The sequence below is a fragment of the Rhodococcus sp. IEGM 1366 genome, assembly GCF_033142425.1.
Taxonomy (GTDB): Bacteria; Actinomycetota; Actinomycetes; order Mycobacteriales; family Mycobacteriaceae; genus Rhodococcus_F; species Rhodococcus_F globerula.
Genome location: NZ_JAWLRZ010000006.1, coordinates 1 through 56830 on the forward strand (window position 1 = coordinate 1; position 56830 = coordinate 56830).

Annotated in this window: 53 protein-coding genes, 1 pseudogene and 2 riboswitches (1 of these 56 cut by a window edge); of the genes and pseudogenes, 23 read left to right on the plus strand and 31 right to left on the minus strand. The window is 62.0% G+C overall.

What is annotated here, in order from left to right:
* Positions 1–103: 103 nt before the first annotated feature.
* From metE to R4P64_RS18305, 7 genes are all read right to left on the minus strand, one after another.
* Positions 104–2368, minus strand: coding sequence for a 5-methyltetrahydropteroyltriglutamate--homocysteine S-methyltransferase (gene metE, locus R4P64_RS18275; RefSeq protein ID WP_317822100.1), 2265 nt, complete (start codon positions 2366–2368; stop codon positions 104–106).
* Between the two features lie 135 nt (positions 2369–2503).
* Positions 2504–2705, minus strand: a riboswitch (cobalamin riboswitch).
* Positions 2706–2821: 116 nt separating this feature from the next.
* Positions 2822–3253 carry a helix-turn-helix domain-containing protein gene (locus tag R4P64_RS18280; protein ID WP_045068905.1) on the minus strand — a complete coding sequence of 144 codons (432 nt, stop codon included), beginning with the start codon at positions 3251–3253 and terminating at the stop codon, positions 2822–2824.
* Positions 3254–3469: 216 nt separating this feature from the next.
* Entirely contained in the window at positions 3470–4078 is a 609-nt protein-coding gene (locus R4P64_RS18285) for a response regulator transcription factor (protein ID WP_033234027.1), read from the minus strand.
* A complete protein-coding gene (locus tag R4P64_RS18290; protein ID WP_317540703.1) occupies positions 4075–5163 on the minus strand; it encodes a histidine kinase in 1089 nt (362 codons plus the stop codon). Before R4P64_RS18290 ends, R4P64_RS18285 begins: the two co-directional genes overlap by 4 nt.
* Positions 5164–5199: 36 nt before the next feature.
* A complete protein-coding gene (locus R4P64_RS18295) occupies positions 5200–5973 on the minus strand; it encodes an ABC transporter permease (protein ID WP_092806503.1) in 774 nt (257 codons plus the stop codon).
* The gene (locus tag R4P64_RS18300) at positions 5973–6911 is read right to left on the minus strand and encodes an ABC transporter ATP-binding protein (RefSeq protein WP_317540704.1); all 939 of its coding nucleotides are present in this window, start codon (positions 6909–6911) and stop codon (positions 5973–5975) included. Before R4P64_RS18300 ends, R4P64_RS18295 begins: the two co-directional genes overlap by 1 nt.
* A gap of 45 nt (positions 6912–6956) precedes the next feature.
* Entirely contained in the window at positions 6957–7904 is a 948-nt protein-coding gene (locus tag R4P64_RS18305; protein WP_033234031.1) for an EamA family transporter, read from the minus strand.
* A gap of 68 nt (positions 7905–7972) precedes the next feature.
* Here R4P64_RS18305 and R4P64_RS18310 point away from each other — a divergent pair, with 68 nt between their 5' ends.
* On the plus strand, positions 7973–8518 hold the full coding sequence (locus R4P64_RS18310) for a CGNR zinc finger domain-containing protein (protein ID WP_317822104.1): 546 nt from the start codon (positions 7973–7975) through the stop codon (positions 8516–8518).
* 47 nt (positions 8519–8565) lie between these two features.
* The gene (locus tag R4P64_RS18315; RefSeq protein ID WP_317822106.1) at positions 8566–9654 is read left to right on the plus strand and encodes an FAD-dependent oxidoreductase; all 1089 of its coding nucleotides are present in this window, start codon (positions 8566–8568) and stop codon (positions 9652–9654) included.
* A gap of 190 nt (positions 9655–9844) precedes the next feature.
* Here R4P64_RS18315 and R4P64_RS18320 read toward each other — a convergent pair whose 3' ends face one another.
* Positions 9845–10462, minus strand: coding sequence for a helix-turn-helix domain-containing protein (locus R4P64_RS18320; protein WP_033234034.1), 618 nt, complete (start codon positions 10460–10462; stop codon positions 9845–9847).
* A gap of 105 nt (positions 10463–10567) precedes the next feature.
* Here R4P64_RS18320 and R4P64_RS18325 point away from each other — a divergent pair, with 105 nt between their 5' ends.
* The 5 genes from R4P64_RS18325 to R4P64_RS18345 all read left to right on the plus strand — a co-directional run bounded on the left by R4P64_RS18325 (position 10568) and on the right by R4P64_RS18345 (position 16278).
* Positions 10568–12010 (plus strand): purine-cytosine permease family protein, encoded by a 1443-nt coding sequence (locus R4P64_RS18325; protein ID WP_317822107.1) that lies wholly within the window; start codon positions 10568–10570, stop codon positions 12008–12010.
* Positions 12007–12969, plus strand: a complete 963-nt coding sequence (locus R4P64_RS18330; RefSeq protein ID WP_317822108.1) for an isopenicillin N synthase family dioxygenase — start codon at positions 12007–12009, stop codon at positions 12967–12969. The genes R4P64_RS18325 and R4P64_RS18330 overlap by 4 nt, the downstream gene beginning before the upstream one ends.
* A 41-nt stretch (positions 12970–13010) precedes the next feature.
* Positions 13011–14063, plus strand: a complete 1053-nt coding sequence (locus tag R4P64_RS18335) for an isopenicillin N synthase family dioxygenase (RefSeq protein WP_033234037.1) — start codon at positions 13011–13013, stop codon at positions 14061–14063.
* Positions 14060–15043: a hypothetical protein gene (locus tag R4P64_RS18340; protein ID WP_317822111.1), complete on the plus strand. Its 984-nt coding sequence runs from the start codon at positions 14060–14062 to the stop codon at positions 15041–15043. Before R4P64_RS18335 ends, R4P64_RS18340 begins: the two co-directional genes overlap by 4 nt.
* 119 nt (positions 15044–15162) lie before the next feature.
* On the plus strand, positions 15163–16278 hold the full coding sequence (locus R4P64_RS18345) for a DNA alkylation repair protein (protein ID WP_317822113.1): 1116 nt from the start codon (positions 15163–15165) through the stop codon (positions 16276–16278).
* On the opposite strand, the gene R4P64_RS18350 is transcribed toward R4P64_RS18345, so the two are convergent.
* Genes R4P64_RS18350 through R4P64_RS18360 form a run of 3 tightly spaced genes read right to left on the minus strand, consistent with a single transcriptional unit; the run spans position 16226 to position 19103 of the window.
* Complete coding sequence (locus tag R4P64_RS18350; RefSeq protein ID WP_317822115.1) at positions 16226–17023, minus strand: ABC transporter ATP-binding protein; 798 nt, start codon at positions 17021–17023, stop codon at positions 16226–16228. The two genes, R4P64_RS18345 and R4P64_RS18350, sit on opposite strands and share 53 nt — an antisense overlap.
* Entirely contained in the window at positions 17020–18060 is a 1041-nt protein-coding gene (locus R4P64_RS18355; RefSeq protein WP_317822117.1) for a FecCD family ABC transporter permease, read from the minus strand. The genes R4P64_RS18350 and R4P64_RS18355 overlap by 4 nt, the downstream gene beginning before the upstream one ends.
* The gene (locus R4P64_RS18360; RefSeq protein ID WP_411742688.1) at positions 18057–19103 is read right to left on the minus strand and encodes an ABC transporter substrate-binding protein; all 1047 of its coding nucleotides are present in this window, start codon (positions 19101–19103) and stop codon (positions 18057–18059) included. Before R4P64_RS18360 ends, R4P64_RS18355 begins: the two co-directional genes overlap by 4 nt.
* A 42-nt stretch (positions 19104–19145) precedes the next feature.
* A riboswitch (cobalamin riboswitch) is annotated at positions 19146–19282 on the minus strand.
* A gap of 230 nt (positions 19283–19512) precedes the next feature.
* On the opposite strand from R4P64_RS18360, the gene R4P64_RS18365 reads away from it, so the two are divergent.
* Complete coding sequence (locus R4P64_RS18365; RefSeq protein ID WP_033234043.1) at positions 19513–20601, plus strand: 3-deoxy-7-phosphoheptulonate synthase; 1089 nt, start codon at positions 19513–19515, stop codon at positions 20599–20601.
* A 54-nt stretch (positions 20602–20655) separates the two neighbouring features.
* Here the strand turns inward: R4P64_RS18365 and R4P64_RS18370 are convergent, their stop codons facing one another.
* The 8 genes from R4P64_RS18370 to R4P64_RS18405 form a co-directional block, all read right to left on the minus strand.
* A complete protein-coding gene (locus R4P64_RS18370; protein WP_317822120.1) occupies positions 20656–21459 on the minus strand; it encodes a sugar phosphate isomerase/epimerase family protein in 804 nt (267 codons plus the stop codon).
* Entirely contained in the window at positions 21456–23183 is a 1728-nt protein-coding gene (locus R4P64_RS18375) for an FAD-dependent oxidoreductase (RefSeq protein WP_317822122.1), read from the minus strand. The genes R4P64_RS18370 and R4P64_RS18375 overlap by 4 nt, the downstream gene beginning before the upstream one ends.
* Positions 23180–24274, minus strand: coding sequence for a Gfo/Idh/MocA family oxidoreductase (locus tag R4P64_RS18380; protein WP_317822124.1), 1095 nt, complete (start codon positions 24272–24274; stop codon positions 23180–23182). Before R4P64_RS18380 ends, R4P64_RS18375 begins: the two co-directional genes overlap by 4 nt.
* On the minus strand, positions 24274–25098 hold the full coding sequence (locus tag R4P64_RS18385) for an aldo/keto reductase (protein WP_020970532.1): 825 nt from the start codon (positions 25096–25098) through the stop codon (positions 24274–24276). Before R4P64_RS18385 ends, R4P64_RS18380 begins: the two co-directional genes overlap by 1 nt.
* Positions 25095–27047 (minus strand): FAD-dependent oxidoreductase, encoded by a 1953-nt coding sequence (locus tag R4P64_RS18390; protein WP_317822126.1) that lies wholly within the window; start codon positions 27045–27047, stop codon positions 25095–25097. The genes R4P64_RS18385 and R4P64_RS18390 overlap by 4 nt, the downstream gene beginning before the upstream one ends.
* Before the next feature lie 44 nt (positions 27048–27091).
* Positions 27092–27973 carry a shikimate dehydrogenase gene (locus tag R4P64_RS18395; RefSeq protein ID WP_317822128.1) on the minus strand — a complete coding sequence of 294 codons (882 nt, stop codon included), beginning with the start codon at positions 27971–27973 and terminating at the stop codon, positions 27092–27094.
* 67 nt (positions 27974–28040) lie between these two features.
* Positions 28041–29417 carry an MFS transporter gene (locus tag R4P64_RS18400; RefSeq protein ID WP_317822130.1) on the minus strand — a complete coding sequence of 459 codons (1377 nt, stop codon included), beginning with the start codon at positions 29415–29417 and terminating at the stop codon, positions 28041–28043.
* A 154-nt stretch (positions 29418–29571) separates the two neighbouring features.
* Positions 29572–30474 carry a LysR family transcriptional regulator gene (locus tag R4P64_RS18405; RefSeq protein ID WP_033234050.1) on the minus strand — a complete coding sequence of 301 codons (903 nt, stop codon included), beginning with the start codon at positions 30472–30474 and terminating at the stop codon, positions 29572–29574.
* A gap of 150 nt (positions 30475–30624) precedes the next feature.
* On the opposite strand from R4P64_RS18405, the gene R4P64_RS18410 reads away from it, so the two are divergent.
* The 4 genes from R4P64_RS18410 (at position 30625) to R4P64_RS18425 (ending at position 35011) form a co-directional block, all read left to right on the plus strand.
* Positions 30625–31317 carry an SDR family NAD(P)-dependent oxidoreductase gene (locus R4P64_RS18410; RefSeq protein ID WP_317822132.1) on the plus strand — a complete coding sequence of 231 codons (693 nt, stop codon included), beginning with the start codon at positions 30625–30627 and terminating at the stop codon, positions 31315–31317.
* Between the two features lie 44 nt (positions 31318–31361).
* Positions 31362–32213, plus strand: coding sequence for a hypothetical protein (locus R4P64_RS18415; protein ID WP_317822134.1), 852 nt, complete (start codon positions 31362–31364; stop codon positions 32211–32213).
* 388 nt (positions 32214–32601) lie between these two features.
* Positions 32602–33972: an HNH endonuclease signature motif containing protein gene (locus R4P64_RS18420; protein ID WP_317822135.1), complete on the plus strand. Its 1371-nt coding sequence runs from the start codon at positions 32602–32604 to the stop codon at positions 33970–33972.
* 214 nt (positions 33973–34186) lie between these two features.
* Positions 34187–35011: a crotonase/enoyl-CoA hydratase family protein gene (locus tag R4P64_RS18425; RefSeq protein ID WP_317822136.1), complete on the plus strand. Its 825-nt coding sequence runs from the start codon at positions 34187–34189 to the stop codon at positions 35009–35011.
* 14 nt (positions 35012–35025) lie between these two features.
* Here the strand turns inward: R4P64_RS18425 and R4P64_RS18430 are convergent, their stop codons facing one another.
* From R4P64_RS18430 to pcaH, 6 genes are read right to left on the minus strand one after another with little or no spacing between them, the layout of a single operon-like run.
* Complete coding sequence (locus R4P64_RS18430) at positions 35026–36237, minus strand: acetyl-CoA C-acetyltransferase (protein WP_095888349.1); 1212 nt, start codon at positions 36235–36237, stop codon at positions 35026–35028.
* A 25-nt stretch (positions 36238–36262) separates the two neighbouring features.
* Complete coding sequence (locus tag R4P64_RS18435; RefSeq protein WP_092806533.1) at positions 36263–37087, minus strand: IclR family transcriptional regulator C-terminal domain-containing protein; 825 nt, start codon at positions 37085–37087, stop codon at positions 36263–36265.
* Positions 37084–38265, minus strand: coding sequence for a 3-oxoadipate enol-lactonase (gene pcaD / locus R4P64_RS18440; RefSeq protein WP_317822139.1), 1182 nt, complete (start codon positions 38263–38265; stop codon positions 37084–37086). The genes R4P64_RS18435 and pcaD overlap by 4 nt, the downstream gene beginning before the upstream one ends.
* On the minus strand, positions 38262–39590 hold the full coding sequence (gene pcaB / locus R4P64_RS18445) for a 3-carboxy-cis,cis-muconate cycloisomerase (RefSeq protein ID WP_317822140.1): 1329 nt from the start codon (positions 39588–39590) through the stop codon (positions 38262–38264). Before pcaB ends, pcaD begins: the two co-directional genes overlap by 4 nt.
* Before the next feature lie 12 nt (positions 39591–39602).
* Positions 39603–40301, minus strand: coding sequence for a protocatechuate 3,4-dioxygenase subunit alpha (gene pcaG / locus R4P64_RS18450; RefSeq protein ID WP_317822141.1), 699 nt, complete (start codon positions 40299–40301; stop codon positions 39603–39605).
* On the minus strand, positions 40294–41013 hold the full coding sequence (pcaH, locus tag R4P64_RS18455) for a protocatechuate 3,4-dioxygenase subunit beta (RefSeq protein WP_317822142.1): 720 nt from the start codon (positions 41011–41013) through the stop codon (positions 40294–40296). Before pcaH ends, pcaG begins: the two co-directional genes overlap by 8 nt.
* 165 nt (positions 41014–41178) lie before the next feature.
* Between pcaH and R4P64_RS18460 the strand changes: the two genes are divergently transcribed.
* Together R4P64_RS18460 and R4P64_RS18465 are read left to right on the plus strand one after the other, a co-directional pair.
* Positions 41179–41925, plus strand: coding sequence for a CoA transferase subunit A (locus tag R4P64_RS18460; protein ID WP_033234061.1), 747 nt, complete (start codon positions 41179–41181; stop codon positions 41923–41925).
* Positions 41922–42584 carry a CoA transferase subunit B gene (locus tag R4P64_RS18465; RefSeq protein ID WP_317822143.1) on the plus strand — a complete coding sequence of 221 codons (663 nt, stop codon included), beginning with the start codon at positions 41922–41924 and terminating at the stop codon, positions 42582–42584. Before R4P64_RS18460 ends, R4P64_RS18465 begins: the two co-directional genes overlap by 4 nt.
* A gap of 4 nt (positions 42585–42588) precedes the next feature.
* On the opposite strand, the gene R4P64_RS18470 is transcribed toward R4P64_RS18465, so the two are convergent.
* From R4P64_RS18470 to R4P64_RS18485, 4 genes are all read right to left on the minus strand, one after another.
* Complete coding sequence (locus R4P64_RS18470) at positions 42589–43221, minus strand: alpha-ketoglutarate-dependent dioxygenase AlkB (RefSeq protein WP_317822144.1); 633 nt, start codon at positions 43219–43221, stop codon at positions 42589–42591.
* A 187-nt stretch (positions 43222–43408) separates the two neighbouring features.
* Positions 43409–44485, minus strand: coding sequence for a HoxN/HupN/NixA family nickel/cobalt transporter (locus R4P64_RS18475; protein WP_411742691.1), 1077 nt, complete (start codon positions 44483–44485; stop codon positions 43409–43411).
* A 207-nt stretch (positions 44486–44692) separates the two neighbouring features.
* Positions 44693–45022 (minus strand): branched-chain amino acid transporter permease, encoded by a 330-nt coding sequence (locus R4P64_RS18480; RefSeq protein WP_045068960.1) that lies wholly within the window; start codon positions 45020–45022, stop codon positions 44693–44695.
* Complete coding sequence (locus R4P64_RS18485; protein ID WP_245005969.1) at positions 45015–45752, minus strand: AzlC family ABC transporter permease; 738 nt, start codon at positions 45750–45752, stop codon at positions 45015–45017. Before R4P64_RS18485 ends, R4P64_RS18480 begins: the two co-directional genes overlap by 8 nt.
* Before the next feature lie 79 nt (positions 45753–45831).
* Here R4P64_RS18485 and R4P64_RS18490 point away from each other — a divergent pair, with 79 nt between their 5' ends.
* A complete protein-coding gene (locus R4P64_RS18490; protein ID WP_317822149.1) occupies positions 45832–46272 on the plus strand; it encodes an Lrp/AsnC family transcriptional regulator in 441 nt (146 codons plus the stop codon).
* Between the two features lie 34 nt (positions 46273–46306).
* Positions 46307–46732: a VOC family protein gene (locus R4P64_RS18495; protein ID WP_033234067.1), complete on the plus strand. Its 426-nt coding sequence runs from the start codon at positions 46307–46309 to the stop codon at positions 46730–46732.
* On the opposite strand, the gene R4P64_RS18500 is transcribed toward R4P64_RS18495, so the two are convergent.
* Together R4P64_RS18500 and R4P64_RS18505 are read right to left on the minus strand one after the other, a co-directional pair.
* A complete protein-coding gene (locus R4P64_RS18500) occupies positions 46729–47739 on the minus strand; it encodes an AraC family transcriptional regulator (RefSeq protein ID WP_045068965.1) in 1011 nt (336 codons plus the stop codon). The two genes, R4P64_RS18495 and R4P64_RS18500, sit on opposite strands and share 4 nt — an antisense overlap.
* On the minus strand, positions 47736–48926 hold the full coding sequence (locus tag R4P64_RS18505) for a pyridoxal phosphate-dependent aminotransferase (protein ID WP_317822154.1): 1191 nt from the start codon (positions 48924–48926) through the stop codon (positions 47736–47738). Before R4P64_RS18505 ends, R4P64_RS18500 begins: the two co-directional genes overlap by 4 nt.
* A 304-nt stretch (positions 48927–49230) precedes the next feature.
* Between R4P64_RS18505 and R4P64_RS18510 the strand changes: the two genes are divergently transcribed.
* The 7 genes and pseudogenes from R4P64_RS18510 to R4P64_RS18540 all read left to right on the plus strand — a co-directional run.
* Positions 49231–50106: an SDR family NAD(P)-dependent oxidoreductase gene (locus R4P64_RS18510; protein ID WP_317540726.1), complete on the plus strand. Its 876-nt coding sequence runs from the start codon at positions 49231–49233 to the stop codon at positions 50104–50106.
* A 59-nt stretch (positions 50107–50165) separates the two neighbouring features.
* Complete coding sequence (locus R4P64_RS18515; RefSeq protein ID WP_172935751.1) at positions 50166–50381, plus strand: ferredoxin; 216 nt, start codon at positions 50166–50168, stop codon at positions 50379–50381.
* Between the two features lie 78 nt (positions 50382–50459).
* Positions 50460–51692 (plus strand): cytochrome P450, encoded by a 1233-nt coding sequence (locus R4P64_RS18520; RefSeq protein ID WP_172935750.1) that lies wholly within the window; start codon positions 50460–50462, stop codon positions 51690–51692.
* A gap of 1 nt (position 51693) precedes the next feature.
* The gene (locus R4P64_RS18525; protein ID WP_317822156.1) at positions 51694–53211 is read left to right on the plus strand and encodes a class I adenylate-forming enzyme family protein; all 1518 of its coding nucleotides are present in this window, start codon (positions 51694–51696) and stop codon (positions 53209–53211) included.
* A 171-nt stretch (positions 53212–53382) separates the two neighbouring features.
* A complete protein-coding gene (locus R4P64_RS18530; protein ID WP_172935748.1) occupies positions 53383–54021 on the plus strand; it encodes a TetR/AcrR family transcriptional regulator in 639 nt (212 codons plus the stop codon).
* A gap of 252 nt (positions 54022–54273) precedes the next feature.
* A complete protein-coding gene (locus tag R4P64_RS18535) occupies positions 54274–55950 on the plus strand; it encodes an FAD-dependent oxidoreductase (RefSeq protein ID WP_317822157.1) in 1677 nt (558 codons plus the stop codon).
* A gap of 325 nt (positions 55951–56275) precedes the next feature.
* Positions 56276–56830, plus strand: a pseudogene (locus R4P64_RS18540) (ABC transporter ATP-binding protein) (it continues 515 nt past the right edge of the window).

The window sequence follows — 56830 nt, forward strand, 5'->3', positions numbered from 1 at the left end:
CCCCCCCCCCCCCCCCCCCCCCCCCCCCCCCCCCCCCCCCCCCCCCCCCCCCCCCCCCCCCCCCCCCCCCCCCCCCGGGGGGGGGGGGGGGGGGCGGAGCCCCCTACAATTCCGCTCGCACCAGCTTTGCCGCCTCGACGAGGTTACGCAGCGACGCTTCTACCTCGACCGGACCTCGTGTCTTCAAGCCGCAGTCAGGATTGACCCACAACCGTTCCACCGGGACAGCCTCGAGTGCTTCACGCAGCGAGCCGGCAATCTCGTCGACGCTCGGCACCCGCGGAGAGTGAATGTCGTACACGCCGGGGCCGACGCCAAGGTCGAACCCGACGGCGCTGAGGTCGTCCAAAACCTCCATGTGTGAGCGGGCCGCCTCGATCGAGGTGACATCGGCATCCAGTCCCGCGATCGCGCCGATCACGGCACCGAACTCCGAGTAGCAGAGATGGGTGTGGATCGCCGTGGAATCCGCGACGCCCGACGTTGCCAGTCGGAACGACCCGACCGACCAGTCCAGGTATGCCGACTGATCGGCGGCTCGCAACGGGAGCAGCTCACGAAGTGCGGGCTCGTCTACCTGGATGATGCCGATGCCGGCAGCCTGCAGGTCGACGGTTTCGTCCCGAATCGCCAGTGCAACCTGATTGGCGGAGTCGGCAAGTGGCTGATCGTCACGCACGAACGACCACGCCAGAATCGTGACCGGTCCCGTGAGCATCCCCTTGACCGGCTTGTCGGTCAGTGACTGCGCGTAGGTGATCCAGTCGACTGTCATCGGCTTCGGCCGGGAGACATCGCCGTAAAGGATCGGCGGACGTACACAGCGCGTTCCGTACGACTGCACCCAACCGTTCGCGGTCGCGAAGAATCCCTCGAGCTGTTCGGCGAAGTACTGGACCATGTCGTTGCGTTCGGGTTCTCCGTGCACGAGCACGTCCAGGTCCAACTTCTCTTGGAGCGCAACCACATCCGCGATCTCGGCGCGCATGCGCGAGATGTATTCGCCTCCGTCGATCTCGCCCTTGCGCAATGCCGCACGAGCCACCCGAATCTTGGATGTCTGCGGGTACGAACCGATAGTGGTGGTCGGAAGGGGAGGAAGCGACAGCAATTCGGCCTGAGCTTTACGGCGCTCTGCTGCCGGTGCGCGGCTGGTCGCCGAATTCAGCACGGATTCAAGACGCCCACGCACGCGTGCGTCGTTGAGTCGCTTGTCGTCCCTGCGAGTCGACGCGGCGGCGCGAGCGAGGCCGAATTCGTCCTCGACGGATTCGCGACCCTGGGTCAGTGCGGTGGCAAGTGTTGCCACTTCCCGCACCTTTTCGGCGCCGAATGCAAGCCAGGAGCGAAGGGCTTTGTCGAGATCAGGTTCCTGCGAGAGCGAGTACGGAACGTGCAGGAGTGAGCACGACGTGGAGACGGCAAGCCTCTCGACGCTGCCGAGCAGCCCGCCAAGCGTGGACAGCGCCGAATCCAGGTCCGTTCGCCAGATGTTGCGACCGTCGACAACTCCGGCGACTACCAATTTTCGGGCGAGGTCTGTGACGGAACCTATCGAATCATTTCCTGCGACAAGGTCGACCGCAAAACCGTCGACTGCGGTGGACGCCAGGGCGGGCAGTGCATCGCCCAACGAGCCGAAGTATGACGCCAGCAAAATTGCCGGTCGGTTCGACAACAACGAAAGCTGTTCGTAGAGCGACCGCGCGGCCTCGATCTCCTCGTCGGTGCGGTCGCCGACGAGCGCCGGTTCGTCGATCTGTACCCACGTGGCCCCGGCTTCGGCGAGCTTGCCGAGAAGGTCCGCGTACAGCGGAACCAGTTCATCGATCCGCGTCAGAAGAGGTTCTTCTGTTCCGACAGCCTTCGAGAGGAGAAGGAACGTGACGGGTCCGATAACAACCGGGCGAGCGGGAATTCCGTCGGCGAGTGCTTCCGCCAGTTCGCCGAGCACCTTGGAGGCGTCGAGCGCGAAAGTCGTCGACGGTGAAATCTCGGGGACCAGATAGTGGTAATTGGTATCGAACCACTTCGTCATCTCGAGCGGGGCAATGGTGTCGGTGCCGCGTGCGGCCGCAAAATAGCGGTCCAACGGATCGGCGACGGAGGCGACCCGCTCGGGCAACGCCCCGAGAAGCACTGCCGTGTCGAGCATCTGGTCGTAGAAGGAAAAAGTGTTGACCGGGATGGAGTCGAGACCCTGGTCACGAAGGTCGGCCAAGCCCTGCCGACGGAGGTCACGAGCTACTCGCGCCAAGGCGTCGGCGTCGATACGCCCCGCCCAGTAGCTTTCGATGGCCCGCTTGAGTTCGCGATGAGGACCGATGCGCGGAGAGCCCAGCACGGTCGCGGTGAATGTTGTTGTCACGGAGTTTCTCCAGATTGCCATTGCACTGATGGCCACTGCCGGCAGACGGGTACACCTCATGAGGCCGCGATCAAACATGCGACCACTTCTCGAGATCTACGCGCCCATTCCACGAGGCGGTGGACCGTCGGGCACGGCGTGCCCGACACAGTCGGCAGGTCTTCGGACTCGCGGGCTCTCGATCGTGGTGATCGAACCTACTGGCCGTCGCTTCCCAGGCAAGATGCCCAGTGCATGTAGACGGCGGTCGTTCCTGCTTACCGCTGCGGGACAGTCCCGGATTTTCACCGGGTTCCCTCTCACTCCGTCAGCCTGGGCTGACGGAGCTTCGACGCCAGGAACGGTCTTCGGGGCTCCTCATGACCGCGCCGGGCGAACCAGCTGCGTTGCCCAGCATAGGGCCACGAGCGTCGGAGCAGGAAAAGGAGTGCCTGTATGCCTTCTGTCGACGGGCTAGGCGCGCCACGAGTACGAGTTGGAGTCGGGAGGGACGCGGGGAAGATTTTCCGATGATCGGAGATTTTCTGCCATTTCGACAAGCAGGGCCTGTGATGCCGGAGAAAGGTCGACGACCCGGGACGTGAGATTGCGTAGGCGATCATTGTGAAGCTGTGCGAGCAGAATATGGTCGGAATCGCCGCTTGCAAGAAATGGCACTTCTTGGTCGGGGTTGAAAAAATAGTCCGGAGTCACTTCGAAGAATCGGGCGAGGGCGGAGACAACTTCGGGTGAGGGATTGGTTCGGACACCCGTGCGGAGTTGCGACAAGTAGGGAGTCGAGATGCGACAACCGTCTTCGGTCATGCTGCGCACAACCATGGCGTTGGTGACGTGATTGGGGGCGGACTCGAACAGCGCATTCAATCGTTGGCTGAATCTCGCCATGAGCCTTCCCCCTGTGTTGTCCGCTCAACCATCTGATAACTGGTAGGTAACCAAAGGTGGGTCGGTACTCCGCTACTTGGTTCCGCAACGTGTTGCTGTGGAACCAGGTAACAGGATACGTGAAGATTTGGGTCAGAACTGCAGGCGGGAGAGGGATTGGCATTAATTGCGACGGAATTGCCGGATACGGGACTCTATGTGGGGACCCTGCTCTTCTTATAACCAACCGTTGGATTCGGCGATTCGGGCAGATTCTCCGCGCGTTGCACCACCGGTCTTCCCCATCGCGGACGACAGGTGATTGCGAACGGTGCCGGCTGACAGGAATAGCTCGGCGGCGATAGCTGCAACGGGTGCGCCGGCCTTCGCGGCGCGCAGTACTTCGGTTTCGCGGTCGGTCAGCGGAGATTCGCCGCTGACAAGGCTGTCTGCCGCCAACGTGGGATCTACGACGCGCAACCCCGCATGGACACGTCGCACCGCGTCGGCGAGTTGCCGCGCCGGGGTGTCCTTGACGACAAAACCGGTGGCCCCGGCGTGCATCGCCTTGCGAAGAAATCCTGGCCGCCCGAAGGTTGTCACGATCAGCACGCGTGTCTGTGGGAGCGCTTCCAGCAACGCCGACGTGGCAGCGATCCCGTCCATCCCCGGCATCTCCACGTCCAGTAGCGCAACGTCGGGGCGGTGTTCCATAGCTGCCGCAACAACCTCGTCGCCTCGACCAACTTCCGCGACCACGGTCAGATCGGTTTCGAGATCGAGGAGCGCCGCCAGGGCGCCGCGAACCAATGCCTGGTCGTCGGCAAGTAGTAGCCGAATGCTCACGTGTTCTCCTGTTCATGGACCTGCAGTGAAAAGCCCTGGTGCGCGGCGCTGTTGATGGTCAGACGGGCTCCCGCCGCTGCGGCGCGTTCACGCAGTCCGGTCAACCCGTTGCCGATCGTCGTATTCTCGCCGGAGATCCCGTCGTCGACAATTTCGACGCTCTTCTCGTCGATGGTTATAGTGCATTGTGTTGCGGCGCTGTGACGTACGACGTTGGTGACGCCTTCCCGAACGGTCCAGGCAAACAACTCCCGCAAGTGGCGTGGGACCATTTCGGTACTGTTCGGGGAATGGTCTTCGATGCCGGCGGCACGGAGAGCCTCCCGGGCACGGGCGATCTCGACGGGAAGTGAGATGGTTCGAAAGCCGTCCACGGCCGAGCGCACATCAGCCAAAGCGTCTCGGGAAAGCCGTTCGAGATCGTCGAGTTCACTGCGAGCTCGCTCGACGTCGACGTCCAACAATCGGTTGGCCAGTTCGGCTTTGACGGTGATGACGGTGAGCGAATGTCCGAGGATGTCATGGAGATCGCGCGCCATTCGAGCGCGTTCTTCCATGACGGCACGCAGTTCCTGTTCTTCTCGTTCGTGGACCATCGCAATATTGCGTCTGATGAGGGACATGACGCCCCACGTGGCAAACGCGGCGGCGCACACTCCGAGTGACAGGCCCGAATAGTTTCCCCATCCGGCGCTGACGCTGACGATTTCCACCGAAGCGGCAATGGCCAAGGTGAGAATGCCGCCGGCCACGGTCGGAAGCATTGTGACGGCCGTGACCGCGAGGTAGGGCGCAGTTGCGAGACCGGTCGGCCCGACACTGACGATGATCACAGCAGCGAGTGCAGTCAGACCGGCCAACGTGAGTACCGCGCGGCGAACTGTCGGTTCCCCGCTGAGGGTGAGACGGCGCTGCTGTACCCGGGCAAAGGTGTAGAGGTAGAGAGCGCTGAAGGTAAGCGTCGCAAGAATCCCTGCCCAGCCGCGTAATTCGTCGCGAAGGTTCCATCCCTCGATGAGGGGACCACCGAGAAAAATCATCCACACGGCGGCAAACAGAATGCCGAAACGATTCCGTCGCGGCATCGCGGCGGAATCGATTGGGCGAGTGGTCTCCGACAACTACACACGCTCCGTATCTTGTTGGAACCGCCAGATCGCTCCGGCAGCGAAGACGGCGAACCACACCAGAATATTGACGATCCACGTCCAGTGGACGCTATTGCCGGTCAGCGGCGCGTGCGCCAGCGCGTTGATGCCGAACATCGGAGTGAATTGAGCGATGGTCGCCCACACCGAACCATCCTGGAGCGGAACAAACAGGCCGCCGCCGAATGCCAGCAGTGCGAGGCCGGGACCGAGCAGTTGCATGACGTTCTCACTCGGCAGCAGGTATCCCATGAACAGGCCGAAGGCCGCGAAGATCGACGATCCGAGCCAAGCGATCAATGCCGTTGTGAACCACAATGATCCGTCCATCTGAGCAGAGGTGAACGAGCCGACAACATAGACAACGAGGATCGACGCGAGACCGAGCAGCATGGCCATGATCAATTTGACGGCGATGTAGGCGACCGGAGTCAACGGTGTCAGCCGAAGTTGTCTGCTCCACCCGGATGCTCGCTCGATCGACACCATCGCGCCGCCGCTGGTGGTTGCGAGCATCGCGCCGTACAACGCCATGCTGATCATGATGTACGCCGCGACGTTGCCGTGCCCGATGTCATGAGCGTCGTCGCTTTGCCCCAACCCGAAGACCAGGTAGAAGACCACCGGCATGACAAGTGTGAAGAGCATCGTGCGCCGATTACGGGTCAGGCGACGCAGTTCCAAACGCAGCAAGGTCGTGTTGAACCCGCCCAGTGGTACGACGGTTCGTTCTGTTGCAGTGGTCATCACTTCTGTCCTTCGGAGTTGTTCGACGTGAGTGCGATGAAGGCGTCTTCGAGTCCGCGCGAGACGATTTCGAGATCGCGGGCCGCTGTGTTGTTCAGGAGGAACCGCGCGACAGCATCGGTGTTGCCTGAGTGCACCGTCAGTGCCTCGCCGCGCAGTTCGACGGCATCCGAGTGCGGTATAGCGCGTAGAAGTTCGTCGGTCAGGCCAGGAACCCTTGCGTGCAGGGTTCGTCCGGACGCCATGGCCTTGACCTCGGCGGTGGTTCCGTCGGCCACGATTGTTCCTTGCCGGACCAGAATGATGCGGTCGGCGTAGACGTCGGCTTCTTCGAGGTAGTGCGTCGCAAACAGAACGGTGCGCCCTTGATCCGCGTCGGCTCGGATGGCCGACCAGAAGTCCCGGCGCCCTTCGACATCCATGCCGGTGGTCGGTTCGTCGAGGATGAGAAGTCTCGGGTCCGACAGGAGGGCCATCGCAAATCTCAGGCGCTGCTGTTGCCCGCCGGAGCACTTGCTGACGAGTCGGCCGGCGATGTCGAGGATTCCGGCGCGGCGCAGGACTTCGTAGACGGGGCGAGGGTGCGCGTACAGACTCGCCGTCAGTTGCACCGTCTCGGCAACTGTCAGTTCTTTGAGTAGTCCGCCGCTCTGCATGACCGCGGAGACCAGTCCGCGGGCTATCGCTGCGCGCGGCGCCATCCCGAAGACGCTCACGTCACCGGATGTCGGCTTCGACAGGCCGAGAATCAAGTCGATGGTGGTGGTTTTTCCGGCGCCGTTCGGGCCGAGAAACGCCACTATTTCACCGGGGCGAATACTCAGGTCGATGCCGTTGACTGCGCCCACATCGCCGAAGCGCTTGTGAAGTCCGGTCAATCGAATGGCGTCGTGTGCTCGTCCGTCAACGGGTGGATGCAGTGCCTGTGCTGAGGTCATACCTCGAATCTGCCGGTTTTCGGCAGGGGAGCCCTCGTCGATCCGTCATTCTTCGGCCATGACATTTGTCATTGGTTTGGCAGTCGCGGGTTTCGGTGGCTGCTGGCCGAGGCGGGCGAGTACCAGGCCGACGATAATCGCTGCGCCGCCGATGCCTTGGATGACGGTGATGGATTCGCCGACAAGTATCCAGGCTGCGATCACTGCGCACAGGACCTCGGTGAGGGCTACGAGCGACCCGATTGTGGGTCCCAACAACGTGATCGCGGCGATGCCGGTGAGATAGGCGATGACGGTACTGACGACGACCAGAATCACTATCGGCAGCCACACTCCCACAGAATGGCCTGCCACGACGGTGTTCGACGACGAGAATGCAAGGGGGAGTGCGCCGATCACTCCGAGTAGTCCGATGAGCACTGCGCTGACAGTCAGCCCGGACGCTGCGAGCACAACAGGGTGCAGATCGCCGTCGGCCCGTTCGGAAATTACGAAATACACTGCGAGACAGGCAGCTGCTGCCAGTCCCCAAGCGACGCCGACGGCACTGATCTCTGCCGAGCCGAAGACATCGATGACCACGGCCGCGCCTACCAGGGCGATCGCTGCTCCCAGAAGCGTCTGCACGCTCGGTCGTGCGCCCTTGGTGATCCACACCCATCCAATGACGATGATGGGGGCCAGGTATTCGAGAAGGAGCGCCACGCCGACCGAAAGATGTTGCACCGCATTGAAGAAACACAACTGCACTCCGGATATTGCGAACACTCCGTACAGTAGTACCGTTCGCGTGTGGGCCGTCACTTGCCGCATACGACGCCACTGGGTTCCCAGTGCAATCACCATCATCACGAGTGCGCCGCCGGCAACGCGCGCGAACACCGCGCCTCCCGGCGACCAACCGGATTCGATGAGAGATTTGGCGAAGGGGCCGGAGACGCCGAATGTCGCAGCGGACAGTAGAGCGAAGATCAAGCCGTTGCGAGAGTTCACGTCGTCACCCGTCAGGAGTAAAAGCGATTACGATGATGACACTAGGTTGACAATGCTCAGGAGTCAAAGTGAATTTTGCTGATGACACGGAATCGGCGCTCGTCTTCGCTGCGTCGTTGGTGAACACTGCTCGAGGAGGCGGCGAACTTCTGCCTGATCAGGAAGAACTGACTCGATTTCTCGATGCGGACAAGTGGACCGGGCGACGCGACGGCACGCAGAGCGAACTCGATGCGGTGCGGACGCTACGTCCACGTCTGCGACAGTTCTGGGAAGTGACCGAAGTGGACGACGCCGTCGCGGTGGTGAACACGCTGCTGGCCGAATCGGGAGCGCAGCCGAGACTCGCCCGGCACGACGATCTCGGGTGGCATCTGCACGTCACGGCGGACGATGCGCCCCTCGTCGATCGGATGGCCGCCGAAGCGGCGATGGGTGTGCTCGATCTGATCCGCACTGGGGAGTTCTCGCGTCTGCAGTGGTGTACCGCTCCTGATTGTGACGCAGTATTCGTGGATCTGTCGCGTAACCGATCAAAGCGGTACTGCGACACCGGAAACTGTGGGAACCGGGCTAATGTCGCGGCATATCGTGCGCGAAAATCCTTTGGCTGACAGGTGTATCCGGAGAACCGTGCTAATCGAATCTGAAGGGATCGACGATGCATACAGCGGGAATTATCGGAGGCGGTATCGGGGGCCTGGCAACGGCGCTGGCGCTTGCGAATGCAGGCTGGTCGGTCACGGTGTTCGAGCAAGCGCCGGTTCTTACCGAGGTGGGCGCCGGAATCACGTTGTGGCCGAACGCACTTGCCGCACTCGATCACCTTGGAGTGGGCGATGAGATCCGGAGCAGAGCCGCCCCAGGTTGGGTGGGCGGAATACGCAATCGCCAGGGTCGGTGGTTGATGCGGACGAGTGAGGAGAGATTCCGTGCGCTGCACGGCAATTTTGTCGCCATGCACCGCGGCGATCTGGTCGATGTTCTCCACACAGCGCTTCCCGAATCGGTGACCTTACGGCTCGGCGGTGCAGTCACAGGGATCGATGTGGGTGGCGCGATTCGTTGTGGTGATCGCTTCGAAGAGTTCGATCTGATCGTCGGCGCCGACGGAATCGACAGCCTGACGCGGCGAACGATGTTCCCTGAGTATCCGGTGCCGCAGTCGCTGGGGGTTCGCGCGTGGAGGTGGATCGTTGATGACTGCGGCAGTGTTGACGTGGGTGGGATCCTCGGCGCAGGAGGAGAATTCGGCATCGTTCCGCTGGGGAACGGGCGGTTGTACGTTTTTGCTGCAGCACGGCTGTCCAAGGGCGCCCCGGACCCGTCGTTGGATGATTTTCTTCACTGGCCGTCACCTGTCCCTGAGCTCATCTCTGCAGTTGTGCCGGAGCGGATTCTTCGCCACGACATCAGAGATCTTCCAGCGCTACCGTCCTTTGTTCGAGACAGCGTTGTGCTCGTGGGTGATGCCGCGCACGCGATGGGGCCGCATCTCGGTCAGGGTGCATGCCAGGCTCTCGAGGATGCTGTCGCGCTCAGCGCTCATGCTCATGACTTGGCGACCTACGACTATCTGCGCACCAAGAGAACGCATCGCCTTCAAAAGCGTTCGCGTCAATCCGCCCGAACAATCCTCACTCGCGGCGTCGGCGCTACGCGCGCTCGCGACCTGGTACTGCGAGCTCTTCCCACCGAGGTGTTTCTTCGAGGTCTGGGATCGAACTTCAGCACTCGACACATGATGTAAAACACCATTGTCGGACCCCAGCTGTGCCCTTTGCTCATGCCGCCACTGATGAACTGCCCGGATCCTGCGTGGTCGCAGACGGGGCTTTGTGCGGTGACGGATCGTCCCCGTAGGTGTACTCCGTGTTGGTTTGGCCGTTCGCCTTCTGGATGGTCAGTGGCTTGGCGAATTCTCGTGTCCGGACCGGCAATTAACCACCAAAGCGTTGTTGAGTGCCCGGCGCAACGGCGTGGTTGAGGATGAGAAGTGCATGTGCGGGCTTTTTGTCGACGAGTAACCAGCGATGCCGAAGGTCGGCGTCATGCCGTATGAAGTCGCCCGCCTCGAGCTGCCACGAACCTTCGCCTTCGACCTCCACTTCAAGGCTTCCGCTGATCAGGTAGACCGCCGCGAGCCCGCTCGACTGGAACCATTCAGAGATGTGAACCTCGGGTTCGAGTCTGTACTCGGTAACTTCCAAACTCGTGTTGCGGTCGAACAACAACGCGTGGCCGATGGCCGCATCGGGCCTGCTCGACACCGGCACGGGGCTACCGCTTCCGGCGCGGACGATCGCTACTCGGCTCGGTGAGCCCAAGGGGCTGGGCATGAGCTCTCCGGGGGCGACGTTAAGGACTGTGGCAAGACGGTAGATCGTGACCATCGAGGGCATGCTCAACCCGCGCTCCACATGGCTCAGGAACGGTTGGCTGATGCCGGCGCTAGAGGCCAGTGCCCTCATCGAGAGCCCTGCGGCCTCTCGCCGAGTCCGCACCGCGGCACCGATCGCCACAGCCAACTCGGTCTCATCGTCGGTGGTCTGCGTCATTAACAACTCCGTAACACCCAGTATAGCTGCAGGAAATACTCATGGCCCATTTTGATAGTTGTCAGCTATCGCTTCGTCACTTCCACTTCAGTATGGAGTCTAAAGATGTCCGTTCACTCCACCGATCAACCCGTTAGTAGTGAGTCTCCATCGGAAGCCGGATCTTCGCGATTCACGATCGAGCAACGAGGCATCGACCATGTGCCGGCGAGTGAACGCCATGGCTCGGTGCGATCGGTGGCGCTGATGTGGAGCGGCGCGATGATGAACGTCACCGGCATCGTCTTCGGCGCCCTCCTCGTATTACTCGGTCTGAACCTCTGGCAAGCAGTCGCAGCGATTCTGATCGGTAACGCGACATGGATCATCACCGGTTTGTGTTCGCTGCCCGGGCCGGCTGCCGGCACCACCACGTTCGCCGCGAGCCGCGCTCCCTTCGGGCGCAACGGAAATCGACCGATCGCATTCTGCAACTGGATAATGCAGATCGGTTACGAGTCACTCGATCTGGTGTTGATGTTTCTGGCTACGTCGGTTGTCCTCGGTCAGGCCGGGATCGATTTGGGCACTCCGCTCGAGGTCGTCGTCATCTTGGGCCTGGCGGTTACGCAGAGCATTCTGCCTATCTTCGGCCTGTCGGTGATCATGAAGGCGATTCGAATCCTGTTGATCCCGTTCACTGTGCTGTTCGCGGTGCTGGTTGTGCTCGTGTTCGACTCCGTGGATGTCCAGACGGGCACGGCCTCCGGTGGCACAGCCTTGTTCTTCGCCGGTGTCGCGGTGGCGGCGTCAGGAAGCGGTCTGGGATGGACACCGAACGCCGCCGACTATGCCCGATATCTGCCCGAGTCAACCAGTCGCGTTCGCCTGGTGGTGGGCACCGCGATCGGAGGCGCTCTGCCGCAAACCCTGCTGATGCTGCTGGGTGCGGCCGTCGCCACTGCAGTCCCAGACGCCGTCGATCCCATCAGCGGACTACCGTCGGCTCTGCCGTCGTGGTTCCTGACTCCCTATCTTCTTGTGGTCCTGCTACAGCTCACCGCGCTCAATGCGATCAACCTCTATTCCTCGGGAATGACACTGCAGGCGATGGGTATTCGAATCAGTCGTTGGCAAGCCGTCGTCGTCGATGCCGTTGTCTGCGCGATCGTCGCGATCGTCGTGACGTTCTCCGGCGACTTCAACACATTGCTTGGGAACTTCCTGCTCTTCATGATCGTCTGGTTCGCACCGTGGGCGGCGATCATGGTCGTCGACTATTTCCTGCGCTCGGGCCGGTACGACATAGCGTCACTATCCGATGACGGCGGCCGGTATCGCCGGGTTCTCGGCTTCAATCCGGCCGGCGTCACTGCCCAGGTCGCCGGCATGATCGCGGCATTGCTCTGCATCAACACCACGGTCTTCACCGGCCCCATCTCCAAGGCATTCGACGGCGCCGACCTCAGTGTGCCAGCCGGCCTGGTGGTCGGGGCGCTGACCTACTGGGCGCTGGCACGCACATCAACCCGTAACGAGAGCACAGTCACCGAAAGGCTCAGCGCATGAACACCATTCCCCTCGTCGATCTCGAACAGTGGCGCACCGGATCCTCCTTGCAGCGTGCGAAGCTGAGCGAACGTGTCGACCAGGCCCTGCAAGGGTCCGGATTCCTGTTGATCTCGGGCCATGGAATCGATCCTGAACTCCGCGCGCAGATTCGGGCCGCCGGATCGGCGTTCTTCACCAGCGGCCCGGCGACCAAACATCGATACCGGACCCACGTCGGTGGGCGGGGGTGGATCCCCTCGGGTGCCGAAGCCAACGCTTTCGTCGAAGAGACTCCGGGTCCAGCCGACCTCAAGGAGACCTACACGAACGGCTGGGACGACTACTCCACCGGTGACCCCGTGGTCGATAACGAATGGTTCGCGCCCAATGTCTGGCCGACCGAAGTGCCGGAGTTCGAGCGGCTGTGTGCGACGTACACCGAGCAGATGCGTTCCCTGGCAGCAGAATTGCTGACCGTCTTCGCTTCGGCACTGAATCTCGATCCCGACTGGTTCACCTCTTGGACCGACCGCGCACCACATTCGTTCAACCTCAATCGATACCCGGCGATGGCCGAGACCGGGATTGCAATCGACGGCCAATACCGGATCGCGCCGCATACCGATTTCGGGGTCATCACCATACTCGACCGTCAAGCAGGCTACGGCGGGCTCCAGGTCGATACCGGTGACGGCAGCTGGGTGAATGCACCGTTCGTCGATGATGCCTTCACCATCAACATCGGTGATCTGATGGCTCGTTGGACGGGCGATCGGTGGCGCTCGACCAGGCACCGGGTATTGCCTCCGTCCGCGCACGACCCCAACGAGGAGTTGATCTCGTTGATCTTCTTCTTCGAAGCCAATCACGATGCGGTGATCGAGTCTTTCGGTCCGCCGATCGGACGAGCGCACGCCTACCAGCCCGTCACGACTGCGGACTACCTTCGCGCCCGGTATTCCGCGATCACCATCTGACGAACGCCCAGACCACCCAACACGCGAGGACGACATCCATCATGGCATTTGCCCGCAACGCCGGAACCGACTTCCAGGTCCCGATCATCGATATCTCGACGTTCACAGGCGGGGCCGATATCGATCGGCAATCAATCGCCCGCCAGGTCGATCTGGCTGCATCCACCGTCGGATTCATGCAGGTGGTCGGGCATGGCATCCAACCGAAAGTGCTCGATCGGTTCACCGCGGCCACCGACGAATTCTTCGCGTTGCCGGAGTCCACCAAACGCAAATACTCCACACCGCCGCACATCAACCGCGGGTACACCCCACCGAGAGCCGAGGCGTTGGCAAACTCTCTCGGGATCATCACCGCCGCAGATCTTTTCGAGGCGTTCAACATCGGCGTCGACCCTGCCGACCACGCCTCTCCGGACCTCGATCCCGTCGACTACGCGCCCACCATCTTCCCCAGCGAGACAACCGACTTCGAATCTGCCGTTACCGCTTGGTTCGGCGAGGCCCGACGCGTGGCGCACACCATGGCCGACATCTTCGCCCTGGCTCTGCATCTACCGATCGACTACTTTCGGCAGTTCACCACGCACTCTCTGGATGTACTGCGTATCAACAACTATCAACTGCCCCACCCCGACGTCACCTTGGAATCCGAGCAGATGGGCATGGGAGCGCACACCGACTACGGTATCGTGACGGTCTTGTGGGCAGATCAGGTGCCAGGACTGGAAATACTTGACAGTCAGCGGGTTTGGCACCCCGTACAGCCCGCCGACGGGGCACTGTTGGTCAACCTGGGCGATGCGCTGGCCCGCTGGACCAACGATCGCTGGATCTCCACCATGCACCGGGTAGCGCCGCCACGCGTCGACGGCCGGCTCGTGCCGCGACGCTCGGCGGCCTTCTTCCACGACGGCAACCCCGAGACGGTCATCGCGTGCCTGCCGGGTTGCACCGGTCCCGGCAATCCACCGCGATATGAGCCGGTGACGGTCAAAGAGCACATAACCGCCAAGCTCCGCGGGTCCCGGGGGCGGGAACCGAATCCCCATGCGATCCGGGAGGCCGCTCGCCTCACTGGCAGTACATCATGAGTAGCACATTCACCGTTGCCACCCTTCCGAAGATCGAATTGCACTGTCACCTCGAAGCCGCCCTGCCGATCAGCCTCGTTTACCTTCTTGCGCAGCGGAACTCACTGAACCACTTGCTTGCGCCGGCGCTGGGTGCCTACCAGAGCGTCGCCGACATCGACGACTACCTGAAGGGCTACGACGCCACCGCCCATCTCCTGCGCACAGCAGGCGACTTTGCCGAAGCCGTCGACACGTACTTGCATTCGGTGGCTCAGCAGGCCGTCCGATACGTCGAAATCTTCTGGAGCCCCATGGTCCATCTCGACGACGCGGTGCCCTACCGCACCCAACTCGCCGGCATCATCGACGGCATCGAACACTCCACCTCCGGCGTCAACTGTCGCCTGATCCCGGCCATCGACCGCTCCCGCTCACCCGCCGAAGCCGCCCAAGTGGTCGATTACATCGTTGAGTGCAACAACGACCTCGTGGTCGGAGTCGGCCTGGACTACGATGAAACCCTGGGCCCCGCAGATACTTTCATCGAGCCATTCGCTCGCATACGACGCGCAGGACTACGCGCCACAAGTCATGCCGGCGAAACCGCCGGGTCCGACAGCATCCTGGACAGCATCGACCTGCTTGGCTGCAGCCGCATCGACCACGGATACGCAATACTGAGCAACGACGACGACCTACAGCGATGCCTCGACGCCGGTGTCACTTTCACCGTCAGCACCCGCGCGGCCGAACTCTTGAAGACCTGGGGTCTCGAGGTCGCGGGCGCTCCAGCAGACATGTGGCGCCGTGGACTCCGCATCTCACCGGCCACCGATGCGCCCGCACACTTCGGAACAACACTCACCTCCGAGCACTCCATGCTCGAGGCCGCCGGATTGACGGTCGCCGACCTTCACGACATCCAGTTGGCATCGGTCGCCGGTACCTTCCTTGACGAGACCGACCGCCGTACCCTGACTGCCGAACTCAGGACCTGATCCGAGCACGTCGACACGGGACCGTCTGTAACTGGACTGGCAATGGCGCCGGCACTACGCACGTTCGAGACCTCGTACAGCGAGCGCTTCCTGTCGGACCCCGGTTGTACCCTTCGCGCATGCCCACCGCTGATGAACTGCTCGGAGCCTCCGTAGTCGCCGATCTTGCCCTGTGCCTTGAACAAGCGTCGGGACGCACGCGATTGGCCGCTGTTCGCGAGAGCTCATCCGGCTTTGACGGACTCAGTCTCGGTGAGCGCACACGTGTGGTGCGAGACGCGATGATGTCCGACCTACCCGAGGAGTTTCCGCGCTTTGCCGAGGTAATCCGGCTGGCGTTGCGCGACGAGGCCTTTGCGGGCTGGATGATCTGGCCGGTCACGGAAGCTGTTGCAGTGATCGCCACGCGCAGGGGCCGAAATGCAGATTTCGACGACGGTATGGCGCTACTCGCCGAACTGACCTCGCGTCTGACGAGCGAATTTGCGATCCGGACCTTTCTCGACGCGAATCCCGCGCGAGCGCTGGAGATCGCTCTCGGATGGACCGATCACCAGGACGAGCATGTTCGACGCCTCGCCAGTGAGGGCACCCGGATGCGCCTGCCATGGGGTAGGCGGGTGAAGGCGTTGACGGAGCACCCGGAGTCCACGGTCTCGATTCTCGACGCGCTGTACCGCGACGACTCGGAATACGTGCGGAGATCTGTCGCCAATCATCTCAACGACCTCAGTCGCGCGGACGCTGCATTGGCGGTATCGATCGCCAAGCGTTGGCTCGGTGATCCCGACGCGGCTACGCCCAAAGTGGTTCGCCATGCACTGCGCAGCCTGGTGAAAGCCGGCGACGTCGATGCGTTGGCTCTGCTGGGCTTTGCAGCACCCACGGATATCGTGATCTCGGACTTTGTGATCGATCGCGACGCTGTCGATCTGGGCGGAGACATCGCATTCGGTTTTGCGGTGAGTAACAACGGCGGTGAGTCCGTGACTGTGGCAATCGACTACATAGTCCATCACGTCAAGGCCAACGGACTCACCAGTCCGAAGGTGTTCAAGCTGACCACGCGCGCACTCGCGCCCGGGGCCAGTGCGAAGGTAGCCAAGCGGCATTCCTTCAAGCCGATCAGCACGCGGCGGTATTACGCGGGCACGCATTCCGTCGAGTTACAGATCAACGGGGTTACACAGGGCCTGAGATCTTTTCAGCTCGAAGTCGCTGCGGACGATAACTGACCGAGGGATAGCCGTCGTCGGGGTCGATCGTGACTTTTGCCCGGACTCGGTAGACCTGTTCGACCAGTTCCTCGGTCAGCACTTCGACCGGTGTGCCAGACGCAACCACCCGTCCGCGTTCGAGCACCACAAGACGGTCGCAGAACATCGCTGCCACGTTGAGGTCGTGCAGCGCAATGTAACTGGTCACCGGAAGCGTCGACACCAGTGACAGGATGTCGAGTTGGTGTGAGATGTCGAGGTGGTTGGTCGGCTCGTCGAGCAGCAGCACGTCCGGTTGCTGAGCCAGCGCGCGGGCGATCTGCGCGCGTTGGCGTTCCCCGCCGGACAGCGTGTGCCACAAGCGTCGTCGCATCGACGTCATGCCGGTATCGGCGAGTGCCTGGTCTATTGCGTCGTCGTCGGCTTCCTCGCCGGAACCGAACAACGTGCGGTGTGGGATGCGGCCGAGCCTCACGACGTCGAGCACACTGATGTCGACCTCGGTGTGGGCGTGCTGATCGACCACCGCGATCTTCCGAGCGACGGTGCGTCGGCGAATGCTGCTGATGCTTGTGTCGCCCAGTGTGACGTCGCCCGAATCAGGAGCTGTGACTCCAGCCAGGATGCTGATGAGCGAGGACTTCCCGGACCCGTTGGGGCCGAGGATCCCGATGGAGTCACCAGGTTGCGCAGCGACGCTCACCCGATCGAGGATCAGGTTCTTTCCGCGATGCCACACGATGTCGTGTGCTGCGAGGCTCATGCGCTTCTCCTCATGCGGAACAGGATGACCGCAAATGCGGGGACGCCGATCAAGGCCGTCACAACACCGACCGGAATCTCCTGGGGCGCAAACGCAGTACGTGCGATGGCATCGACCCACACCATGAAAATCGCACCGATCAGCGCCGTGGCAGGGAGTAAACGGCTGTGTCTCGAACCGACCAGAAACCGGGCTGCATGCGGAAGCACCAGTCCCACAAAACCTATCGCCCCGGCAGCGCTGACCAGTGCGGCCGTGATCAGCGCGGTGATGGTGAGAAGGAGTAGCCGAACGCGCTGCACCGGGATTCCGAGCGTCGCGGCGGCGTTGTTGCCGAAAGTGAAGGCGTCCAACGCCGGTGCCTGGGCGAGACACACAAGGATTCCGGCGGCTACCACTGCGCCACACAGAACTACGTCCGTCCAGCCGGCACCGGCCAACGAACCGAGAAGCCAGAACAAGACGCCTCGAGTCTGCTCGGCGTCGGCGGAGGAAATGACGATGAACGACGTGAGTGCCGAGAACAGTTGTGTGCCTGCAACACCTGCCAAGACCACGCGGGACGTGCCACCGCCTGCGCCCGCCGCAAGCAGCATCACCAGGCCGAACGAGACGACGGCCCCGGCAAATGCACCGGCGGACAGCGAGATAACGCCGCCGCCGATGCCGAGTACCGCGATCATCACCGCACCGGTTGAAGCCCCGGACGAAATTCCGAGAACAAAAGGATCGGCCAGTGGATTACGGAGCAGCGACTGCATGATGACGCCGCACAATGCGAGCCCAGCACCGCACACTGCAGCCAAGAGTGTTCGGGGAAGCCGCAATTCCCAGACTATGCCGTCCTTGATGCGGCTGACGCCGGACGATCCGACACCCCAATGCTCGAGCACTACGGCGTAGACGTCGCGAACCGACAGATTAGCCGGGCCGATCGTGATCGCCAGCGCGATCGAGAATCCGAGAACCACCAAACCGATCAGGAACAGCACTCCCAGAGTTGACCGGGATTCGAGACGCGCAGTGCGCGTGCTCAATTGGCCAAGCCCCAGTCACGCAGCGCGGTAGCGGTCTTCTCGACACCGTCGATCGTGCGGATCGAGGGGTTGAGATCGGCGCCGTTCACAACGATGTACTTCTTGTCCTGCACAGCTTGCAGACGCGAGGTGACAGGGTTGGATTCGAGGAAGGCGATCTTGCTGGCCAGAGCGTCACCGTCGATACTGCGCCGGCTCAGGTCCGCGAGCACCAAGGCCGTTGGGTTGCGATCGAGGATGGTTTCCCAACTGACCTGGGGCCATTCGTCCGTCGTATCGGCGAAGATGTTCTCCGCGCCAACAGATTCCGTGATAATTCCGGACGAGCCACAGCAACCAGCCATGTACGGAGTCATGGTGTCGGCAAACCAGAATGCGAGTGAGAGCCCGGACGCGTCGACGGAATCGGACGCTTTCGCGAATCGATCCTGTAGTTCGGCGACAAACTGCTCGCCTCGATCACGCACGTCGAAAATTGCTGCCAGGTCCCGGATTTCCTGGTAGACAGTCTCGATCTTCAACGGTTCGGTGCGAGCGCCGTCCGCATTCGACGCCGAGGACACCTTGCCGTCGCAGCCGTTGTCGGTGGGCGAGAGGTACGTCGGCACGCCGAGCGCGGCGAACTGATCTCGGCTCGCGACGCCACCCTCGGCAATCGTGGAGGCAAACGAGGCCGACACGAAATCGGGCTCCGTGTCGAGGACAACCTCGAACGACGGTTTGTTGTCGGCAAGGCGCGGGACTCGATTGTTGTCGGCTACGAGGTTTTCGCGAACGGGATCGGTCCACGTCGCGGTGCCGACCATGCGGTCTGCGAGACCGAGGGACAGCAGAATCTCGGTGGAGCCTTGGTTGAGGGAGACCGCACGTGTCGGTGGTGCGTCGATCGTGACTTGTCGACCACAATTGTCGATGGTCAGGGGGTAGTTGGACGAGCTGGCGTCACTCGCGGTGACGGAGTCGTCGGAGGCGCCGCAGCCGGCCAGACCAAACGCGAGAGCCGAGGTGGCAACAACTGCTGATGTGAAGCGCATAAAACGCATGAAGAGGGAACTCCTTGCTCAGGGCTCGATCGCGGAGCCGAGAATTCGCCGTGCTCGATCAGCGAGTATCCGGACTTCGATCCCTCGAGAAGGTTCGTCACCGTTGCGCGTCAGCCCTGGACTTGCACCAGGTTCCCTCGCCGATCGTGGCCGCACGAACGGCCACGTCAACCATAACGAGGTGCTGGTTTCTCCTCGCAAACACAGGGGTGGAATTGACCTCGTCAGCACTCGAGGTATCGTGGCCGACATGCAGCGCGTCTATTTCTGGTTTAGCAGGCCGGCCCCGGGTGGGCCTGCCGGCGTAACCACGCGCTGACAACCTCCACCCAAGAGCCGGATTACAGACCGGCTCGCTGGAGTTCACTTCATCTCTGGGGTCGGCCTGAGAACAGGAGACCGAAACCCCATGACTGTCACCATCGACACCACAGCCACATCGGACAGCCTCGACGATCAGCGCACTGTCAGTATCAGTCCGCTGGTTTCGCCGGCGACCGTCCGAGCTCAGCACGCACCCGACGAGGTCGCGGCCGCAACCGTGCGGACCGGCCGTGCGGACACGATCAACATCCTCAACGGTGACGACGACCGTTTGATCGTTGTTGTCGGACCGTGCTCGGTACACGATCCGGAAGCTGCGATGGACTACGCCCGCCGGTTGGCTGCCAAGGCCGAAGAACTGCGGGACGACCTGCACATCGTCATGCGGGTCTACTTCGAAAAGCCGCGCACCACGCTGGGTTGGAAGGGCCTGCTCAACGATCCCCACCTCGACGGCACCTACGACGTGAACACCGGTCTTGGTATCGGCCGCAAGTTGCTGCTCGACGTGTCGAGCCTCGGTCTGCCCGTCGGCTGTGAATTCCTCGACCCGATCATGCCGCAGTACATCGCGGACCTGGTCAGCTACGGCGCGATCGGTGCCCGGACCGCTGCGAGCCAGGTGCATCGCCAGCTGTGCAGCGCACTGTCCATGCCCGTCGGAATCAAGAACTCCACCGAAGGCGACGTGCAGGTAGCCGTCGACGGTACCCGCGCTGCGGCAGCGAGCCACGTGTTCCCCGGAACCGACCTCGACGGTCAGGCTGCCTTGATCCGTACGGCAGGTAACCCCGACTGCCACGTCATCCTGCGTGGTGGCAGCGATGGACCGAACTACGACGCCGAGACGGTCGCGGATACCCTTGCCCGCCTGCGCAAGTCGAACCTGCCCGAGCGTGTGGTCATCGACGCGAGCCACGGCAACAGCAGCAAGGATCACGAGCGTCAGGTCATCGTCCTCGACGACATCGCAGCTCGTCTCGCCGGCGGTGAGCAGGGAATCGCGGGTGTCATGTTGGAGAGCTTCATCGAGGCCGGTCGTCAGGACCTGACCTTGGGCAAGGCGGACGAACTCACCTACGGTCAGTCCATCACCGACGCGTGCATCGACTGGTCCACCACGGCAGCGCAGTTGGACCGTCTGGCGCAGGCCGTTGCCAGCCGTAGGGGCTGACGCCCCCGTGCGCCTTTCTGGTAGCGCCAACTACCAAAAAGGCGCACAGGGCCGCTAGGTCAAAACTTCTCGCGTGGCCGTGACCAGGCGTTCCAGCCAAGCGTCCGTGCCGACGGCCTGACGTAGCGGTTCGTTGGGCAATTCGATGCTGACCGGCAGTCCGGCAGGCAATGTCGACCAGATGTCGGCCAGTGCTATGCCGCCGGCGCCGGGCACCAGACGCTCTTCGCGGGCGTGACGGATCAGTTCTGCGTCATCGGTGGGAGCGGGGGTCGAACCGTCGCACATCTGGGCGTAGTGCAGCCACTCGCGCGGGATGGACGCAAGATCTTCCAGCGTTGTCGCCGAGCGATCGGTGTGCAATGCGTCGACGAGAACGCTCCGAGCCGGACCGTCTGCTGCCGAGACGATCTCGATGGCAGCACGCGCATCGGGCACCGCAGTCCACGGCATGAATTCGAGCGAGGCGACGATGCCGTAGTTCGCGCACAGTTCCGCGAGGCGGGCATAGGAGTCCGTGAGCCGAGCGCGGTCGCGGTCGTCGCCGCCCACCAGAACGGCCTTGGCTCCGAGCTGTGCGCCCGCTTCGAGAAGCGGAACATAGTCGGCGGGGTCGAAGTCGGCTGCAAGGCGGATGATTTCGAGGTCGAATACCTCTACGGGTGAATCATCCAGTCGACGCACCAGTTCGTCCAACGACTGCTTGTCCTCGTGCAGAGGGTAGGCCGTCGTACCTGGTGCCGCGGGCATCAGACGGATACCGATGGTGTCGAAGCCGTGTTTTTCCGCCAAGTCGACGTGCTGCATCGGTGCGGTATCGAGCACTGTGAGGGCTGCAAGCCCGAGTGAGAGTGTCATGCGTGCGCTCCAACTGTCTTGGCTCCGGCCAGTTCCCGACCTGCCAGGTAACCGAACGTCATAGCCGGGCCGAGGTTGATGCCGCCGGACGGGTAGTGCCCGCCCATCACGCTGGCCTGATCGACGCCGACGGCGAGCAATCCCTCGATGGGGCGGTCGTTGTCATCGAGAACCTGCGACGACGAGTCGGTGACAAGCCCGGCGAAGGTACCGAAACTGCCCGGCACCACCTTCACCGCGTAGTACGGACCCTTCTGTAAGGGCGCGAGCGACGGGTTCGGCCAGGGGTTGGCGGTATCGCCGGATCCCCGGTTGAACGGTGTTGTGCCGCGACCGAACTCGGGGTCTTCACCGGCCACGGCCCCGACATTGAATGCCTCGATTGTCTTTTCCAACTGCGTCGGATCAACGCCGATTTTCTCCGCCAGTTCGCGAACAGTGCGACCACGTGTCAGGTATCCCGAGCGCAGGTACGGCTGGATCGGGATCGGCAGGGGCTTGGCCATGCCCAGCGGGAGGTAGCGCACATACTGCTGATCGGCAATCAACCACGAGCACACTTCTTTGCTCTCGGGAACCTGCTCGACCATCGCGAGGGTGTAGTCGTGGTAGCCGAGTGCTTCGTTGACAAAACGCTTGCCGTTCGCGAGAACTCCGATGACACCGGGCTTTCCGCGGTCGAGGATGTGCGGGAACACACCTTCCTTGCCGTTGCGGTAACGAACGATGGAGACGGGGCAGTACGCGACGGGGGAGGCAAGAGTGCGGTCGAGGCGACCACCCACGGATTCGCCGAGGGTGATGCCGTCGCCGGTGGTTGTCTTCGGAGTGAGTGACCAGTGCTCGTTTCCGGTGGGGGTACGGGGGAACAGTTCACGTCGGCGGTCGATGTCCTGGGCGAAGCCGCCGGTGGCCAGTACGACGCCGCGCGTGGCAGTTACCGAGTACGCACCATCCGGACCTTCGAGGCGGACACCGACAACGCGACCGTCATCGTCAGTCTGCAGCGATGTTGCCGACGTTTTCACCCGAATCTCGACGCCGAGATCGAGCGCTGAGCGAATCATCATGCCGACAAGCGCAGTGCCGTTGACGAGTTGCTGGCCACGACGCTTGGTGGCGAGATCGAACATGTGCTTTGTCACGCGAACACCACAGTGCACAAAGGCTTTTGGCGATCGAGTCGAATGCAGGAATGCCTGCAGGTCGGGGCCGGCCATGATGCCCATGCCGAGGAATGACGTCTCGTACAACTGTCGACGTAGCAGCGCCGCGACGTCGGGTCCGAGCTTTCGCAAGCTCACCGGTTTCGGTCCGACGGAACGATGACCCGTGCCGGCTCCCGGTGTGTCGCCGTGAATGTCGGCGATCTTGGCTCCGGGAACAAACTTCAGCGCAGTCTTGCGTTCGAAGAACTCGACCATCTCCGGTGCGCCGTCGAGGAGTGCATCCACTTTGGCGGCGTCGAAGTTGTCGCCGAGTCGGTTCTCCAAATATGTTCGCGGTGCCGAACGATCCTCGACAACCCCGTCGGCGATGGCAAACATGTTGCGCGGGGTCCACATCCACCCGCCTGACCAGGCCGTTGCGCCGCCGCAGGTGTCGGCCTTCTCGACAACGAGTACCGACGCGCCGCCATGTGCTGCGGCAATTGCTGTGGAAAGCCCGCCTGCGCCGGAGCCCACGACAACCACGTCGTAGGTGAGGGGGGTACTGCTACTCATTTCTGCTCCTTGGCAGTTGTTGCGAGGGTCGGTGTCGATGTCAGATCGACAACCTTCCCAGTTCGTGACGATTCGTAGATTGCGGTGATGATGGCAAGCGACGCACGGGCGTCTCGTCCGGTGACGGCGGGTTCGCGCCCGGTCAGGACGGCGTCGGCGAAGTCCTGAACCTGCAGGGTGTGGAAGTCGGTGAGTGCCGCATTGACCGCTCCCACATCGAGGTTGGCGTCGATATCGGCGGAGTACCGCGACTGGAACTCCGCTTCGCCCGGCACGGTCCAGATTTCGTTGACACCCTCGTGTCCTTCGGGAAATTCGAGGACGCTGGCGACGGCACCGGTGCGTCCGATCACTGTGACGCGGTTGCCCAGGTTGTGATTGGCACCCGTTGTCGCAGTGACAGTCGCGGTGCCGCCCGAGGCAAAGGAAATCACAGCCGACGCGCTGTCCTCGGTCTCGATGTGCTCACCGTGGGTGTGGGTGCGGATAAAGCCGCTGACCGAGACGGCCTCGCCCATGAACCAGGCCAGCATGTCGATCTGGTGCACCGCCTGCGTCATGAGCACGCCACCGCCGTCGGTGTCCCAGCGTCCGCGCCACGCGTCGGCCGAGTAGTAACTCGACGGGCGGTGCAGGATCACCGACGCCTCGCCGAGCGTGGGCAGTCCGATCCGGCCGTCGTCGATGGCGTCCCGGATCCGGCGCGCTGCCGGCCAGAAGCGGCGTTGGAAGAGGACGCCGAAGGTGATACCGGCGCGGTCGGCGGCCTCGATCATCCGGTCGGCGGCAGCAACATCGACTGCGATGGGCTTCTCGCACAACACATGTACACCCGCTTCGGCAGCGGCCACGACTACCTCTTCATGTACCGGGTGCGGCGTGCAGACGGTGCAGGCGTCGAGTCCGAGGGCGAGAAGTTGCTCCACTGAACTCACGGCTGCGGGAATGCCATACGTTGCCGCGAACTCCCGGGCGCGTCCGAGATCGGGATCGCAGCAGCCGATTACCTCGACGCCGGGGACTTGTTGCAGGGCTCGGGCATGGTTGCCGGCGATCTTGCCGCAGCCGACGATTCCGACTTTCAACGTCATCAGAAATGTTCCTCTGCTTCGACGTCCCGCGCCGCAGACTCGCCGCGGTCGAGACTGTTCAGTGCTTCGATGTCCTCGCCGGAGAGGGGCACGTCGAGTGCTGCCAGGTTCTCGGCCTGACGCGTCGGGTTCGCTGATCGCGCGACCGGAACCACACCCTGCGCGACGTGCCAAGCGAGGACCACTTGAGCTGGTGTGCAACCGATTCGACCGGCGATCTCCCCGACCACGGCGTTGTCGAGCACATCGCCGCGGCCGAGCGGGCTCCACGACTGCGTGAAGATTCCGAGTTCGTCGTTGGCGCGGCGCACCGGAATTCGCGCGAGCGACGGGTCCATCTGAATCTGGTTGACTGCCGGTGCCTCACCGGTTTCGGCGACGACGCGGCGCAGGTGGTGCTCCAGGAAGTTCGACACACCCACGTACCGAACCAGTCCGGCGTCGCGGCAGGCCAGCATCGCCTCGAACGACGCAACGTAACGATCGATTCGCGGGAGCGGCCAGTGGATCAGGAACAGATCGAGTTGATCCAGTCCCAGTCGTTCCAGGCTCTGCTCGAGCGCTCCGCGGATGTCACCGGAAACCTGGTCGTTTCCACGAAGTTTGGTGGTGACAAACAGTTCTTCTCGCGGTAGAGCAGACTCCGCCAACGCTACGCCGACGGCGTCCTCGTTGCCGTAGATCGCGGCGGTGTCGATGAGGCGGTACCCGGCCTCGATTCCGGAGAGTACCGACTTCGTGGCGTCGGCACCGACCAGTGGCCAGGTTCCGAGTCCGATGGGTGGCAACGCAGTTGCCACCGGTGCGGCTGTGTGTGCGCTCATGCGTGAACCTCCTGACGGGCCGCAGCGGCGGCGGTGATGGCGACGGCAACGTCGGCTGCGGTCACGAGTGCGGCATGGATGGATCCGCCGTCACCGCTCGCGTCGCCGACGGTATGGACCCCGAGTCGTGGTGCCAGTGAACGTAGTTCGGCCAGAAGCTCCGAGCGCGGCTCGACGCCCTGTGAGATCAGCAGCTCGCCGGGGGCGTCGACTTCGCTCAGTACACCGTCTGTCGAGATCGTGACCCGATCGGCGTCGACTTTGGTGACGATCGAGCTCAGGTAGGTCGAGAGGTTCTCACTTGCGGCCAGGCGCGGCAGCAGTACGATCTTGCCGCGTCGGCCGACGTCGTGCGCGATGGTTTCCTGCGGCCCGATCATGACGACCTGGGTGCCCTTCTGGAGCAGATCGTCTGCGACGGCAGCAGCCTCGCGGTCGGCGCCGAAAATGGTGATTGCCTCGGGGACCGGATCTCCGGAAACCAGGAACTCGCGAACGTCACGGACGGTTCGGGTCTGCGCGCCGGGGAGGTCAGTCACGGGACCGTGCCCACCGGCAGCAAGGACGATCGCGTCGAAGTCACTGTCGACGAGCAATGCTGCATCAGCTCTGGTCGAAGTGTGGCACTGCACTCCGAGTTCGGCCAGTTCCGCGAGGTACCAGTCTACGATCCGCCCGTATTCGGGATACTCGTGCAGCTTCGATGCCAGAGCGAAGTCGCCACCGAGACTGGGGCGTTCGTCGTACAGGTCGACGCGATGACCGGCAAGTGCGAGGTCGCGGGCAGCGGCCATTCCGGACGGACCGGCACCGATGACGGCGACCCGCACGGTGGCATCAGCCGGCTTTGTGGGCTGATCCAGTTCACGTCCGACCCACGGGTTGACGGAGCAGGGAATGGGGCCGCCGGCAAGGCTGTCGATGCAGTAGTTGCAGGCGATGCACGGCCGGTAGCGGCCACCGTCGATAGCGCGATTCGGAAAGTCCGGATCGGCGTGCAACGTACGGGCCATGCTGACGAAGTTCGCCTGCCCGGAATCGATGATCTGCGCGGCGATCTCCGGCGACGTGATGCGTCCGGCCACACCCACCGGGATGTCGAAGTCGCGTTGGTACTGCTCGGAGTACGGCGCGAGGAGTCCACGGGACCATTCACCGGGCTGGATGATCCACTGTCCCGCTTCGTAGTTGCCGGCCGAGACGTCGAGGAAATCGAGTCGGTCGGTGTCGATGGCGTCGATGCGCGCGCGGGTTGTCTCGGCGTCGAGTCCGCCGTCAATGCCTTCGAAGGCTGAGAATCGAAGTCCCAGAGTGATTCCCGGAGCATGCTCGTGGACGGAGGCGATGACCTTGTTGACGAACAAGGTGGGGTCGGCCCACTCGTCGTCGCGGTGATTGTAAGCAGGGGAGAGGAACTGGTGGATCAGATACCCGTGGCCACCGTGCAGGGAGATGACGTCGACGCCGGCCTGCTGGCAGCGCGCTGCGGCTTCACCGAAACATTCGATGATGTGCTCGATGTCGTCGCCGTCGAGTTGTTCTGGCATCTCGCCGCCGACAACCAAACACGGAATCGGTGTCGGGGCAACGGGAACAAACCCGCTGACAGAACCTTGCGCCGTACGTCCACCGTGGTTGAGTTCGACTCCGACGAGGGCGCCGTGAGCGTGGATCGCGTCGGCCATCTTCTTGATACCGGGAATCCGTTCGTCGACGTCGACGCCCATCTGCCGGATGCGGCCTTTGCCGTCGGCGCGCACGTAGCTCGCCTCGGTGAAGATCAGTGCCGCACCACCTTCGGCGCGGCGAGCGAGATATGCGATGTACTCGTCCGTCATGGTGCCGTCGACTTCGCAGTAATTGCGTTCCATCGGAGCAGATACGAATCGGTTCCGAAGGCGGACGCTGCCCATGTCGAGGGGTTCGGCGAACGGTTGGGTTGCGTTCATCAGTGCTCCTGGAGCAGTTTGCGAGAGTGAGTGTTCGACTGTGCTCATGCGCTGGCCATCTCGGAGAGCATGTCGCTCAGGTGGGTGCGCATCCGATCCGTGTCAGCTTCGACACCGGTCAGGAGGGTGAAAGTGTCGGCGGCTTGAGCCACCAGCATCTGGCCGCCGTCGAGCACCTGGCACCCGAGAGCGAGTGCAGCGTCGAGTAATTCGGTGCGCATCGGCCGATAGACGATGTCCGCGACCCACAAGCCGGAGTGGAGCGCAGCGGGGTCGAACGGAGTTCCGGGATGGCCGACCATACCGATCGGAGACGCATTGACGACGCCGTCGCTTGTCGCCAGGTTATCGGCGATCTCACCAATCGCCAAAGCCGTTGTGCGCGTGTCAGGGAAAGCCGAGGCAACGCGTGAACACACATCGGCAGCGCGTTCTGAGTCGACGTCGGCGATGCGGAGATCCGTCGTACCGGCTGCCGCCAGCGCGTAGGCAACTGCCGAACCTGCCCCGCCGGCGCCGGTGAGGACAACTCGGTCCAAGGTGGCGTCAGGTAGCCCGCGCTGAAGTGCGGTGAGGAATCCACTGTGATCGGTGTTGTGGCCGATCAGACGGCCGTTGTCGACCACAACCGTGTTGACGGCGCCGAGCAGTCGGGCGTTGTCGGACAGTTCGTCGAGGGCGTCCACGACAACTTGCTTGCACGGGTGCGTGATGTTCAGCCCGGTGAAACCACCGGTGACGGCGGCGCGAACCAACTCGCCGGTCTTCTCGACCGAGACGTTCCTTGCCTCGAGGTCGATCAGTTCGTAGCTGTAGGCGGCGAGACCGAGTGCTGCCGCTTCGTGGGAGTGCAGCGCCGGCGAGAGTGAGGTGGTGATTCCCGCGCCGACAAGGCCGATCCGGTGACGGGTGGATTCGGTAGGCATGACATTTCTCCTGCATAAGTGGGGACGGCCCCTCGCGGCGCGAAGTCAGCGCGAGGGGCCGGTCCGGTCAAGCGTTGTTGCTGGTGAGCTCTGGGTCTTGCTTCGTGAGCGTGACTGATTTCGGTTCGCCGAGTTCTGCGGTCGGCGTCCGATAGGTTTCCGGACCGCACAGCGCGGCGATGGCGGAGACGACCGCAAAGCCGAGGCACATCCACGCGACCGGTGTCCAGTTGCTTTTGTCGCCTGCGGAAATCGCCTGGGCGATTGCCGGTGTGAAGCCGGCGACGAGAAGTCCGAGCATGAGGCTCACAGCCATACCGGTGTAGCGAACCTTGGCGGGGAACTGCTCCGGGAAGTACGCCGGGTAGGTGCCATTGGGCATCGCGTAGAAGATGCCGATCATGACGATTCCCGAAGCGAAAACCATGGGAACGCTTTGGGTTCCGATCGAGTGGAAGAAAACGAAGACCATCAGGCCGGCGCCGATTGCGCCGATGACGAAGATGGGCTTGCGGCCGTAGCGATCGGACAGAATGCCGAACAGCGGCTGAGTAAGTACGGCAACGAAGTTGGCCGTGGCAATTGCCCAGAGCATCGTCGAGCGTTCGAAGCCGGATTCGACGGCGTAAGCCAGGGCAAAGACGTTGACGATGGTGTTGATCATCGCGAAGGTCGAACTCATGCTGATGCGAATCACGGTGCGCCAGTGCGAGCGGAACATCTCGACGACGGGAATTCCTGCCGTGTTGTCCTGTTCCTTGAGCTCTTCGAATACCTCAGGCTCGTCGAGTGCGCGTCGCAGCCAGAGTGCAACGACGGTCACGATGATGCTGAGCCAGAAGGGAACTCGCCAGCCCCAGGAGTAAAGGTCTTCGTCGGGCAGGCTTGCTACCGGGATGAATACCAGGCTCGAGATGACGATGCCGAACATGATGCCGCTCATGGTGAACGACGTGAAGAACGAACGGCGGTGATCCGGTGAGTGTTCGAGTGTCAGTGCCGAGGAGCCGGGTGATTCTCCACCCGCAGACAGGCCTTGGAGGAGGCGAAGTAAGACGAGGATGATCGGCGCTGCAATGCCGATCTGCTCGTACGTCGGCAGGCAGCCGACGACGACGGTCGCGACTCCCATGAGCAGAAGGCACGCGAGGAGTGCGTTCTTGCGACCGTAGCGGTCACCGAGGTGTCCCCACAGCACTGCGCCGAGCGGGCGGGCGACGTAGGCCACGCCCAGGGTGCTGATGGAGAGCAGCGTGGCGGTGGAGCCTCCGCCGGGAAAGAAGATCGTGGGAAACACCAGTGCGGCGGCGGAGCCGTAGATGAAGAAGTCGTAGTACTCGAGGGTGCTTCCGAGGAAGCCCGACACTGCGGCACGCCGAGCGTTGGAGTTCGGCTTTTCGTCGGTCCCGGTCGTGGAAACTGCGGGGGTAGGCGGAGGCGCCATGGGTAGTCCTTTCGTCCCGATTGGCCGACGGTGGTGGCACGTGTCGTGATGCGTCACGCTGCGGTGACGTCCCTCACCTTTCGGCGGCTGAGACGACCTTGCCATGAAGGACTATGGCGCGTCCAACACTAAATGAGTCTCAGATAATGTCGAATTACGTCTCAATCTCGGGAGTGGGGAGGATTTCCTCCGAGGTGGCGAGGGCAACTGCGAGCGCGTCGGTCATGTGACGCGGTGACCAGGCGATTCCGTGGTTCATGTACGTCGGTTCGCCGGTGAGGGGAACGAAGACGCTGCCGGGAGGGGTAATGCCGGCCATGCCAGACGGCATCAAGGCGACGCCGACTCCCGCCGCAACGAGCATCAGGATCATGTAGGGGTCGGTGATTTCCTGGACCACGCGCGGGCGGAAGTTCGCATTCATGCAGGCCCGCATTGCCGTCTCCTGCAGGGCGGAACCGGCCGACATGGGTGTGGTGACAAATCCGTCGTCGGCCAATTCGCGTAGGTCGATTTCGCTCTCGGCGGCCAACCGGTGATCGATCGGCAGTACGACGCCAAAGGCTTCGCGGCGAATCAGGCGGGTGGACAACGGCGCCGCCGCCACCGGCAACCCGACAAACGCCAGGTCCAATGCGCCGCTCTCGAGTTGTGTCACGGCGTCTCGGGTCATGATGCGGCCCAGGAGGGTCAATTCGACCTCGGGGTACCGCTGGCGCAATGCGCGCGTCAACGGCGGCAACGCCTGGTGGTTGAGCACGCCGGTGAATCCGATCGCGACACGGCCGTACACGCCGCCGGTGGACGCGCGGGTGGCTTGACGGGCGGTTTCCATGTTTTCGAGAACGCGATAGGCGTGTGGCAGGAAAGCGTGCCCACCGGAGGTGAGCGCGACGGTGCGAGTACTGCGCTCGAACAGTTGCACGCCGATGTTCTTCTCGAGCTTGCGAATCATCTGGCTCAGGGGCGACTGAGCCATTTGCAGCCGTGACGCCGCGCGGCCGAAATGTAGCTCTTCCGCGACCGCGACAAACGCGTGCAACCAGCGAATTTCCATCGATGTGTCCTTCGTTGATGTCGACTGTTGATTTTGACGACTCTGCCCGACGCCATATATTCGAAAATCGTACACAGTGTGACGCAGATTATATCTATTTGTAGCTTAAATTGAGCGCTGAGCGCACATGATCTCCGGGAGACGAGACTGATGCAGAGCTATCCAGAAGGTGCAGTTGCGCTGATTACCGGCGGTGCCAGCGGAATTGGTGCCTCATGTTCGAAACTATTGTCCGACAACGGTGTTCGAACAATTACCGCTGACATCGCGGAGGGAGCCGACGAACGTCTCGACGTGACCGATCCGGCTGCAGTTGGCGAGTTGCGTGCGCGCATCGGCAAGGTCGACATCTTGATCAACAGTGCCGGCATCGTGGGTCCGTCGGCGCCGCTGGTCGATGTCTCGCTCGCCGACTGGCAGCGCACATTCCGAATCAACGTGGAAGGAACCTTCCTCATGTGCCGCGCCTTTGTACCCGGCATGGCCGCATCAGGTTGGGGGCGCATTGTGAATCTGGCGAGCATTGCCGCAAAAGACGGTAATCCCAACCAGAGTGCGTACTCCGCGTCGAAAGCTGCCGTCATTGCTCTGACAAAGTCACTGGGCAAGGAGATCGCGACAACCGGAGTCCTGGTCAACGCCGTGGCTCCGGCCGCCGTCGAAAGTCCGATGAACGCGGGCACCGACCCCGCAATTCTCGCTCGGTCGCAGAGTCTGACGCCGATGTCGCGGATGGGGAAGTCGGACGAAATTGCCGAGCTGATCGGCTGGTTGTCCTCGACGGCGGTGAGTTACTCGACCGGTGCGGTGTACGACGCCAGCGGAGGTCGTGCAACGTACTAGTGTCCAGGTGGAGATGACCGGGCACCAAGGCGAGGGGGACGTCGATGGCGGGTGAACGTCTGTGGCCTGTTGCAGATCGCGCGACGCGTGTGTTCTGGCGTGTAGTCGGCCGCAAAATCGACCTGTCCGAAGATACGTGGTTGCAAGCGCCGACGGCGGTGCGTGGTCCGGTGGAAGACAGTTGGATTCACGCCGAAGCGTTGCGTATCGGTGGCACGGTTGGTGTGGGGGCAGCGGTCGAGGGTCTCCTACCGCGCATGGATGCATTGGCGGGGCCGGATTTTGATCCGTCCCGGTTGACGCCGTCCATCCGTGATTTCTACGAGCGAACCTCGACGTGGCGAATGCAGGCGTGGACACAATGGGCGCCGGGATTTGCGCCGTGGGGGTCGCTGGTCGAGCGGTTCTACGGTCGCCGCGTGCAGCAACTTGCGCTGCCCGTAAACCCGATGTCAGTTGCGTATGGTGTCGACAGTTCGATTACACGCGTAGCGGATGCCGACGGCAGGCATGCGGGTTCGGCCTGGCTGCGGACACTGCGAAAGTCAGGTGACTATCTCTTCAGTGGGTACTACCGAATCGCGTTGCTGCCGAACAGTTCTCAACCCTGTGTCCATGTCTCGTTCCCGCTGGAGTCTGGGAATGTTCAGGTGTTCCTGCACCCCGAAGTCTGCGACGACGGTTCCCTGCTACTCACCTCGGGGCAAGGGGAATTCGGGAACATAGGGGCATACGTCACTGTCATGGAGAATGGAAAGGTCTATGCGGCAAGGGTTCCGATCCATGAGCGATTCCACGTGTTCGAAGACTCGGAAGGTGTTCTGCGAACCGATCACGAATTGCGTCTGTGGCGCGCCCGGGCCATGGCGTTGCATTATCGGATGGATCCTCGATAGGCGGTGGGGGAGTAGGGTGCCATCTCTCGTTTGATCAATACTACTGGCTGCAAGCAATATTCGGCCGAATGTGTCCGAAATGCCCCTTGAATCGAATGGATGTAGCCCTCACGGTATTTCTGTGGGCGGTTTCTTTGGGCGCCACATCTGCGCCTTCGGGGGCACGATCCTCTGGCTCGCCCAACCGGCCGGGATTGCACCCCCAGTGGCGATATTGACGCGATGCGACTGGGGAGCGCCACTGCGGTCAATGTCTTTGACTAAAAACATCATTCAGTAGAGGCGCGACAACGATGACCCGCTAAACTTCGGCCGAAATGTGCCCGAAATGCCCCTTGAATCGAATGAATGTTCGAGTATAGTTGGGGTTACGGGTGGGGAGGCCTTGATGACTACGGTTTGTGATTCAACTTTGGTGGGGGATGTTGTTGCCGGTTCGGCTGCGGGTGTGCGTGGCATGTTGTGGCGGTTGCGTCCGTCCGAGGTTCGAGACGTTGCAGTCTGTGCGTCTGCGGAAATTCTTCGGTTGGAAGCGATTCGGGTTGCCGCAGTGGATGAGTTGGCGCTTAGTCCTGATGAGCAGGTGCTGTGTTATCGAGGTGTGGGGCGGTGGTTGGCGGCGAATACGATGTTGCAGAATGCGGCCGGTAACAAAATCGCTGCTCTCGGTGCCGCACTGCGGGTATTCCCGGATATAACTGCCCAATTCGAGGCCGGCGATCTCTCGCTCGATCATGCGGCAATAATCGTCGCGTTCTGTGAATCCCCACCAAAAGGAATGCCGGACAGGGCGTTACCGTCCTGTATGAAGACTCTTCTCGCTGCGGCATCCGGCGTGGAGGCGACCACCATCAAACTCCGCTATGCGATTGCAGTTCTGGAGCGGATATTCGAATCCGACGATGTCCCACCCGGTGAGGACGACGATCTCAACGTCTTGCGGATTTCGCCGACGCTCAACGGTCGGGTCGCGATCAAGGGCGATTTCGACGCGTTGACCGGTGAAATGTTGTTATCGGCTCTCTCGGGTTTGTCGATGCCGAAACCGGCTGCCGACGGAACCCCGGATCAGCGATCGGCAGCCAAACGCACCGCGGATGCCTTCACGGAACTGATCCGCCGGTACCTCGACAACGCTGTCACCGGTGTTGATGGTGGTCAGCGTCCGCATGTGAATGTGCATATCACCGCGAAAGATCTTGCCGAGCATCGCGAATGCGCGACCATGCGCAGCGAAACCGCATCGGATGATGGCGAGTTCTACGGCAGTGCATTCGATGACGACGAGCCTGATGTCGAGGATCTTGATGTCGGGTACATGCCGTGGATGGGACCGCTCAGTGTGAGCCTGACCCGGATGCTCGCCTGCGACTGCATGCTCTCCACCGTCCTGATGGACGGCAACGGTGCACCGCTCGATGCAACGCCGCACAAACGCCTCGTCACACCGGAACAACGCACGGCGCTGATCGCCCGGGACAAAGGCTGCGCCTTCCCTAACTGTGATGCCGTACCTGCTTGGTGCGACGCGCACCATATAAAACCCTGGTCAGTGGGCGGTCCGACGGTGATGGACAACCTCACCCTCCTCTGCCGTAACCACCACCGGTTGATCCACAGCACCAGCGGATTCCGCGGCATCTGGGAAATCAAGATGGGCAATGATCACAAACCGTGGTTCATCCCACCAGCTGCGATCGACCCCAAACAACGACGCCGACGCTCCACCACCCGCCAGGGACCAGTCCACCGAGACTGAATCCGTTTCCACCGGAAGTGAATACCGTGTGAGAGCTTCGCATCACCAGCTAGCCGGTGCGAAGCCCACACGCATGCGCGGGTTCGGGTATCTGTTTCTTGGTTCTCGGGTTCTTGATCGCGCGAACGGCTGACGATTCATTTTCCTGCGTGGCAGTGTGGACAGTGGCAGTGTGGACGAAGGAATACTGTCCGCCGATAGTGAGGAAAGCACAGTGACCGACTCGGATCGCCCACACGGCGATGTTTATGTAGCGCGCGAGGGTGGCGTCACTACCATCGTCCTGAATCGTCCCGACCGAAAGAATGCCGTCGACGGGCCGATGGCCGCGCAACTGCGTGATGCATTTCTGGACTTCGAGGCCGATGATACTGCGCACGTTGCAATACTCTGGGGAGCCGGTGGAACATTCTGTGCCGGAGCAGATCTGACAGCCGTGAATGATCCGTCCCGCTTGCATGAACTCGACCCGGAGGGCGGCGGTACGGGGCCGATGGGTCCGAGTCGGCTGGCGCTGTCGAAACCGCTGATCGCCGCAGTGAGTGGGTATGCGGTAGCCGGTGGCCTGGAATTGTCCTTGCTGGCCGATCTGCGAATCTGTGAGGAAAACTCGGTCTTCGGTGTTTTCTGTCGGCGCTGGGGAGTGCCCTTGATCGACGGCGGAACCGTGCGATTGCCACGCATAGTGGGACAAGGCCGCGCACTCGACATGATCCTGACGGGGCGGCCCGTCGACGCCCAGGAAGCACTCTCGTTCGGTCTCGTTAATCGTGTTGTGCCGGTGGGTGACTCCTTGGCAGCAGCGCAAGAACTGGCGCAGCAGCTCACTGCGTTTCCGCAGCTGTGCATGCTGGCGGACCGGGAGTCGGCGTACCGGTCATTCGACCTTCCGCTCGCGGAAGCGCTGCGAGCGGAAGGTGCTGCTGGTAGTCCGATTGTCGCTGCAGAAGGTGCGCGCGGAGCGGCGGCCTTTGCTGCCGGGGCGGGACGGCACGGACGGTTCGAGAACGACACTCAGCAAAACGACACTCAGCAATAAGTGCCGCGCGATTCTCAGCTGAGGCGTTCGAACACGGCAGCCAGTCCCTGGCCGCCGCCGATGCACATGGTTTCGAGGCCGTAGCGGGCTTCCCGTCGATCCATTTCGCGCAGCAGGGTGGCGAGGATTCGTCCGCCGGTCGCGCCCACGGGGTGACCGAGTGAGATGCCGGAGCCGTTGGGGTTGATACGGGGGTCGTCGGCTTCGAGTTTCCAGGTGCGCAGAACTGCAAGTGCCTGTGCGGCAAAGGCTTCGTTGAGTTCGATGACGTCCATGTCTGCCAAGGTGAGGCCGAGGCGGCCAAGTGCCTTCTCGGACGCCGGAACGGGGCCGATCCCCATGGTGCGTGGTGGAACACCGGCAACACTCCAACTGGCAAGGCGGGCAAGGGGACGCAGACCGAGTGAGCGTGCCTTCTCGGCGGTGGTGACGATGGCGAGTGCCGCGCCGTCGTTCTGGCCGCTCGCGTTGCCGGCGGTGACGGTGGAGTCGGGATCGATCTTGCCGCGCATGGGGCGAAGGCGGGCAAGGGATTCCATCGAGGTGTCGGCGCGCGGATGCTCGTCGGTGTCGACGAGGAGCGCGTCGCCCTTGCGCTGGGGTACGGAGACCGGAACGATTTCCTGGGCGAAGATGCCATTCTTCTGGGCGGCGACTGCGCGCTGATGAGACTGCACGGCTAATGCGTCCTGATCCTCGCGGCTGATGGAGAACTCTGCCCGCAAGTTCTCTGCGGTTTCGATCATGCCTCCGGGAACCGGGAAATCGCGGCCGCCGGCAGTGACGCGGGCGCGGGCCAGGCGATCACTGAGTGCGACGGCTTCACCCTTGACACCCCAACGCATTCCGGTGGCGTAGAACTCGGCCGCACTCATGGACTCGGCGCCGCCGGCGAGAACCAGATCGCTGCCGCCGGACTGAACCTGCATGACTGCCGCGATGATCGCCTGCAATCCGGATCCGCAGCGCCGATCCACCTGCATGCCGGGGACATCGATGCCGAGTCCGGCATTGAGTGCGGCAATGCGGCCGATGGCCGGGGCCTCACCGCTCGGGGATGCCTGCCCCAAGATCACGTCGTCCACATCGGAACCGGAAATTCCGGTGCGCGAGACGAGTTCGGTGATGAGGGTGGAAGCGAGGTCTTCCGGTGCGATGTCGCGGAAGACACCGCCGAAGCGGCCTACCGGTGTGCGGAGCGGTTCGCAGATGACGACGTCAGGCATAAGTTCTTCCTTGGAGTGGGCTCGATCAGCGCGTAGCAGCCGAGTGATTGTTCGAGGATTGAGTACGGCCGAGATCGGCGGAAATCGCGTCGGCGGTGGCTATCGCAGCCGGAACAAGTTCAGCGAGAACCGCTTCGGTGCTGTAGCGGGCAGCCTGGGTGGAAATATTCACCGCGGCAACCACGGCGCCGTTGGCATCGCGAATCGGTGCTGCGAGCGATCGCAACCCCTCTTCGAGCTCCTGATCGACCACTGAGTAACCGTCGGCGCGAATCTTGTCGAGTTCGGCCCGCAGTTCTTCGGGAGTCGAGATGGTCTTGCCCGTGAGACGTGTGAACGAGACTCGGGACAGGTACTGCTCGAGTGCGTCGTCTGGCAGACCGGCGAGCAGCACTCGCCCCATGGACGTTGCGTACGCCGGAAAGCGAGTGCCGATGGTGATGGAAACCGTCATGATGCGGCTGACCGGTACGCGGGCGACGTACACGACGTCGTCGCCGTCGAGGATGGAGACCGAGGTGGATTCCCGGACTTTGGCGGACAGCGCCTCCAGATGCGGTCCCGCGAGCTCGGGCAGCGACAGGCTGGACAGGTAGCTGTACCCGAGTTCGAGAACGCGTGGAGTCAGCCAGAACACCGAACCATCCGTACGTACGTATTGGAGCTCCACCAGAGTGAGCAGAAACCGACGCGCTGTGGCACGCGTGAGATCGGTGGTCCGGGCGACTTCACTGAGCGTGCGCCGGGGGTGCTCGCCATCAAACGCCTTGATGACGGACAGTCCGCGGGCCAGCGACTGCACGTAGTCGGGTGACGGCCCCGGCGACTGGTCGCTGTTGGTTTCGCTCATGGTGTCGTGTTCTCCTCGGGCTTCGGCGTGAGGTCCGCGAGTGCCTGCTTACCCAGCGCAAAAGCCTGATTGCTGTTCGGCACACCCGCATAGACCGCGGTATGGAGAAATACTTCCACGAGTTGATCCGGATCCATTCCGCTGCGCAGTGCGGCGCGGATATGCATGTCGAGTTCGTGCTCGTTGCCGACTGCGGTGAGTATCGCGAGAGTCAGCAGCCTGCGTGTGTGGTGATCGAGTCCGGGACGCGACCAAATGTCGCCCCAGGCGGTGCGAGTGATGAAATCCTGGAACGGCGCGGTGAACTCGGTGGTGCCGGCGATGGACCGATCGACGTGGGCGTCACCGAGAACCTGGCGCCGGACGGTCATCCCGGCCGCGACCGCGGCGCTGCGTTGAGCAACCGCCGGTGTATGCGAGGAAATATGCGCCGCAAGGAGTTTGGTGACGCGTCCGGCCTGCTCGACATTGGCGAGGTGCGCTCCGGGATCGACGACGTGCATCACGGAGTCGGCAATACCGTCGGCAATCGCTGCCAGGGTGGCCGGGGGAGTCGACGGGTCCTGCTCGCCCGCGATGAGGAGGGTCGGAGCCACGATTCGGGCGAGGTCGGCGCGGCCGTCCCAGACGGAGAGTGCTTCGCAGCAGGCAGCGTATCCCTCGTCAGGTGTTGCCTCGACCATCGCCACATGCCGCGCGACAAGTTCAGGATCGCTTTCGGCAAGTCCGGGTGTGAACCAGCGTCCGACAACAGCTGCGGCAATGGACGCGATACCGTCGGTGCGGACGGTCTGCGCTCGATCGATCCACGGCTGGGCCGGTGCAAACTGCGAGGACGTGCACAGCAAGGTCAGGGTGTCTACGCGAGTGGGATGGTGCGCGGCGATCCACTGACTGACTGCACCGCCGAGGGAGAGTCCGACCAGGTGAACCGACTCGAGTTCGAGCGAATCGATCAGTGCGATGACGTCTCCGGCAAGGTCCGCGACGGTGTACGGGCCGGCGGGTACCGGGGACTTACCGTGACCACGATGATCGACGGCGACGACGCGGTAGCGGTTCGACAGCGCATGGATCTGCGGCGCCCACATGGAGAGATCGGATCCGAGCGAGCCGAGGAACACGACTGCGGGAGCATCGGGATTGCCGGTCTGGTGAAAGTTGAGCGCGACGCTCATCGGGGTCCTCCTGTGGGGCGTGCGGCGAGGGCTCGGTCGACCAGGTCGGTGGCGTGGCCCAGATACTGTGCTGGATCAAGAAGTTCGGTAAGTTCGGCTGCGGTCAGGTGTTCCGTGATTGCCGGGTCGCGGTCCAAGCGCGTGCCGGAAGCGGCTGCGGCGGTGACGATGTCACGAGCACGATCGGTGTGCGCCGAGAGTGCCTTCGTGACCCGTTCGGCAAGAATCAAACCACCGGTGATGTCGAGGTTGCGTGCCATCGAATCGGTATACACCTGCAAGCCGGCAAGACTGACGCACAATTGATGTGCCGCTCCGCCGGCCAGACGCAGGAGATCTGTGACGGTTTCCCACTCCGCATGCCACGGACCGGCCGCCCGCGCGAACTCGTGATCCATGTTGGACAGCGCTGTCGCGACGAGTGCGGGAACACGCCGCGCCGCCGCACGGGCGGTAACGGCGGCAACCGGATTCTGCTTGTGCGGCATGGCGGATGAGCCGCCTGGAGTTTTCTCGGCAACTTCGGAAAGCTCCGTCGATGCCATGACGGTGATGTCTGTAGCCGGTTTGGATACGGCCCCGGCGACGATGCCGAGGGCGGTTGCCAGTTCGGCGATGGTCACGCGATCGGTATGCCACGGAACAAGCTGCCGAGCCAAGCCGAGTTCGTCGGCAAAAGCGTCGGCGAGTGCGAGACCGTTCGGGTACGACGCCGCGAGTGTGCCTGCGGCACCGCCGAATTGAACGGGCAACGTCGACAGCACGGTCTCGAGACGATTGGCAGCGGCGTCGAGTGCGGTGAACCAGCTTGTTGCCAGTAGTCCGAAGGTGGTCGGAAGTGCTTGTTGCCCCAGGGTTCTCGCCACCATCGGCGTCGAGCGATGGAGTCGGGCGAGGTGAGCTGCAGAGTCGGCAGCCCAGGTCAGATCTGCGAGTACAACAGAGCCTGCGCGGCGCGTCAGCAGCATTAGTGCGGAATCCATGATGTCCTGGCTGGTGGCGCCCGGGTGAACAACATTGCCAGGTATACCGTCCTGAGCAACACGTTCACGCAGAATCTTCACGAGCGGGATCACCGGATTACCACCCGAGGCAGAGGCGCGACCCAGTGCGACGATGTCGAGCCCACCGGGTTTGGACAGCTCTGCGGCAGCAGCCGCCACAGCGGCGCACTGGTTACCGTCGGCCAACCCGATCGTGGCCGCCGCACAGCTCAGTGCGGCTTCCACGTCGAGCAACGCGGTCACCCACGCCTGGTCTGACAGATGCTCGGATACCAGGGTGGCACCGAACACCGGATCGAACAGTGCGCCGCGAGTGGACATGTGTACTCCTCTTTACAGCTCGAAGAAGGGCGTCTCGACGCCGTCGGCGTTGTCGTCCTGAACATAGACCGTCCAGGAGTACCCACCGTCGACCTTTGTTGCAACCAACTTGGCGCGTTCGGTTTCGGTCAGCGAACTCAGCACCGGATCGGTCGCGTGCGCGTCTGCGTCTTCCGGGAAGTACAACCGAGTGACCAGGCGATCGAGCATGCCGCGGGCAAAAATCGAGACGTTGACGTGGGGAGCTTCGTCAACCTCGGTTTCGGTGGGCAGCGCGCCGGGCTTGACGGTGTGGACCAGGGCAGTTCCGGTGGGATCTGCTGCGCTGCGGGCGAACCCACGGAAGCCTGCCGGGGTGAGCTCGACTGCGCCGCGGGGATCGTCGGGATGGTTGAAGCGCCCGAGCGTATCTGCCTGCCACGTCTCGATCATCGCGTCGGCCACCGGCGTGCGGTTGCCGTCGATCACTGTGATGGCGAGCGTGATTCGGCCAGGAGCGTCGGAAGGGGCCGCGTCGGGTCCGTCCGTCCAGGGGAGGCCGATATGCCAGTACGGGCCGACGGTCTGCGACGGCGTGACTCCGAAAGGTGCCGTGGTGAAATCGCCGGGGACGACGGGGTATGTCGGGGCGAGCGAAGCGACGGGGGATGTCGGGGCGAGCGAAGCGACGGGGGATGTGGCTGGTGCAGGCTTCGCAGTTTTGTCAGTCATCGTGGTCTTCCTCGTTCTCGAATACGGAAGCGTTACGTCCGCGCAGGACGATGTCGAAGCGGAACCCGAGAGCCCAGTTGGGTGCTGTGGCGGTGTAGTCGAAGACGCTGACTATGCGATGACGCGCTTCTTCAGGTACGGCGTTGTAGATCGGGTCCTGGAAGAACATCGGGTCGTCGGGGAAGTACATCTGCGTCACCAGGCGCTGCGTGAATGCCGTACCGAACAGCGAGAAGTGGATATGGGCCGGGCGCCACGCGTTGTCGTGGTTCATCCACGGGTAGGCGCCTGGCTTGATGGTGGTGAACGAATAGTGGCCGTCGGCGTCCGTCACACAACGGCCGAGACCGTTGAAGAACGGATCGAGTGGAGCCGGCCAGTTGTCACCCGTGTGGCGGTAGCGTCCGCCGGCGTTGGCCTGCCACACCTCCAGAAGGGTGTGGGGGACTGGCTTGCCGTCACCGTCGAGGACACGGCCGTGAACCACGATGCGCTGCCCTTGTGCTTCGCCTCCGTTGGCGATGGTCAGATCGTTTTCACCAGCGCCGACGCGGTCCTCACCGAAAACCGGCCCGGTCAATTCCGTGAGGCGCTGCGGGAGCAGCTTCAGCGGTTGCTTGGGGTGGCGGAGGGAGGTGGTCTTGTAGTCCGCGAAATCAGCCGGGGCGTTGACGCCGGTCGGCCGCTGGTACCTCGGCGGTAAATGCAGCATAGGGAACCTCGTCGTTCGATTACGTGTTCGCAATGTGTACAGGTGATGCGCTCTGCGAACAGACTAGTTCGTTGTTGTGACCCAGGCAATGCCGGGGGCGAAAAATGTTCGTAATACGCACAGGGGTTCACAATACGTACGGCGCGCGCTACTGTGATCGACATGATGGACAAAGTCATTCCCACTGCAGCCGAGGCCGTCGCGGACGTGCCGGACGGCGTCACGATCGCTGTCGGAGGTTTCGGGCTCGTCGGAGTGCCCGAGATCCTCATCAACGCTCTGCTCGAGCAAGGCGCAACGTCACTCGAGACCGTGAGTAACAACTGCGGCACTGATGGATTCGGCCTCGGGGTGCTCCTCGAGAAGGGGCGGATTCGCCGGACCGTCAGCTCGTACGTGGGCTCCAACAAGGAGTTCGCTCGCCAGTATCTCGCCGGTGAACTGGAAGTGGAGCTCACTCCGCAGGGCACCCTCGCTGAGCGCATGCGCGCAGGTGGCGCAGGTATCCCCGCGTTCTTCACGCCCGCGGGTGTCGGCACCCAGGTCGCCGACGGCGGCTTGCCGCTCCGCTACGACGGAAGCGGCGGCATCGCAGTTGCCAGCCCGCCCAAGGAGACTCGCGACTTCGACGGCGTCACCTATGTGATGGAACGAGGCATCGTCGCCGACTACGCCCTGGTTCACGCCTGGAAAGGTGACCGGCACGGCAATCTCGTCTACCGAGCAAGCACTCAGAACTTCAACCCGGCCGCGGCAACATCCGGTCGGATCACCATCGCTCAGGTGGAACACCTCGTGGAACCCGGCGAACTCGACCCTGCCGAGATCCACACACCAGGCATCCATGTCCAGCGAGTTGTCCACGTCGGCCCCGTGACGGTCGGCATCGAGAATCGGACGGTACGAGCATGACACTGACAAACGAGGCGGGCCAAGCTCCCACCAAACTCACCCGTGAAGAGATGGCTGCGCGGGTCGCTCGCGAACTCGAAGACGGCCAGTACGTGAACCTCGGCATCGGCATGCCGACGCTGGTTCCGAACTACCTGCCCACGGACATCACCGTCGTATTGCATTCGGAGAACGGCGTTTTGGGTGTCGGGCCGTACCCGACCGAGGATGAACTCGATCCCGAACTGATCAATGCCGGTAAGGAAACCATCACGGTGCTACCCGGCGCGTCGTTCTTCGGCTCGTCCGCGTCGTTCGGCATGATTCGCGGTGGCCAGGTGGACGTTGCTGTCCTCGGGGCCATGCAGGTCAGCGCCACCGGTGATCTCGCGAACTGGATGATTCCCGGTCACATGGTCAAGGGAATGGGCGGCGCGATGGACCTGGTCCACGGCGCCAAGCGCGTCATCGTGATGATGGAGCACGTGTCCAAGAAGGGTGAGCACAAGATTGTCGAAGAATGCTCCCTTCCGCTCACCGGCAAGGATTGTGTGCAGCGGATCATCACCGACATGGCGGTCATCGACGTGACCGCCGACGGTCTTCGCCTGGTCGAAACGGCGCCGGGAGTGAGCGTCGACGACGTTGTTGCCGCCACCGGAGCAAAACTGCTCGTCTGACGGTTCAGCGGACTCCGCGAGTGCGGAACTGCACGCTGATCCGCGGGCCGAGGGCGCGAGCGCTCTTGGGTACAGCGTGCTCCCACGTCCGTTGGCACGAACCTCCCATGACCAGCAGGTCGCCGTGCCCGAGGTTGAAGCGGATGGACTCACCGCCGCCGCGGGGACGAAGAAGTAGCGGGCGGGCAGCACCGAGCGACAGGATGGCTACCATCGTGTCCTCGGTGCGGCTTCGCCCGGTGTCGTCGCCGTGCCACGCGACGCTGTCGCTGCCGTCGCGGTAAAAGCACAGGCCGGACGTGGTGAACGGTTCGCCCAGTTCACTGCGATAGTGGCTGCTCAGAGCGTCCTTCGCCTCGGTGAGCAGGGGATCCGGTAGTGGCTCGTTCTCGTTGTAGAAACACACCAGTCGCGGAACGTCGACCACGCGGTCGTACATCTGCCGCCGTTCGGCACGCCAGGGCACCGATCGTTCGAGGGTGTCGAACACGGCCTCGGACCCAGTGAGCCAGGCCGGCCTGTGATCGACCCATGCGCCCGCGGTGAGTTTCCGGCGTTGCAGGGTTTTGTCGAGGTCAGCCAAGGAAACACCTAGGTCGACATTGTCGAACAGTGACTGTTGCATGGCGCTGGACATGAAGATCAGACTACACCCAAAGCTAGAACATATGTTCGAATTTTCGAAGGATTCGCGGCGCATCAAGTTAGGCGGCCCACCTCCCGGCGAGTGACAGCCGGGCGGCAGGCCTGTTGCGGCTGACCCCTCGCTCCGAAATCTCCGCCGCAATCGGTCAATACCCCGGAAGGCGGCTCGCGAAACACACCTAGGTCGCTCCTTGTCTCGCCGCCGCGGCAGATTGCGCCTGCCACCGCTCTTCGACGCGTCCCAGCTTCCATACGGCAATCGCAACAAGCCAGGTGATCGCAAACAGTCCCACGATGATGAAGCCCATCGCGCCCCAGTCCAGGTTGCCGATCGTGCCCAGGATTCCGGTGTGAATATCGAGTTTCTCGGTGAAGATCGAGATGATCTCCTGCACTCCGATGATGAGGGCGACGGCAACAGACAAGCCGGTAATCACCATGTTGTAGTAGATCTTTCGGACCGGCTGCGCAAACGCCCAACCGTAGGCGAAATTCATGAACGAACCGTCGATGGAGTCGAAGAGGCACATCCCGGCGCAGAACAGAATCGGCAGAACGAGAATCGAATACCACGGTAATCCCGTCACAGCTGCGCCGCCGGCGATGACGAGCAAGCCGACCTCGGTTACGGTGTCGAACCCCAGGCCGAACAGTAATCCGACTGGATACATGTGCCATGGCTTGCGGACCGTTTTCATGACCGGCCCCAGAATCTTGTTCAACGCGCCGCGGCTGTCGAGTTCCTTCTCGAGTTGTTCTTCGTCGAACGTTCCGGCCTTGTATTTTGTATAGACCCGGTGAATTCCGATGAGGGACACAAGGTTCAGGAGGCCGATCAGGATCAGGAAAGTGCCCGAGACAGTGGTTCCGAACAATCCGGCCCATTTCCCCAGGTCGGAATTCTCGTCAGAGAGGGTGGACGCCAGCCGTCGTACGCCCAGCGCGAGCAGTGCAACCATGACAAATACGATGGTCGAATGGCCGAGTGAGAACCAAAACCCCACGGACATGGGCTTTTTGCCATCGGCAACAAGCTTGCGTGTTGTGTTGTCGATGGCGGCGATGTGGTCGGCGTCGAAGGCATGTCGCATTCCGAGCGTGTAGGCGGTGACGCCCAGTCCGACGCCGAACGCGCTGCCCTCGACGGTGTAGTGCCCGGGAACGACCAGGCCGAGCAGCACTGCCCAGCCGACGACGTTGAGCGTGACGACCGTGGCCGTCATTCCGATGATGCTGCGTCGCTGGGAGCGGTCCAGGCTTGTCCACGCTGCGACGAGTTTGTTTCCGGTCGAGTGTGTATCCGTCGTCATCGAACGTCACCGATTTCGTGTGGAGGGTCGGCGGGCCTGACACGGAAAAATGTCATAGATAAATCGTATAAGTGTTCAACTGTTCAGATAAGGGCGTTCTTGTTACAGATTGCCCATCAGGGAGTAAAGGTGCTTTGCTGCCTGATGGGAAAGTCAGGCGAAGATCGTGTTCATCAACGCGACGTACATCGCGGTCCCGACGACGATGCTCAGCACTGCGTTCTTTCGCCACAGATGGATTGCGGCGGTGGCCGAGACGGCGATCAGTTCGGGTAATCCGTGTGAGGGCCCGGTGACGGAGACGTTCTTCAGTGAGTACATCACCAGGATCAGCATCACTCCCGCCGGCATGTAGATGCCGAGGTACGCGACGAGGGCCGACGAGCGCAGTGGCTTCAGGACGGCAAAGGGTATGGCGCGCAACGCAAAAGTGACGACGGCCATGATGGCAACGGCGCTGAAGATGTACGTGGTGTCAGGCATCTACTGCTGCTTTTCGGGAGGTGGCGAAGTATCGGATGATCAGGAAGGTGACAAACCCGCCCATGGCGATCGGTAGGACATGTTCGGGTGCGATGAGGCGGGCCACCAGTGCGCAGGTGACCGCTGCCGCTGGGACGGTGTAGCCGCTTTGAGCTCGCATCGCTTCGATCGACAGGACGACGAACAGGGCTGTGAGCGCAAAGTCCATTCCGACGATCGAATCGGGAATCCATTGTCCCGCAGTAGCTCCGAGAATTGCTCCGCCAACCCAGTAGCCGTGCAGGAACAGTTGCGAGAAGACGATGACCCGGCCGGAGAGGGCTTTGGGATCGGTTGTCACCGACATGGCATACGCCTCGTCGGTGAGAGCGAACATGCTGTAGAAGCGTGCAAACGGATTCTGCACCTTGTTCAGTGGGAAGCTCAGCGCATAAAAGACGTGCCGAAAGTTGACCAGCAACGCGGTGAGTGCGACGTAAGGCAGGGGAGTCATCGCGGCGACCATGCCGACGGCAATGAACTCGAGCGATCCGGCATAGATCAACGAAGTGAAAACCAGTGCCCACCAAGGGTTCAGGCCTTGCTGCACAACAAGCACCCCGAGGGCGATGCCGAGTGGCAGGAGTCCGATGCCGACCGGCAATGACAATGCAAAGGCGCGTCGCCACGCCGGGCTCTGGCGCGCGGCATCGACGGCAGTTGCATCCGCTGATGTTGAAGATTCGATCACCCCAGAAATGTAGTACAAAGTCCGCGGTTGACGATTGCCCAGAATGCGCGGAATTCAGACTTTGCGCAATAATATCCGCATGGATGCCATGGATGACGCAATTTTATTCCACATCCGTCAGGACTCCAGTCTGACCAACACCGAATTGGCGGATCTGGTGGGGCTGACGCCGTCGCCGTGCCTGCGCCGGGTCAAGAAACTCGAGGCCGACGGAGTCATCACCGGTTACCGGGCAATCGTCAGCCCCGAGGCGCTCGACCGCGGATTTCAGGTGATCGTGACCGCCGAGATCGGCGTCAACGACCAGGCGACCATCGAGGACTTCGAATCACGCGTCGCGGCTTTCGACGAAGTGATCGAATGTCGACGGCTCTTCGGGATCCCCGACTACTTCATTCGCGTCGCGGTGAAGGATCTCGCGACATACGAACAGTTCATGGCCACCAAACTCAGTGGCCTCCCCGCTGTGTCGCGGGTGACCTCGCTCATCACGATGAAAACCATCAAGAGTGTGGACTGAGATTTTTGTCGGTAGGTGGCGTTAACGTCGGAACATGGGATACGAATTTCAAGTCACCGTGGACTCCGCGCAACCACATGAACAGGCAAAATGGTGGGCGGCCGCTCTCGGCTGGGCTGTCGAGCCGAGCGATGAGGATTTCATCAGAGGTCTCGTCGCAGCTGGGCACGCGCAAGAATCCGACACAACCACTTTTGAAGGCGTGCTCGTCTGGAGGGAAGGTGCAGCCATCAGCGACCCGGAACATCCGGAGCGTCCGCGAGTTCTGTTTCAGCTGGTGCCCGAGAAGAAAACGGTGAAAAACCGACTTCACCTGGATATCAGAGTGGGAGACAACCGTGAGGACGTAGCCGCTCATCTCGAGGCGGTCGGCGCGACGATACTTCACCGAGGTCAGCAAGGCCCGAGCGTGTGGATCACGATGTCCGACCCGGAGGGCAACGAATTCTGTGTCAGTTAGCGGTACGAGCTGGGAGTATCTCCGGTCCAGCGTTTGAACGCGCGGCGGAACGCGCTGGGCTCGGAGAACCCGAGGCGAGCCGACAGGACGTCTACCGACTCGCCCCGGCCAAGGCCGGCGATCGCGACGTCGCGGAGCACCTCTTCGCGTAGCTGATTCAGTGACGTGCCCTCGCGGCGAAGCAACCGTCGCAAGTGCGGCACGCTGATCGAGAGCATTTCGGCAATCTCTTCCGCTGTCGAGGTGCGCCCCTTCACGCCTAACTCCACAACTCGGCGTACCTGGGCTGACGCGGTGCTGTCGTAATCGCGCTCGGACATCAGCTGGATAGGCGACGCGCGCAAGTACTCCTCGAGGGATTCCTCGGTCTGGATGATCGGCGCTCGCATCGCAGAATTGTCGAAATCCAAAGCGGCGCAGGGCGCATCGAACGTAACCGGGACGCCGAAGATGTAGTCGTAGTCTTGGGCCAACCGCGCATCCGGCGCCGAGTACGGGAACTCGACGGCCCGAAGCCGGACCCGCTTGCCGATCAACCACGCGGCAAATCGGTGTAGGAGGATCAGCATGAAGTCCGTTGTCACGCGTGCCGCGATATCGGGTTCGGAGATTCCTTCCCGCGGGTGACCGGAGAAACTGATGCGTGTGCTCTCCTCGCCCGCTTCTATCGTCAATGGGGCCAAACTCGGCAGTGCACGGATCACATCTGCCATCCGAGCGAAAGCGCTACCGAGGTCGGGGCAGTGAATCAACGTCAGGCAGATCAGCCGAAAGGTGCCGCGGGGGACAGGGGCGCGCCCGAGACCGAATAATTCGTCGTTCGTGATCTGCCAGGTGGTTTGGATGAAGGTAGTCACCTGTGTGGGGGTGAGCCGGGCACGTGGGTCCGCGAGCGTGGTGAGATCGATTCCCGCTGCCCGCAAGGCACCCGACAAGTCCACATTGTTGTCCGGCGAGAACATGAGATAACGCTGAATAAATGCAGTGGGGATGGTGCGAGCATTCATGGGTGAGCGGCTCCCCGGAGCAGATGGAGGCGTCTCGCTGCTTCGGCAAGTACGTGGTCCTGTTTGCAGAATGCAAACCGCACCAAGTGCTTCCAGCTGTCACGGTTGTCGGCGAATACGTCGACGGGGACGGCTGCGACTCCGATGCGTTCCGGCAACGCGCGGCAGAAATCTCCCGCGTCGGATTCGCCCAGTGGCCGGATGTCCGCGAGCAGAAAGTAGGTGCCGCCGCCCGAATGCACGTGGAGTCCCGCGTCGGTCAACGCGTCGGCAAGCACATCTCGCTTGGACTGCAGACTCGATCGCAGATCCGCGACCCACGCTTGCTCATTGGTCAGGGCGTACGCAACAGCCGGCTGGAACGGCGCGCCGGCAACGAAGGACATGAACTGTTTGGCCGCGCGCACGCCGTCGATGAGCTCGCGCGGGCCGATCGCCCAGCCGGTCTTCCAGCCGGTGACATTGAAAGTTTTTGCGGCGCTGGACACTGTGACGGTGCGTTCACGCATTCCGGGCAGCGACGCCATCGGTGTATGCGTGAGGCCGTCGAACACCAAGTGCTCGTAGACTTCGTCGCTCAGCACGATCAGGTCGCGTTCGCACGCAATTTCTGCAAGTGCGCGCAATTCGTCATCGGTGAACACCGTCCCGGTGGGGTTGTGTGGACTGTTGACCACCAGCATCTTTGTCTTGGGGGTAATCGCTGCCTTGACTGCATCGATGTCGACAACAAATTTGTCACCCGACGCGACCAACGGGACGGTACGACGGATCGCGCCGGCCAGAGCGACGGAAGCCGCGTACGAGTCGTAGTACGGCTCGATAAGTACTACTTCCTCACCGGGTTCGACCAAACCCAGAATTGCAGCGCTGATCGCTTCGGTGGCTCCGACGGTCACCAGCACTTCGGAATCAGGATCGAATTCCAAGCCGTACCGTGCCATCCGGTCGGCGGCAACGGCCTGGCGTAGAACTGGCATACCCGGGCCCGGCGGATACTGGTTGACTCCGTCGGCGATGGCTTGGCGCGCGACGTCGAGCATCGCGGCGGGTCCGTCGGTGTCGGGAAATCCTTGGCCGAGATTGACGGCGTTGTGAAGAGTTGCCAGTGCCGTCATCTCCGCGAAGATCGTGGACGCAAAAGGCTGCAGGCGCGAAACGGTGCGATTGCGGGGCGTCGAAGGCATCCTTCCAGCTTAGTCGGCAGTAGTTGCATCTTCGCATCACTGCCTGGGCCCTGAATCGGCGCAGATCAACTGCCCCGGAAAACAAGTTCATGTATCAACTGACAAATATCGATTGACGTCAGTTGTCAGCATGAGTAATGTGAGTCACACACTGCTTCGAGAACGCGACACGACGCAGTCCGATTGGTTTGTCGATAGTTCTGATCTGGTTCTCGGACCCGATCTTCGAGATCGGCGCGCACACGCTGCGCGCGCCGAGTCCTCACTTCCTCACCACGGCACATCTTCAGTCGAAGGAGTTTGCATGAAACTCGAAAACAAGATTGTTCTGATCACCGGCGGCGGTTCAGGTCTCGGTCGTCAGTGCTCACAACTTTTTGCCTCGGAAGGCGCCAAGATTGCAGTAGTCGACATCGACAAGGATCGGGCCGAAGGGACCGTGAAACTGGTTGAGCAGCAGGGTGGAACTGCGATAGCGCTGACAGCGGACGTCAGTGTCGAAGCTCAGGTGGTGGATGCAGTTGCAGCCACGGTTGACGCTTTCGGCAAACTCGACGTCGTCTTCGCCAATGCCGGCGTAGTCTCGCGCGGCGGAGTTCCGTCCGTCGCGGGCGGCGAGGTTGTCGACTTCCAGGACCTGACGGATGCCGATTGGCAGGCGGTGTTGGGGGTGAATCTCAGTGGGGTCTTCTACACCGCAAAGGCAGCGGTACCTGCACTAAGGGCGAATGGCGGCGGCGTGATTCTTGCAACCTCTTCGGCCGCATCGTTTCTCGCGTACCACAGCATCGCCATGTACTCGGCTACCAAAGCCGGGGTCAATGGTTTGGTACGCGGATTGAGCCTTGACCTCGGCAAATATGGGATTCGGGTCAATGCGATCGCCCCGACTCACGGAATGTCACCCAACTTCCTGATGCCGGCCGGATCGCCGGTCGTCGGACAGTCGTACGAGGAGACTGCCGGTCCCTGGGACCCGGGTATCTCGCCTATTCCGCTGAAACTCAATCGTCCTCCGTCGCTGTCGGACAACGCCCGCGCTGCGCTGTTCCTGGTTTCCGACGATTCGGCGTACATCTCCGGCGTGACACTTCCGACCACCGACGGCGGAACACTCTCGCGTGTCGGGATGTGGTTCCCGGAGGACGAAGGCACCCCGACCCTCGACGCGAGCGCCTAGCTCACGCGATCCTGCACCCACAGTGAAATGTTGTACGACAAGATAGTTGGAGAGGATCAATGATCGATACAGGCCAAGAGGCAACGCATTTGGTGGTCGACCGGTCTGCGTGCGCCGGCCACGGATTGTGTTACTCGGCATCACCCGACCTCCTCGACAGCGATGAGCAGGGCAATCCGGTAATTCTGCGTGACCCGCTGACTCCTGACGACATCGGTGCGGCAGATGCCGCGGTCATCGTCTGCCCGGAACGCGCCCTGACAGTCCAGTCCTGAACGCACTCTCGCAGTCCAGTCCTGCCCGGATCAATGCCGGCACCGTGAAATTCCCCCATTTTTCGAGAAAGTGACTCGATGACAACAACAGAACAGGCGCCCACGAATCTGGTGGTCGATTTCGACATTTACGATCCGTCGCTCGCCCAGCCGGTCGACACCGTGCAGGAGCGGGTGGCGGAATTGGCCGGCAAAGGTCCGGTGGTCTACTCCACCGCACATGGCGGACATTGGATTGTCACGCACTACAAGGAAATTCACGAGGTTCTCCGAGATCCCGAGACGTTCTCGAGTTACCCCAACAACCTTGTCACCGGCCCGGGTGGAATGGGCAAGTTCATCCCCATCGAACTTGATCCGCCGGAGCACACCGGATACCGCCTCGCGCTGCAGCCGCTCTTCAGCCCGAACCGGATGAAAGCGCTCACCGAGCAGATTCGCGAACTTGTCAACGAACTGATCGACAAGTTCGCGGGAGCCGGAGAATCGGAGTTCATCGCGGACTTTGCGCACGAGCTTCCCACCAGAGTCTTTCTGGCGCTGATGGATTGGCCGGTCGAGGATGCCCCGTTGTTCACCGAAGCGACGGACACGGTTCTGACCGGAAAGCCGGGTGCCAGCGAGGAAGAATCCCAACAGGCACGGGCGATGGCCGGAATGCAGATGCTGGGATACTTCCAGAAGATGGTGGACGAGCGTCGTGCAAACCCCGGAAGCGACATCACCTCGACATTGATTCACACGGAAGTGGAACTCGAAGACGGAAAGCGGTTGCTTACCGACGAAGAGCTCAACCGGATGTTCTTCCTGCTGTTGATCGCTGGACTGCACACCGTGCAGGGATCATTGGCGTGGAGCATCATTCACTTGGTGAACAATCCGGCGCAGCGCGACGCGCTGATCGACGACGACACACTGATTTCCACAGCGGTCGAGGAGATCCTTCGTATCGAAGCTGCCGTGGTCCCCGGCCGTTGCGCCACCAAGGATGTCGAATTGGGCGGCGTGACCATCCACAAGGGTGATCAGCTCATTCTGATGCTGTGCTCGGCCAACCGCGATTCTGCGGAATTCGAGGATCCCGACGAACTGGATCTCGAACGTCATCCCAACCGGCATCTCTCGTTCGGATCAGGTGCTCACCGCTGCCTCGGTTCGCACCTCGCGCGGATCGAGCTCTCCATTGCGCTGGAGGAATTGCACCGTCGCATACCGGATTACGACCTCGTCGACTCCGACCCGCCGATTCTGCATTCAAGCCAGGTTCGCGGCTGCGCGCGTCTGCCGATTCGATTCACCCCGGAGACGTGAGATGTCCGCAACTATCGGGTCCGCGCTGGCGTGGTGGGCTCGTACATCCGGCGATCGCGCGGCAATCGTCATCGAAGACGAGTCGCTGACGTATCGAGAGCTTCAGGACTGGTCGAGTCGCGTAGCACGGGACCTGTCGAACTCCGGTGTGAATCCAGGCGATCGAGTGGGGCTTCTCGGACCCAACTCGATGGAGTGGCCGGCAATTGCGTTGGGCGTCATCAAGTCCGGAGCTGTCCTGGTCCCTCTCAACCCACGGCTCAAGCCTGCCGAACTGCGCAAGGTGGTTGATGATTCGGGGGCACTCACTGTCATTACGCCGGCGGAGTTCGCAGACGGCGTCGAGGCGGCCAAGGCGCTGGGCGCGTCGTTCGGCATCAGGGACTTCGGCGAGTTCACCACGCTCCGGAACGGCGCTGTCGACGATTACCGGATCGACACGGAGCCCGAGGACCCGACAGCGCTGATCTTCACGAGTGGCTCGACAGGTCTGTCGAAAGGCGTGATCTGCACCAACCGCACGTTGCTCAACATCGTGTTCGAAGCTTCTCTCACCGAGGAAGGTCTTCGACCGGGTTCGACGTCGCTGCTGGTTCTGCCCCTCGTGTTCACGCCTGGCCTTGTCTGGGGCCTGCTGATGACCACTGTGCTCGGTGGAACGATTGTCATCGAGAAAGAATTTGTTCCCGGCCGTGCGGCAAAGTTGTTGGGTGAGCACCAGGTTCAGGCAATCTTCGGCGTTCCACTGATCTTCGACGCGATCTCTCGGTCACAGGAATTTGCCGAGGCGGATTTATCCTCACTGCGGACCGCCATCGTCGGAGGAGCCGCCGTCGCGCCCGCTTTGTCAGCGCGTTGGGCGGACAAGGGTGTTGCACTACGGCAGATCTACGGGATGACGGAAGCCGGCGGAGTCGCAACTGCAACACCGGTGGCGGAAGCCTTCGATCATCCGGATTCGTGCGGGAACGGCTCGATCTTCACCGAGGTCAAGGTGGTGCGTGCGGACGGTACCGAGGCGGATCCCGGCGAGCAGGGGGAAATCCTCCTGCGTGGTCCCGGAGTTACGCCGGGATACTGGAACGACGAGGAATCAACCGCTGCCGCTTTGCGTGATGGGTGGTTGCACAGTGGCGATCTCGGAACACGGGACAAAGAAGGCCGAGTTGCTTTTGTCGATCGGCTGAAGGATCTCATCATCACGGGTGGTATCAACGTTTCGCCGGTCGAGATCGAACGTGTCATCGGTGAGATCGACGGGGTGGACGAGGTTGCAGTTATTGCCGCAGCGGATCAGCGCTTCGGCGAGACCCCTGCGGCCATCGTGACCGTGAGCGGCGACGTCGACGAGGCGGCGATCATCGAGCACTGTGATCGGTTGGTTGCCGACTACAAGGTGCCCCGATACGTCGTCATTCGAGACGAACCGTTGCCACGGTTGCCTAGTGGGAAGCTGTCGAAGACGGCGATTCGATCGGAGTACGCCGACGTTGCCGAGCGGTTCGTGAAACGACGGTGACGCTCTGGCGTCATGATTGGCTGTGCCGGCCCTGCTACGCCTGCTCAGGCGCCAGCAGGGCCGGTTGCGTTCAGAGCGAAGGGGACGGGTACGGCTACGGACAAATGTCGATTCTTGTATCCTGACAAGCAAACTACTCGGCGCTGTGCCGAGTATCCAGAAGGGGTTGGTATGGCGCGGCGGAGAAGTGGTGGTGTCCTCAGTGAGGATGCAGACGAGGCGCGCGCCCAGATCCTGAAGGCCGCGGAAGCGACATTTCAGCGGTACAGCATCGCTAAGACCACGATGGACGACATCGCCAAGGAAGCGGGCGTCTCGAGGCCCACGATCTACCGGTACTTCCGCGACCGGGACACCTTGATCGCAGCGATGGTGGAGACGCGGTCGCGACGCTTGTTCGACAAGGCTCGTGCGTACCTTCGCGAGCGCGCGACGTTTGCCGAGCAGATTGTCGACGGATTGATTTTCTTGGTCGACAGAGGCCGCAAGGACGACTTGATCCGGCTGATTGTCAGCCCGGAACACATGAACATGGCTACAGCCCTGCTGGGGAGTTCAGGTCTGGCGACCAGACTGACCTTGGAAATGTGGGAGCCGCTGATCGACGAGGCGCGAGAACGCGGAGAGATTCGCGACGGTCTCACCGATGAGCAGATTTGCGAGTGGATTACATTGGTCGAGCTTATTCTTGTGGGGCGCATGGACTTCGGGTCCAGCGACGACCCTGAGCACCGACGCATGCTGACCACATTTCTCCTTCCGGGCATCGTGACGGATACATCGGCCGCGGACGCCCGACTCGTTACATAATCCAGGTTGACGGCTTACCGGCCCCGTATGCGGATCTCACGCATGCGGGGCTGTTTTGTATGTCTGCGATCGAGGACTCGGTTCTGCAAGCTGGAATGTATTGATGAGCAACGGAACTGGACGATCAGCCATTTCGGCTAGTTTCCTGAAATAGTTGACCTGCCACGTGATACAGATTACATTCTCTGTATTACGTCATTTGTCGAGATGTTTGGTCGTCTCGCGCAAACAAAGCAGAAAGCTGGGTGTCCAGTGGCCCACGTCGTGACCCAATCCTGTTGCAATGATGCAAGTTGCGTGTCCGTATGCCCGGTGGACTGCATCCATCCCACTCCGGCGGAGCGGGCCTACATTCGTACCGAGATGTTGTTCATCGATCCTGTTGCGTGCATCGACTGCGGTGCGTGCGTCGACGAGTGCCCCGTTGACGCGATAGTCCCTCCCGAAGACCTCACCCCGGAAACTGAGGTATTCGCAGCAATCAATGCCGCGTACTACGAGGACATCACGCCGGACGTCGTGGAAGAAGTAGCGAAGGCGCCCGTGGCGGCAGTGTCAGTAGGCGCCGCGCGAGACCCACTGCGCGTTGCGATAGTCGGGAGCGGTCCCTCCGCCTGCTATGTTGCCGAAGAGTTGTCGTCGAGCGCCGGAATCGACGTCGAAGTGACAATTCTCGAACGCCTTCCGACGCCAGGTGGTTTGGTTCGATACGGCGTGGCCCCCGATCATGCAAAGACCAAGCTGATTTCAACAGCGTTTTCAAGGACACTCTCGCGGAAGAACTGTGCTGTTCTTCTCAATGTCGATGTTGGTCAGCATCTCTCGCATGACGAGGTACTCGCTCATCATCACGCCGTGGTCTATGCCTCCGGTGCGCCGGCTGATCGTTCACTCGGTATTCCGGGGGAGGACCTGCCGGGAAGTGTTTCCGCGCGCGAGTTCTCGGCTTGGTACAACGGTCATCCCGACCATGTAGAGCGTAAGTTCGACTTCTCGGGCGAGCGGGCCGTCGTGGTCGGTAACGGCAACGTCGCGCTCGACGTCGCACGCGTGCTCACCAGCGATGTAGCTCGACTGGTTGGCACTGACATCGCCGACCATGCGTTGGAATCGCTTGCTGCCAGTCGGATTCGTGAGGTGATCGTACTCGGGCGGCGCGGTGTGGGCGGCGCGGCGTTCAGTACTCCGGAACTGCTCGGGTTGTCGCAGATACCAGGAGTGGAGGTTACGGCTTCAGGCTTCGAGCAGGGCGAACCGGAGTCGCGTGCACTTCACCGGATCAAAGCGTCCATGGTCGACAACTACGGCCGTACAATTCCGTCCTCCGGTACCCGCCGCATTCACCTGCAGTTTCATCGGACTCCGGTGTCGTTCTTCGGCGACGGGCGGGTGAGCGGGATCCGTGTCGAGCGAAATACCGTTCACTCGCCGGGCGGAGAACCTGTTGTCGTCGGTACGGGAGAGTTCGAGAACATCGAGGCTGGATTACTCGTGCGGTCCATAGGCTTTCGGGGTGTTCGCATCGCAGGCTTGCCGTTCGACGAGCTGCGCGGAGTGTTGCCGAATCAGGGCGGCGCTGTGGTGGATCCATCAACGGGTGAACCCGTTGCCGGCGTGTATACGGCGGGTTGGCTCAAACGTGGGCCGTCGGGAGTCATCGGATCGAATCGGCCGTGTTCGATCGAGACGTCACAACACATTGTTCGCGATTATCTGGAGGGGAGGCTCGAGGCTCCACGTCATTCGACCGCAGACTTCATGGAACTGGTTGGCAGCCGCCAGCCTGAATTGGTAGATCTCAAGGGCTGGAAGAAGATCGATGCCCATGAACGAAAGCAGGGCAAGGTTCACGGGCGGCCGAGGTTGAAGATCGTAGACGTGGCAGAGATGGTCGACGTAGCACGGGGTATGGCGCGCGTCGCGCGATAATTTACCTACAATTTGTAGTTTTATTGGCCAAATTCATTGACTCGGTAGGGGCTAAGGTCCTAAGATTTGAACCAACTGGTGCCGGCAGTGAGTATCGCAGCTTCTTCTTGCTGCTACAGAACGCCGGATCTTGATGTGCCAGAGCGCATTGTGCGATCTTTCCAAGACGAGCAGGTAGCTCGTCCGATTGTCTGCCGCCCCACAAGACAGTAGTGCGCAGGCTATTCCCGATTCTCGATTGCCAAGCATCGAACAGCATCGGAGATTCGATCAACATCGAAATTCCGAGCTGAAGAGCGGTGCGACAAACAGAAAAGGATTCGGTATGGGTGTTGAAGTGGTAGTCGAAGGGCTGACCAAGTCTTTCGGGTCGCAGAGGATTTGGCAGGACGTGTCGTTGACGCTTCCCGCCGGTGAGGTGAGCGCGTTGCTGGGGCCTTCGGGTACCGGTAAGTCGGTGTTCTTGAAGTCTTTGATCGGTTTGCTCCGCCCCGAGCAGGGTTCCATCGTGATCGACGGCACGGATATTTGCAGTGTTCCTCGAAGGAGCTCTACGAGATTCGTAAGTTGTTCGGTGTGCTGTTCCAGGACGGTGCGTTGTTCGGTTCGATGAATTTGTACGACAACATCGCGTTTCCGCTCCGCGAGCATACGAAGAAGTCGGAATCCGATATCCGCAAGATCGTGATGGAGAAGCTCGATCTGACTGGTCTGGTCGGTGCGGAGGACAAGCTTCCGGGTGAGATTTCCGGTGGTATGCGTAAGCGTGCCGGTCTGGCTCGCGCGTTGGTGCTAGATCCGGAGATCATCTTGGTCGACGAGCCGGACTCGGGTCTCGATCCGGTGCGTACGACGTACATCAGTCAGACGTTGATCGATA

What these genes read in the sequence shown, in the direction of transcription:
- R4P64_RS18280 (WP_045068905.1), bottom strand. Translation starts at nt 3,253, where the DNA reads ATGGCGAGATTCAGCCAACGATTGAATGCGCTGTTCGAGTCCGCCCCC.
- R4P64_RS18290 (WP_317540703.1), bottom strand. Translation starts at nt 5,163, where the DNA reads ATGCCGCGACGGAATCGTTTCGGCATTCTGTTTGCCGCCGTGTGGATG.
- R4P64_RS18295 (WP_092806503.1), bottom strand. Translation starts at nt 5,973, where the DNA reads ATGACCACTGCAACAGAACGAACCGTCGTACCACTGGGCGGGTTCAAC.
- R4P64_RS18300 (WP_317540704.1), bottom strand. Translation starts at nt 6,911, where the DNA reads ATGACCTCAGCACAGGCACTGCATCCACCCGTTGACGGACGAGCACAC.
- R4P64_RS18315 (WP_317822106.1), top strand. Translation starts at nt 8,566, where the DNA reads ATGCATACAGCGGGAATTATCGGAGGCGGTATCGGGGGCCTGGCAACG.
- R4P64_RS18320 (WP_033234034.1), bottom strand. Translation starts at nt 10,462, where the DNA reads ATGACGCAGACCACCGACGATGAGACCGAGTTGGCTGTGGCGATCGGT.
- R4P64_RS18325 (WP_317822107.1), top strand. Translation starts at nt 10,568, where the DNA reads ATGTCCGTTCACTCCACCGATCAACCCGTTAGTAGTGAGTCTCCATCG.
- R4P64_RS18330 (WP_317822108.1), top strand. Translation starts at nt 12,007, where the DNA reads ATGAACACCATTCCCCTCGTCGATCTCGAACAGTGGCGCACCGGATCC.
- R4P64_RS18335 (WP_033234037.1), top strand. Translation starts at nt 13,011, where the DNA reads ATGGCATTTGCCCGCAACGCCGGAACCGACTTCCAGGTCCCGATCATC.
- R4P64_RS18340 (WP_317822111.1), top strand. Translation starts at nt 14,060, where the DNA reads ATGAGTAGCACATTCACCGTTGCCACCCTTCCGAAGATCGAATTGCAC.
- R4P64_RS18345 (WP_317822113.1), top strand. Translation starts at nt 15,163, where the DNA reads ATGCCCACCGCTGATGAACTGCTCGGAGCCTCCGTAGTCGCCGATCTT.
- R4P64_RS18350 (WP_317822115.1), bottom strand. Translation starts at nt 17,023, where the DNA reads ATGAGCCTCGCAGCACACGACATCGTGTGGCATCGCGGAAAGAACCTG.
- R4P64_RS18360 (WP_411742688.1), bottom strand. Translation starts at nt 19,103, where the DNA reads ATGCGTTTTATGCGCTTCACATCAGCAGTTGTTGCCACCTCGGCTCTC.
- R4P64_RS18365 (WP_033234043.1), top strand. Translation starts at nt 19,513, where the DNA reads ATGACTGTCACCATCGACACCACAGCCACATCGGACAGCCTCGACGAT.
- R4P64_RS18370 (WP_317822120.1), bottom strand. Translation starts at nt 21,459, where the DNA reads ATGACACTCTCACTCGGGCTTGCAGCCCTCACAGTGCTCGATACCGCA.
- R4P64_RS18375 (WP_317822122.1), bottom strand. Translation starts at nt 23,183, where the DNA reads ATGAGTAGCAGTACCCCCCTCACCTACGACGTGGTTGTCGTGGGCTCC.
- R4P64_RS18380 (WP_317822124.1), bottom strand. Translation starts at nt 24,274, where the DNA reads ATGACGTTGAAAGTCGGAATCGTCGGCTGCGGCAAGATCGCCGGCAAC.
- R4P64_RS18385 (WP_020970532.1), bottom strand. Translation starts at nt 25,098, where the DNA reads ATGAGCGCACACACAGCCGCACCGGTGGCAACTGCGTTGCCACCCATC.
- R4P64_RS18390 (WP_317822126.1), bottom strand. Translation starts at nt 27,047, where the DNA reads ATGAACGCAACCCAACCGTTCGCCGAACCCCTCGACATGGGCAGCGTC.
- R4P64_RS18395 (WP_317822128.1), bottom strand. Translation starts at nt 27,973, where the DNA reads ATGCCTACCGAATCCACCCGTCACCGGATCGGCCTTGTCGGCGCGGGA.
- R4P64_RS18400 (WP_317822130.1), bottom strand. Translation starts at nt 29,417, where the DNA reads ATGGCGCCTCCGCCTACCCCCGCAGTTTCCACGACCGGGACCGACGAA.
- R4P64_RS18405 (WP_033234050.1), bottom strand. Translation starts at nt 30,474, where the DNA reads ATGGAAATTCGCTGGTTGCACGCGTTTGTCGCGGTCGCGGAAGAGCTA.
- R4P64_RS18410 (WP_317822132.1), top strand. Translation starts at nt 30,625, where the DNA reads ATGCAGAGCTATCCAGAAGGTGCAGTTGCGCTGATTACCGGCGGTGCC.
- R4P64_RS18415 (WP_317822134.1), top strand. Translation starts at nt 31,362, where the DNA reads ATGGCGGGTGAACGTCTGTGGCCTGTTGCAGATCGCGCGACGCGTGTG.
- R4P64_RS18420 (WP_317822135.1), top strand. Translation starts at nt 32,602, where the DNA reads ATGACTACGGTTTGTGATTCAACTTTGGTGGGGGATGTTGTTGCCGGT.
- R4P64_RS18430 (WP_095888349.1), bottom strand. Translation starts at nt 36,237, where the DNA reads ATGCCTGACGTCGTCATCTGCGAACCGCTCCGCACACCGGTAGGCCGC.
- R4P64_RS18435 (WP_092806533.1), bottom strand. Translation starts at nt 37,087, where the DNA reads ATGAGCGAAACCAACAGCGACCAGTCGCCGGGGCCGTCACCCGACTAC.
- pcaD (WP_317822139.1), bottom strand. Translation starts at nt 38,265, where the DNA reads ATGAGCGTCGCGCTCAACTTTCACCAGACCGGCAATCCCGATGCTCCC.
- pcaB (WP_317822140.1), bottom strand. Translation starts at nt 39,590, where the DNA reads ATGTCCACTCGCGGCGCACTGTTCGATCCGGTGTTCGGTGCCACCCTG.
- pcaG (WP_317822141.1), bottom strand. Translation starts at nt 40,301, where the DNA reads ATGACTGACAAAACTGCGAAGCCTGCACCAGCCACATCCCCCGTCGCT.
- pcaH (WP_317822142.1), bottom strand. Translation starts at nt 41,013, where the DNA reads ATGCTGCATTTACCGCCGAGGTACCAGCGGCCGACCGGCGTCAACGCC.
- R4P64_RS18460 (WP_033234061.1), top strand. Translation starts at nt 41,179, where the DNA reads ATGGACAAAGTCATTCCCACTGCAGCCGAGGCCGTCGCGGACGTGCCG.
- R4P64_RS18465 (WP_317822143.1), top strand. Translation starts at nt 41,922, where the DNA reads ATGACACTGACAAACGAGGCGGGCCAAGCTCCCACCAAACTCACCCGT.
- R4P64_RS18470 (WP_317822144.1), bottom strand. Translation starts at nt 43,221, where the DNA reads ATGTCCAGCGCCATGCAACAGTCACTGTTCGACAATGTCGACCTAGGT.
- R4P64_RS18480 (WP_045068960.1), bottom strand. Translation starts at nt 45,022, where the DNA reads ATGCCTGACACCACGTACATCTTCAGCGCCGTTGCCATCATGGCCGTC.
- R4P64_RS18490 (WP_317822149.1), top strand. Translation starts at nt 45,832, where the DNA reads ATGGATGCCATGGATGACGCAATTTTATTCCACATCCGTCAGGACTCC.
- R4P64_RS18495 (WP_033234067.1), top strand. Translation starts at nt 46,307, where the DNA reads ATGGGATACGAATTTCAAGTCACCGTGGACTCCGCGCAACCACATGAA.
- R4P64_RS18500 (WP_045068965.1), bottom strand. Translation starts at nt 47,739, where the DNA reads ATGAATGCTCGCACCATCCCCACTGCATTTATTCAGCGTTATCTCATG.
- R4P64_RS18505 (WP_317822154.1), bottom strand. Translation starts at nt 48,926, where the DNA reads ATGCCTTCGACGCCCCGCAATCGCACCGTTTCGCGCCTGCAGCCTTTT.
- R4P64_RS18510 (WP_317540726.1), top strand. Translation starts at nt 49,231, where the DNA reads ATGAAACTCGAAAACAAGATTGTTCTGATCACCGGCGGCGGTTCAGGT.
- R4P64_RS18515 (WP_172935751.1), top strand. Translation starts at nt 50,166, where the DNA reads ATGATCGATACAGGCCAAGAGGCAACGCATTTGGTGGTCGACCGGTCT.
- R4P64_RS18520 (WP_172935750.1), top strand. Translation starts at nt 50,460, where the DNA reads ATGACAACAACAGAACAGGCGCCCACGAATCTGGTGGTCGATTTCGAC.
- R4P64_RS18525 (WP_317822156.1), top strand. Translation starts at nt 51,694, where the DNA reads ATGTCCGCAACTATCGGGTCCGCGCTGGCGTGGTGGGCTCGTACATCC.
- R4P64_RS18530 (WP_172935748.1), top strand. Translation starts at nt 53,383, where the DNA reads ATGGCGCGGCGGAGAAGTGGTGGTGTCCTCAGTGAGGATGCAGACGAG.